The sequence below is a fragment of the Brevibacterium aurantiacum genome, from assembly GCF_007558825.1.
In the GTDB taxonomy this organism is placed as follows: Bacteria; Actinomycetota; Actinomycetes; order Actinomycetales; family Brevibacteriaceae; genus Brevibacterium; species Brevibacterium aurantiacum_A.
The window spans coordinates 111,587-169,257 of sequence record NZ_VLTK01000010.1; the positions used below are offsets into that span (position 1 = coordinate 111,587).

Below are 57,671 nucleotides of genomic sequence, written 5' to 3' on the forward strand. Positions count from 1 at the left end.
TTCTTCGGAGATTTCATAACCGGCAGGAGCCCGGGTCTCCTGCAACGTGTACTCGCCCCAGGCGAGATCAGTGACTTCGAACTGACCGTCGGCGTCATTGACATCGAGTTCTCCGTTGTCGGCCACGACGAAGTCTTGCCCGTTTGGACCGGTGAGGGTGAACTCTGCTCCGGCCAGGACATCCCCACGCTCATCGATCTTCTTCCAACTCAGAGAACCCGGGATCTGCTCATTGACGAGCTGACACGAGATGATTGCATCCGTGTCGACCGTTTCTGTCAGTTCGAACCCGTTGTCGATGTTCTTCGTTCCGACTTCTCGCCCATCTGCGGTGCAGACGGCATTCGCTCCCGATTGTTGTTGCAGCCGATACCCATCCTGCTGCTCTTCGATTGCCTGAACACCGTCGGCGGGTGTCTTCAGTTTGAAGCTCACGGTGCCATCAGAGTTGGTCAGCTTTTCAACTCCATCGACTGAATCCGGCGAGGAGATGGTCCAGCCCTCGCCACGGTATGTCGCCGTCTCAGCGCCATGTTCGCCAACTCCTGAGTCAATGAGTTTCGTGACGTTGAGAGAGCCGCGACAGCTCTTGGCAGCGATCTCACGGAGCTGTTTGGTCAGTTCTGAATAGTCGGAGATGACATAGTAGTCGTCGTTCGCCGCAGGGCCTGAAATCAACTTGATGTTGTCTTCGTTGATTCCGCTCCCGACACCGAGCCCGACGACCTTGGACCCCTGAGATTTCAGAGAGTTCGAAGATTCCACGGCCTTGTCGACATCGATCTGGTCTGTCCGCGTACCCCGATCGCTGTTACCCCTTTCGGAGCCAGGCTCTCCGTAGGCTGTGGGTTTGCCATCCGTCACGAAAAGCACCAGATCGTGACTCTTGCCGTCGAGCTGGCCAAGTCCACGATCCCAGTTCGTTCCGCCCGAGTCCTGCGGCACGCGTTGCAACGCATCTATCTGCTGATTCAGAGAATCGACGGATTCGGAGGTTGAAACAGAGCTGCTGACAATCGGTTCGTTGGTGCCATCTGGTCCGAAAGTCGCAAAGGTATTGACGGACACTCTGCTTGGCGTGCCTGAAAGGCCACTTGAGACAGCTTTCGCGGCCTCTTTCGAGTCGTTGACATCGGAGTCGGACAATGAGTTCGACAGGTCGAGAACGACGCTAATGTCCAGACCACATTTCTCAGGCAATGAGGGATTAGGCAACGGTTCGACTGCAGCCTGGGCGGGCACAGTCGAAAAGCCGAACAGCGCTGATGACGCAAGAACAGATGCCGCCAGTATCGTCGCACCGTGCTTTCGCAAGTAACGTCGTAAGAACAAAGGGGTACTCCTTCATGTGAACCACCCAGTCTCCGAAACCGGAAGCGCTCTGGACAACGCCACCGAAACGATCGGACACCGGCAGTGGAAAAGCACGGACCAGTCAGTTGTGACGGTCCTGCAGGCACCTAAACCTGCAGGACCTCACTGGGAATGAGTTCAAGACTCAGAGGGGGTTGTCGAGGCGAGCCGCATCCCAGCCGCCGTCTCGACAGTGAAGCGGCGGGTGATTCTTTGCCTCTTCATTAACTGAGACCCATGAGCATTAGTTTTCGTTCGCGAGTTAGAAGTTTTTCTTCTTCGAAACAGAAACCCACTGCCGAATCCTTTCGGATCGGTCGGCGTCGAACAGAATCTTGTTTGACACAGGAGTAGTCCTGTAGAGTCTCATCACCCCTGATGTACCCCGTACTGTTATCCCCATTTCTTCGAGGTCTCCAACATGTTGGTTCGACAGACGTATCCTGACCCTGCCAATCTCGAGTGGCACGCATGAGCGAGGCGTGGTCTTCCCCACTCCACGACCTTGGCTCCTCTTTCGAGCACTCGTCCGACACCGCTCAGCGCAGTGACTCCGAACTGTGCGCGCAGATCCGGCAGAGTTCTCCGAATTCGCCGGCCGGTCGGGCGGCCTTCGGAGAGCTCTACGCCCGGCACAGGTTGCCTGCGCTTCATGTGGCTCTGCGGCTTAATCGAGATCGCAGCCGAGCAGAGGACTCCGTCTCCGAGGCGTTCGCCAAGATCTGGCAGGCCTGGGGAAATGGAAACGGGCCTGATGACTCGTTCAAGCCCTATCTCATGGCCGCGGTGCGTTCCGAATCGTACAGACGTAAGGCCACGACTCGTGCGACCACCGCCGTTGAGCCCGACGTGCTGAGCTTTCTCGCAGGCCAGGAATTGCTCGACTACGCCGACGAGGTGGCAGAACGCGATCAGCTGGGCCGAGCGTTCAAAACTCTGCCTGACTCGTGGCAGTCTGCGATCACGATGATCGACATCGACGGGGTCCCGGTCTCTGCTGCGGCGGAATCGATGGAGTTATCGTCAAACTCTTTCAGTTCGCTGCTCCGACGTGCCAGGGAGGGGCTGCGCCTGGCCTATCTGCAGGAGCATGTCGAACCGAGCCGCCCCGAGTGCAGTGACTATGCGGCGAATCTCGCACGTTATGTTCGCGGACAGCTGGGCCAGAGACGAATTGAATCCCTGGAAGAGCACCTGAGCTGGTGCGCACAGTGCGGCTCTCAGGCAGTCAGGCTCCGAGGACTCAATACAACTTTCCAGGCTTGGATGACCCCTGCGGTGATTGCGGCCGCGCTCATCACAATCGAGTACTTCCCCACCAGTGCAGTGCCGACAGCAGACGGAAGCATGTGGAACCTTGTGCTCGGATCGCCCTCAGGCGAAGGAACCGGGGCAGGGACGAATATCGGATCCTGGGCATCACCAGCCCCGGCAGACATCACGGCTGGCGTAGGCGCAAGCGCTACCGGTGCCAGTCTGGGGGGTCTTGCCGGGGGCACTGCCACAATGAAGGTCGCTCTCGCCTGCATCGCAGCCGCCGCGACCATAATCGCAACCTCGGCCGGCATCGTCGCGATGCAGAACGATTCTGCTCCGCAACCAGCGTCCGCTTCCGGTGATTCCGCTGTTCCAGCGACCGCTTCCACCCCGATAACCGAATCTGGTCGGGACGACGGGGTTCCGCAACCGCGGCCATCAGCCGCTCGAAGCAAGAACCATGGTCCGCGGAATGACAGGCCCTCAGCACAAGCATCTCCTCATGACCCGTCTAGCCTCGAGAAACCGGTTGGCGTTCCTTCGGCTGAATCAGAGCAGCCACCGCAATCCGCGGGTGCCGATGACCAGGTAGCGGACTCGAAAGAACCTCGTCCGGAGCCGAGCGCGACGCCCTTGCCACAGCCGGGCTCGGATTCAGACAGCGCTGCAGACAGGCCGCAGGAATCCCCTGCCGATGCCGAAGAGCCGACTCCACCTTCCAAGGAAGTGGTCGATGCCAGGGACAGTAAGGCAACCAGCGAAACAGACTCTGACGGGCGCCCGAACGGTGACGACGGCGAGGCACCCGCAGAGAAGCCCGATTCGGACGGAGAACCCAGCCCAGGTGACGAGCCGGAATCGAATGAGGACGATTCCGGTTCCGGGGAGGAGTCGCCCAGTCCCAGCGAGCAGCCGAACCCGGGTGAAAAAGAGCCTGGCTCTGACGACACGACAACTGGCTCGAACGACGAGGACGAAGGAATCCACTGCCATGACTTCGGTCGGTGGCACTACTGCCACTGACGCATCTCTAGGTACCTCCGCATCGTCACCGAATGTCGTGGCTACCTGTGCCCGTCAATGTCTCCTCTACCTTCGCCTCGATCGCTTCGGAAGACTCGCTTCGGGCCACTAATTGCGCGCCCGTTTGTCAACTGCAACCTGAAAACCTCGCGGTGACCACCTGATCACACCGCGAACTATTTGTTCATTTGCCTCGGGTGATGCAAATGCTCTGCCACAAGCTTTGGTCAAATGCTGAGGTCCCTCACAGAGCCCCGGAACCAACCCTGTTGACTAGCCGGGAGCAATTGCGACCATCGAGAACCTCAATTGCGTTCTCGACGGCCTTGCGCCGAATCTCCACTTCCGAGTCCTTGGAGTACCAGGCAGTGTGAGGACTGAGTACCACGTTAGGAAGCGAGCAGAGAGGGTGCTGCGCCGACAGCGGTTCAGATTCGAATACGTCCAGCCCTGCACCCATGATCTGCCGCGAACGCAGAGCGGCCACCAGAGCAGACTCATCGACCACAGGACCACGTGAAGTGTTGATCAGTACTGCATCTGAACGCATCATTTCAAGCTCCCGAGCACCAATGAGGTGTTCAGTGGCCGGAATGAGCGGGACATGGATAGACACGAAATGGGCTGCGGTGAGCACCTCATCGAGAGAAAGAAGGTGCACTCCGCAGGCAGCCGCTACTGCGGGATCAGCGTACGGATCATAAGCGATGACATTGAGCCCGAATCCAGAGAGCTTGCCAACCAGTTTCTGCGGAATATTGCCGAATCCGATCAGCCCCAGGGTTCGTCCGCAAATCCGAAAAAGATCGCCCGCGGCTGTGTAGTCCCACCCGCCCGAGCGCACAGAGGTGCCGAGCTCTCCTAATCCACGAGCCAGAGACAGAATCATGGCTGCCGCATGCTCCGACACTTCATTGAGTGATCCGTCAGGCACATTCGCGACGGCGATACCAGCCTTCGTTGCTGCGTTCACATCGATTGTGTTCACGCCGATGCCGTAGCGCGAGATCACCTTGACCCTGTCCAGTCCTGCGATCACTTCTTTGCTGATCTGCGCATATTGATTGATGACGCCATCGGCTGGCGCGCACACCTCAATGAGATCAGCGGCAGTGCGGGCCTGGGCGGGGATCATCTCGTACCCTGCACTATTGAGAATCCCCATCTCAAGCTCCAGATCTGCGAATTCATAGTCTGTGACGACGACGGTCCCTTTCATTTCCTGCCTTCTATTCCATAGTCATGATCGAGTCGCTCGAACGCTGGCAAACCGACCACTTGAGCGAACTCCGGATAGCTCGCTGCTGTGGGTCCGTGTCCCGGTGACCCGTTGACCGCCAATGCAGCCAAGGCGTCTGAAACCGCTTGGGTTGCGGTGAAAAGTGCAGTGACCGCGTAGAACACCACGCTGAATCCCAGATCCGCTAGGTCGCGTTTGGTCAAAGCCGTGGTTTCGTTACCGTCGACGATGGAGACCACTTTTGGTCCGGGGACCTTCGCCGCCACTTCTTCCACCTCGCGGATCTTCGTGATGCCGTCGACGAACACAAGGTCCACTCCGGCCTCTTGATATATCGACGCGCGTCTCACCGCCTCGGCGGTCCCCAATGGGCCGATTGCATCGGTTCGACCGATGATCAATAGATCGGCATTTCCCCGGGCCTCGATCGCACAACGCAGATTTCGGGCGTGAGTCTCCGCGTCAACGAGGCGTAAACCACCAAGCTGACCGCAGCGCTTCGGCAGAGCTTGGTCCTCGAGGTGAATCGCTGCGGCACCCGACTGGACGTGCTCTTGGATGGTACGTTCGATATTCGCAGGACCTCCGTAGCCGGTATCAGCATCGGCGATGACTGGAATCGAAACGGCACGAGTCATGTTTCTCGCGTGCTCAGTCATCTCTGTCTGCGAGAGCAGCCCTAGATCGGGCGCACCTAGTCGACTCGCAGTCGCTCCCAGACCGGTCAGGTAGACAGCGTCAAAGCCTGCCTGCTCGACAAGCCGCGCGCTCAACGAGTCGTATGCCCCGGGTGCCGCAATGATGTGACCGTCTTCGATGTGACCCCATAGCCGGCGGGCGGGACTCAACTCAAACCGATGTTGGTTCATGTGCTACTACTTCCTTCTGCTTAGGGGTGCGGATTTTCAACGCCGCGAAAAACGAGATCAGGCATCCAAGGCCCAAGTAGACCGCCACCAAATACCAGGACCCGCCGGTTGCGGCGACGAGGGCCGTCGCGATAAACGGGGTGAATCCGCCAGCGACGGCACTGGCGACTTGATAGCCGACCCCAGCACCGCTATAGCGAAACTCGGCTCCGAACATTTCGGTGAATAGCGGTTGCTGAGCACTGACCACCATGTCGTGGGCGATATTGAAAAGCACAACGGCCGCGATGATGACAGCGATAGTCGACCCTGACTCGATGGCAAGGAAGAAGGGCGCTGAACCGGCAACGCCGACAAGTGAACCGATGAGATAGACATTGCGCCTGCCGAAACGATCGGAGAGATAGGCAAAGGTCGGGATTGTGACGATACCGAGAGAACCGACTATGAGACCTATGTTGAGCATGAAGTCCTCGCTGAATCCGCCGTAAGTCGATCCATAGGAAACAGCGAAAGTGATGACGATGTAGCCCGAGATCAATTCGGCCAAGCGCATTGCGAAGATCCGCAAGAAGGCTCCAGGGTGTGCCCGCAGTGCCTCGAACAAGGGGATTCGCCTCTTGTGAGTTTTCTCCGCCTCGAGTTCAGCGGCTGCCACCCGGGCGGCCACCCCTGCGTCGTCTTCCACCTTCGCACGGACGATGAGTCCGACGACGACGAGGACGATGCTTGCGATGAAGGGGATCCTCCACCCCCAGGCGACAAACTGCTCATCAGTAGTGAAATGACGCACTGCGAGCACCGAGCCGGTAGCCAGGATCAGGCCGACGGAATAGCCGACCTGAACTCCTGAGCTATAGAAGGCCCGCCTGGTTCGAGGAGCGTTCTCCACCGCCAGCAGTGCGGCTCCGCCCCACTCGCCGCCGACAGCAAAACCCTGAATAATCCGAAGGGACACCAGCAGCGCCGGCGCCACCCAGCCAATGGACTCATAGCCGGGCAAAAACCCGATAAGAGTAGTTGCTGAGCCCATGATGATCATGGTGAGAACCAGCATTCGCTTCCGGCCGATACGGTCGCCGAAGTGGCCGAACACGATTCCGCCAAGAGGACGGAAGAGAAAACCGACTCCGAAGGTAGCGAATGCCGCAAGTGTTCCAGCTACGGGACTGATATCCGGAAAGAACTCCGTGTTGAATACCAGTGCGGCGACCAAACCGTAGAGGATGAAGTCGTACCAATCTATGACAGCTCCGGCAAAACTGCCGAATGCTGCCCGGCGCGCCGACTTCTGCGCTGCCGAAGTGAATTCTGATGTGGCCATCATGATTCCTTACGTCTTTGAGGGAACCTTGGACAAGTTTCTCTGAGCGAACTATTATTCGTATAGCGCACAGGATCATATTCACACTTGCCCGGGTTGTCAACGCCGGACTATGAACTGTTCGTTCCGTTGCTGATCCATCGTCTCCCGACGACGTCTCAAGGAGCCTTCAATGCCCGACCCCACCCGACCGGACTATTTTCTGCAGTCCCTTGAACGCGGACTCATCGTCCTACGCGCCTTCGACGCCGATCACCCTGATCGCACCCTCACTGAGGCTGCCGAAGCGACTGGACTGGGTAAGGCTACAGTTCGTCGCATCCTGCTCACATTCGTCGACCTGGGATATATGAGGCAACGGGGACGACGCTTTGCCCTGACTCCACGAGTGCTTGACCTGGGGTTCTCCTACCTCTCCAGCCTCGAACTCGTGGGATTGGCGGAGCCCCACTTGCAGGCGCTCAGCCGCGAGCTCGGGGAATCAGTTCTATTGGCGGTTCTCGACGATTTCGACGTTCGCTACATCGCACGCGCCACCGCTCCACGCCCGATGCATGTCAACGTTCCTGTAGGGGGTCGCTCCCCGGCGCATGTCACCTCGGCAGGGAGAATCTTGCTCTCGGACTTGAACGTCAACGATCTGGAGCACTATCTCGTTAACACGCCCTTCCAGCAGTACACGCCGTGGACCGTCACGAACAAGGCAGAGTTCCGGTCGCAGATCCAGACAGCAAAGAGCAGCGGCTGGTCGAACTCGGCTGATGAGCTCGACATCGGAATGGGAGGCGTCGCCGTCCTCGTCCCTAGGGTTCACTCGCCCTCGATCGCCTTGTCCACGGTCTTCCCCACCTCCCGATTTGATCGGTCACAATTGGAATCAACCGTTGTCACACCTCTACGCGAGTGCGCCGAAAAGATCGCTTCAAGCCTGCGCGGTCCGGCTAAACACTCCGAGTGAGCGACTCTCGGCCATTCGATGCTCGAGGACCAGAGCAGTACAGGCTCTCACACCCACCGGTACTCATACTCGGGCCGGCCCGGCGTCCCATGCCGCGGCTGTTTGACCGCCTGCTTCGTCTTCACCAGATGCTCCAGATACCGGCGCACCGTCACCCGAGAGAGCTCCAAGGTCGTTGCCACCTCAGTCGCTGATACCGCCGAGGAAGCATCCCGCACGACACCAGAGATCGCCGTCAGCGTCTCCTCGATCAACCCCTTGGGCAAGCGGCCCGAGGAGACCGAACGCAGGGCGCTGAGCGCGTTGTCCACCGAGGCCTGCGTGGCCAAGGAACCGGCGCCGGAACCGTCGAGGTTGAGGCGGAAATCCCGCTGGTTCTCCAGCTTCTCGCGGAAGATGGTGAAGGTGAACGGCTTGATCAGATACTGCGTCACCCCGCTCGAGATCGCCGAGCGGATAACCTGCAGGTGGCGTACCGCAGTGATCGCGATGATGTCGGCACCGTAGCCCTTGGCGTTCATGCGCTTGGCCACGTCGAGCCCGTGCGAATCGGTGAGATTCATATCCAGCAGCACGATGTCGACCGGCTCCCCACTCACTCCGAAAGACTCAAACTTTTCAAGCGCATCGTGACCGGACAGGCAGGTACCGGCGACGACGAATCCGGGCACCCGGCGCACGAAGTCCGCGTGAGCCTCGGCAGTCATCGGGTCGTCTTCGACGATGAGCACACGCAGGTCGCGTTCATCGGCCATCATCGCCTCCTCCCTGTTCGTTCCCGGCATCTTTGCCACCCTCGCCGAGGCTATCGGCAGTCAGCGGCAATGTCACCGTGAAGATCGCTCCCCCGTCGGATTCGACCTCGAGATCACCGCCGAGTCTCGTCACAGCCTGGCGCACCAGCACCAATCCGAACCCGCGCCCACCGGATCCAGCCGGAGCGGCCTTCGCAGAGGTGCCGAGATGGAAGATCGCGTCGATCTCCTCCGTGTCGATCCCCGGCCCCGAGTCCGCAACCGTGATGATGAGTTCCCCGTCGGCGGCAACGAAGTCCGCCCACACATGTCGCTCTTCAGAATCCGCTGCAGCATCGAAGGCGTTGTCGAGGAGGTTGCCGGCCACGGTGACCAGGTCGCGGGCGTCCAGGCTGCTCGGCGGAAGCTCACCAACAGCGGTGACGGTCAGTTCGATGCCGCGCTCGTGAGCCTGGGCGGCCTTGCCGATCATGAGTGCCGTAATAAATGGTTCGTCAAGGGAATCGACGAACGAATCGGTCAGCCGTTGCGACTCCTGCTGATCCCGAACCGCGAAGTCCAAGGCCTCCCGCGAACGCCCCAGCTCAATCAACGTCGCCACGGTATGCAGACGGTTCGAATGCTCATGAGTCTGGGCCCGCAGTGCCTCGGACAGCGTCCGCATCGTCTCGAGCTCACCGGTGAGTTCCTGAATGTCGGTGCGATCACGCAGGGTCGCCACGGTTCCTCCAGAACTGGAGCTGGAACCGAGCGCACCACGATCGGGCTGGCTCGCCTGCTTCTGGTTGACCACGAGCACCCGGTCACGGGTCAGGTGGATCTCATCGACGGCATCCCGACCCGACGACAACAACGATGACACGGACTGAGGCAGGGCCACCTCGGCGAGGGGAATGGGGGTGCGGTCATCGGGATCGGGCAGACCCAGCAGCTCAGCGGCCTCATCGTTGTAGAGGACCAGCTGCCCATCATCGTCGACGAGGATGAGGCCCTCGCGCAGCGAATGCAGCGCGGAGTCGTAGAACGCGAACAGGGACTTGAGCTGCTCGGGCCCGTAGCCGAGGGTGACTCGGCGCAGGTAGCGGCTGAGTATCCAAGAGCCCAACCCACCGAGGCCGATCGCGGCAAGTCCGACGATGATGATCTGCGGCAGTGCGGCGGCCCGGGCCACCGACAGAGTCTCCAGCGTCACCCCGACCGCGACCATGGCTGTGACCTCACCGGATGAGTCGGTGACGGGCACGATCGCGCGCACCGACTCCCCTAGGGTTCCCTCGTACTCCTCGACCTGGCTCTCACCAGACAGGGCCTGGTCGATGCTGCCGATATAGTCCTTGCCCAACTGCTGGGGGTCCGGGTGGGTGTAGCGGGTGCGGTCGCGGTCCATGATCGTCACGAAGTCGACCTCAGCGGTGTCGATGACGGTCAGCGCATAGGGCTGCAGCTTCGCCGAGGCATCGGCGTCCTCCACCGAGGAGATGACGAAGGGGTCATGGGCGAGAGTCTCGGCGATGGAGAGCACCCGTTCCGAGGTCGCCTGCCGAGCAGAGCCCAGCGTCGAGACGTAGCTGGTGATGGACAGTGCGACGCAGACGACGGCGATGAGCGCCAGCTGCATGAAGAAGAGCCTGCGCGCCAACGGCATCAGCTTCATGCTCCTCATGAGTCGTCCATCAAGCTCTTCGCTCCTGTTCTCTTCAGCGGGTCAGGCGACCGCGCTGCAGACACAATCTATGCGAGCCTACCCTCGGGTTGCCAGATCTCGGATCGCAGCCGCATATGACCCGTGCTTGGCGAACCCGTTCTCTGTCGCATCGGTCCAGCCTTTCAATGACTGTTGGCACGATTCCATGAGCTGGTGGGCGGCCTGGCTCAGTCCGGACCGTCGGAAGACGAAGCCGAAGGGGCTTTCGATGAGGGGATCCGTGTCGAAGATCGTCGCGCCCTGCCGATATGCAGTAAGTGCCATGCGCAGCGGGAGGAACGTGAACATGTCTCCGCTGAGCACGAATGCCAACTGGGTCGAACGGTTTGGGCAGATGGCCTGCGGGGTGAATTTCGCTCCACATTCTTCGAACACTTTTGCCACTGCGGTGTTCTCCCGGTTTGCCAGGTGGGAGACCGCAATGGGAATCTCTGGGAGCTCTGAAATCCTGACGACGTCCATCTCAGAGACATCAGCCAAGGAATGAGCAGACTTCGGTGGTGCTACGAGCAGGAGTCTCTGCGTCCCAATCGTCAAGGAAGATAACTGTGGGTGTTCGGCTATCGGCAATGAAGTGAACCCGAGTTCCGAATGCCCGGTTTCCACCGCAGCCGCCAGGCCCGCAGCACTATCAGCCTCTGAGATGGAGTATTGGAGTTCAGGATTGCTGCGCATGAAGGCCGATGCCCACGAGACGAGCGCGTCACTGGAGAGCTCTGGCATCGTGGTGATGGTCAGGATCCCCGTTTTTGCATCCTGGATCTCTCTGGCATGATCCGACACCGCTAAGACACCCCGCAGCGCCCTGCGTGCATCGGAGACCAATGCCAGTCCGGCCGGAGACGGAGTCAGCCTCCGGCCAGTCCTCACGAACAGATCGACTTTGAGTTCTCGTTCGAGAACCCTCAGCACTTGAGAAATGGTCGGTTGTGCGACGTGCAGTGCCTCTGCAGCTCGGCTGACTCCGCCGTGATCGACGACAGCGACGAAATACTCAAGGTGCCTGAGTTCCATCCTCCAATTCTATTTCACACGGTAGGAGTCGGGCAGCGTCTCGTACTTCGCCATCTGTTTGATCATCGCTCGACCGAGGTTTCTGCGATGGATCGGCGACGATCCTTCGTAGATCCTCAGGCCTCGAACGTCTCGCCACATTCGTGGAACAGGGTGGGGGCCGACGATTCCTTCACCACCGAGCAGTTGAACGCATTCGTCGGCGACTCGGCTGGCCATTTCTGTACAGTACAGTTTTGCGGCCGAGATCCGATGCCGGGCGATGATGCCTTCGTCGAAGGTACGGGCACTTTCCAAGGTCAGAGCTCGGCCGGCTTCGAGCTGCGCGAAACACTCGCCCAGTGTGTTCTGCACGACGCCGAGGTCTGCCAGCGGAGCCCCGAACTGAGCGCGTTGGCTGACATGGGCAACGGTTTCTTCCAGCATCCGTGTGGCTTGCGCGACAGCGGTCGCTGCCACGTGCATTCGGGCGTGATTGATTCCCCGCAGCGCCATCTTCATTCCGGTTCCTTCGGCGTCTCCGACCAGCGCGTCGGCAGGTACCGCGACCTCATTGAGTTCGATTTCCGCAACTGGGCCGGTTTCATGACCGTTCATCATGTCGGCGGCCCGCGTTGTCACTCCCTCGCTCAACCGGTCAACGATGAAGCAGCTGGGGTCCTCCGCCTCGTCCGTGTTCGCGAAGATGAATAGCTGGTCTGCCCAGGCGGCATTGGTGATGTATCGCTTACCGCCGTTGAGCACCCACCCGTCAGCGGTCTTCCGCGCGTGAGTGCCCAGCGCCTTGGCATCCGAGCCTGCCTCCGGTTCGGTCAATCCGAATGCGGTGACCGTGTCGCCCCCGGCCATCGCCGGCAGCCACTTTTCCCGTTGTTCCTGTGTTCCGAATTCGTTGAGCCCCTGTGAGCAGAGGCCGATGACGGTGGAGAATCGCGAACGGTACACGGCCGATGCTCGGGTGAATTCCAGGGTCAGCTTGACCTGTTCTTCCATGGACCAGGCCAGACCACCGAGTTCTCGGGGGATGGAGATTCCGAAGAGTCCCAAGGATTTCATGTCCTCGACGATCCGTTCGGGTACGGCCCCGGTCCGAACCATTTCGGCCTCGCCCGGGATGAGCACCTCGCTTGTGAATGCGGCGACTTGTTCCAGATACTCCGAGAAATTCAGTTCTTTGATAGCTGGGTCAATCATTTCTAACTCTTTCTAAAACGGTCGGGAGGGGCTGTGGAACAGCGTTTGAGGGCCTGGCAGGCAGGCCTATTGGTGCGAGCGTGGTTGTGGGAGTGCGTCAGTTCGTCACGCGGATGCCTGCACCGACGGGCGGGGCGCCCTGGGTCGAGTTGCCACGCTCGCCATTGAAGACAACGGGAAGGGTCGGTAGCAGCAGCCATTCTCCAGCCGATGATTCGACCTCAGACAGCATCCCGCCTGCTTGCAGATCCGGATCCTCGCGGATCTCGTCCAGGGTCCTGATCAGTCCGCATACGATCCCCGACTCACGGAGCATGTCCACCGCGGCGACCGCGCTCATTCCGCTCAGAGCATCGGCGATTGCTTCGAGTAGGGCCGGTCGGTTCTCTACTCGGCATCTGTTCGTGGCAAACCTGTCATCGCCGAGGAGATCTTCTCGGCCGATGGCCCGACACAGAGCAGACCATTTCGCATCCGTGTATGCGGAGAGGACGAAGCTTGACCCGTTCACGGTGATGACTTCGGCAGCGGGGGCAGCATGCTGTTGGCCATTGCCTTTGCGAGTCGGTGCTTGCCCCGTCATTGCGTACTCGGCCCATTGGGCGCCCTGGGCATGAACGGTGGCTTCCATCAGAGAGGTCTCAACCAAAGAGCCATGCCCGTCACGGTCACGAGCGACGACTGCGGCGAGCACTCCGCTGGTCAATGCGTGGGATGCGAGTACGTCGGCGACGGCGAAGCCGACTCGCTGAGGCTCTCCGTCGGCTTCGCCGGTCAGGCCCAACACCCCGAATTCGGCCTGGGCCATAATGTCCAAACCTGGGCTTCCGGCGTGTGGGCCCAAGCGCCCGAAACCGGAGACCACTCCGCAGATGAGCTGAGGGAAACGCTGCGAGAGTGTCGACCAATCAACTCCCAGTTTCACTGCGGTTCGAGGCAGGAAGTTGTGGATGACCACATCGGCGGTGGCGGCCATGTCGTAAAAGGTCGCTCGACCTTCTTCAGTGCTGAGGTCAAGCGCGCAACTGGTCTTCCCGCGGTTGCACGCTTCGACCATCGTGTCTCCGAAGAGACCGATGTTACGGGCCTGCTCACCATGTGGTGGTTCGATCTTAATGACCTGGGCCCCCATGTCTGCGAAGTTCTGGCCTGCGAGTGGAGCAGAAATATACTGTCCGAGGTCGAGAATCGTCAGACCCTGCAGTGGCTGCGTACTCATTCAGTTCTCCTTGCGGCTTGCGTATATAGCGCTCGCAGCCAACAGCTTGCGACGCGATTTCTCTGGATCTAGGAGACTTCCGCCCAGTAGTGCACAGACGATGATGGCGACCCCGACGACGCGGAACGCCAGACCGTATCCGGCTTCAACACTCGAGGCACTGTCGACCAGAAGTCCGATCACGTAGGGAGCCGAGATCCCCGCGATGCTGTAGAAGCCGATGATGCACCCGAAGAAGGGAACTCGCTGCTTGGCAGGCAGAAAGTCCGCTGCACCGGCGAACGCAATCGAGAAGGCCACGCTATTGATCGAGAAGGCGGCGACGACGAAGATACTTTGGATGAGACCCGAATCGATGGAGCTGAAGATGATGAAGCTGACACCAGCGAAGATCAGGGCGAATGCGGTGAGGTAGCTGCGGGCGAACTTCGAGGAGAAGCCTCGTTTGATCAGCCACCCGGACAGTGCGCCCGAAGAGATGAGGACAACGACGGCGAAGGCGTAAGGCAGAGTCACCAGTGTGCCCGTCAGTTCCTGGGAGTACCCCAAACCTTCGTGCATGAACACAGGCAGCCAGGAGGTCTTGGCGGAGGTGATGATGTAACCGCCGAAGCTCAGTATTCCCAGACCCCAGAACGAACTCAACCGGAAGTAATAGTAGAACGGAACCGTGATGCCCCCATTAGGGTCGGCTCGGCCGCTGGTATCTTCGAGGCGGATGCGTTCACCGGCAGGCAGATTGGAATTGAACATCTGCATTTTTCCCCGGTTGACGAACCACCAGATACCGACCCAGATGAGTCCGACCGCGATCAGGACCATGAACGCAGCGTGCCAGTGATATTTGACGATGATCCAGGTCAGAATCGGCGCGCTGAGCAATGGGCCCAATGATGATCCCGCGTTGACGATGGCACCGGCCAGTGCGCGCTTCTCTGCAGGGAATCTCAGTGCGACGATTCCTTGGCACAACGCGTGAGCGGGCCCCTCGAAGAATCCCAAAACCATCCGGGAGAGGAACAGAACCAAAAAGCTGGTTTCCATGGTCAATGGGATCATCGTGGCAACCCAAGCGAGCATCAGGACGGGCGCTGCCCACAAGAGGTTGATCCACTTGAAGAGTGCGGCAATGCCGACGGCACCGGCTGCGAAGAGCCAGAAGAAGCCGCTGCTGAGAAGCCCGTACTCCGAGTCACCTATCCCCAGGTCTGTTTTGATCTGGGTAGCGCTGAAACCAATCGAGGCTTTGTCTGCGAAGTTCAGGGTGAAGAACACCAGGAGCAGCGCGACAATGACCCAATCCCGCCGGGTCGGGGTGATGCCGACCGACGGTTTTGTGCCGGTCGGAATGTCTGAAACCTGTGTTTTGTGCATGGACTCATCTCCGTTGACGATTGTTGTTTCAGAATCTCAACTTCGATGAATGCGAACAAGACGAAACCATTGCTAGAAGCTATAGGCCGTACCTATATCAGTGATCAGCGGGAAACTACGGCGCAGACTTGAGCCAGCAGCATGGGTGCGTTCCTTGACGAATGCCCGCGGCCGCGCCTGGCCGGGGCCACGACGCCGCCGTAGGTCTGTGGTCGCGACGGCAGCGTTCGTCCGCGTCGTCGCATTGCTCGTAGCCGACGTTGCGGGGCAATCGAGGGCGATGAGCGCCAGCTGCATGCGGAAGAGCCGCCGGGCCAGGGTGCAACTGCGTTGCCTGCGCCCTGGCCCGGCGGCTCTCGGTGACTCATGGCCTCGATGAGAATTACTTCTTGAGCTTCTTCTTTTTCTTGTCTCCGGTCGTGAACATCAGAGCCAGCCCGATCGCGGCCAGCCAGGTGTCCTTGGCCACGGCGGTGCCTGACTCGGAGGGGCGGATGCCGTCGTCTTGGGTCATGGAGTCGATAGAGAAGTAGTTCGCAACGAGCCCGGCGGAGAACGTCGTCAGAGCGGCACCGGCGATACGGGTGGGAACAAAGGGCAGCAGCAGTGCGGCACCGACGGCGATCTCACCGTAGGACAGGAATTTCCCGAACTGGGCGGGGGTCATCTCTTCAACAAATGGGACACCGTTGGCAGCCATCTGCTGCAGGCCGGCGGCGGATTCCTCATCGAGGCCGAGCTTGCCGATGCCGGAGTTGAGGATGAACGCACCGGGAACGGCGCGCAGAAGTGCTGTATCGAGTCTCATGAGCATTCCCTTCGTTTCGTCATGTCGTACAGCCCCACAATAGTCGACGATGTGATCGCGGCCATGAACACTATGAACGCAACCGAGACAGCCGTCACAGTCTCTGGAATGCTCATGGAGAAATTCTTCGCGGCCCGATGTCGCGAGCACCACCACTCAAGGAGGAGACATGGCAACGTTGCCATCAGACAACACCGTCGCCGAGGCGGATCCCACCCCGCCCCAGCGCAAGAAGGACCGTACGCACTGGCTCTACATCATGGTCATCATCGCCGTGTTCGCCGGTGCCGCCATCGGACTCATCGCCCCCGAAGCCGGTAAGGCGCTCGAACCGCTGGGCAAGGCCTTCATCGCACTCATCAAGATGATCATCGCCCCGATCATCTTCTGCACCATCGTCCTAGGCGTCGGCTCTGTGGCCAAGGCGGCCACCGTGGGCAAAGTCGGCGGCATCGCTTTGATCTATTTCCTCATCATGGCCACCTTCGCCCTGGTCATCGGCCTCGTCGTCGGCAACCTCATCCACCCGGGTGAGGGTCTCAAGCTCGAACCCTACGAGGCGGCCGCCGGCGGAGAATCCAACGGGACCGTTGACTTCCTCATGAGCCTCATCCCCGGTGACATCGCGGTCCTGCCGACCCTGGTCCTCGCCCTCCTCGTCGGATTCGCCCTGCAGTCGATGGGCAAGGCCGGCGAACCGGTCCTCAAGGGCATCGGCCACATCCAGGCCGTCGTCTTCAAGCTCATGATGATGATCATGTGGGCCGCTCCCGTCGGTGCCTTCGGTGCCATCGCCGCAGTCGTCGGCAAGACCGGGTGGGCCGCGATCGGTGCGATGGCAACCCTCATGGGTGCCTTCTACCTCACCTGTGCCCTGTTCATCGTCATCGTCCTGGGCTCCATCCTCAAGGTCGTCACCGGCCTCAACATCTTCCTGCTGCTGAAGTACCTGGCTAGAGAGTTCCTGCTCATCTTCTCGACTTCCTCGTCCGAGTCGGCTCTGCCGCGTCTGATTGCGAAGATGGAACACGCTGGAGTCTCGAAGCCCGTCGTGGGAATCACCGTGCCCACCGGGTATTCGTTCAACCTCGACGGCACCGCCATCTACCTGACCATGGCATCTCTGTTCGTCTCCAGCGCCATGGGCATGCCGATGAGCCTGGGCGAGCAGATCTCGCTGCTGGTGTTCATGATCATCGCCTCGAAGGGTGCCGCCGGCGTCTCCGGTGCGGGACTGGCAACTCTGGCCGCGGGCCTGCAGTCACACCGCCCCGAACTCCTCGACGGCATGGGCGTCATCGTCGGTATTGATAAGTTCATGTCCGAGTGCCGTGCCCTGACGAACTTCACCGGCAACGCCGTGGCCACCCTGCTCATCGGCAAGTGGACCCACGAGATCGACATCGACCAGGCACGTGCGGCCCTGAATGGCTCCAGCCCGTTCGATGAGCAGTCGCTTGAGCCTGACGTTCACGGTTCAGCTGCAGCCACAACTGGTGACGAAGCGGGCGAGAAGGAGCGCGCCACCGTCAACGCCTGAGCCCTGTTTCTCTAATGCCGTCCCGACGCGGGTGCCAATACTCCACCAGCTTTTGGAGTAACAGCACCCGCGTCGTTTCATTTCCGTCCGCGCCGAGACAGCCGACCGAAGATGTCAAACGGGTGAAGTTTGCGTTGTGTCAATCGCATCTTCGACACTCGCCCGGGCGTCCAGGAGCTCTTTTCGTGCCACAGGGATGTCTAATCTTCCGTCGGGCGCGATCACGCTCAAGGCACCTAGGCACTCGCCCCTCGACATGATTGGTACGGCAACAACGTCGACGATGTCACCAAGCCATTCCGAATGGGATTGCGCGTACCCCTGTGCTCGAACCGCATCTAATCTGTCAGCCATCTCAGCAAAGCGGCTCGTATCCAAGTGGGCGTCAAAAGCTAAGAGCACCATCCCCGAAGCTGAGGTTCTGAGTTCCAGATGGGGCTCTGCCGTCATCGAGAATGGCCGTTTGGGCTCATTTCGTTCGATGATGATCGCTTCGTTGCCATTGAGCACCGCGTAGGAAATCGGCTCGTTGAGCGTCTCAACCAGATGTTCCATCGCTTGGCTTACTTGAGGAGGTACTCCCGAATATTCGATGGCAAAACGACCGAATACAGCGGCGCGTGGAGACAGCTGATAGTCTCGCTTCTCGTTCTGAACCAGCCAACCGACTTCGGCCAGCGTGGAGACGTACTGGTGGGTCGCGGCCCTTGACCACTCGAGCTTCCTTGCCAGCTGCGACACACTTGCCAAGCCGTCGGGGAACGTCAGAAACGTTTCCAATACCAATATCGTTTTGCTCACGGACTGCAGGCTCATGCCACCCCATTATTCCTATTATCTGAGCGGTATGCCCGGTAGCGAATGATCGCCAGGCATACCGCACTATGGCTCAAAGCAGATTCGGTTTGCCCGGGTGCATCACCTGTGGATCAAGATCATACTTCTCCGCAATCTCGTCGAGTTCACCTGACTCGCGCATGTCCTTGATCACGCTGTCAAGAGCTTCACCTAGCGCCTCATTGTCCTTTTTAACTGGGAAGTTGGTCTGTCCCGCGGCGCCAGTAGCTGGAACACGCTCATCGGGCTTCAACGGCGTGACGGTGAAGCCTTCGATCTCATGCTTCTTGAGATACTGCATGCCCGCTATGTAGCCCTGGACCGACCCTTCGATTCGTCCCGATGCGATGTCATCGAACACGGCGTCGTCATTCTGATAGATCTTGAGCTTACTCCCGAAGACCCCCTTCATGTCGTCTACTCCGATCAGGCCCTGTCCCACTCCGATCTCCAAACCTCTGAGACCGTCAACAGTGTCGATACCTTCCTTAGTGACGGAAGAGAATGGTGAGGTGACTACAGGGGCGGACAAACGTACTTTCTCCGCGCGTTCTGCCGTCCGATACCAGGATCCGAGCGTTGTATCCGCCCGTCCCGTAGCAACCGAGGTGATCATCGCCGGGGAGTCACCCTTGTTGATTGTCAAGGTCAGGCATTCAAGCTCGGCAAATTTGGTGAGCACGTCCCCCTCCAACCCGCTGAGCTCTCCCGCAGAATCCGACATTGAGAACGGAACGTATTCGTATTGGGCCACAGTCAGGACGCCCTCCGTAATAGTCTTGAGTCCCTCGTCGCGCGGGGTGCAGTCTTCACCCACAGATTCGGGGGCACCGGGAGGTGTTCCGCCACATCCGCTTAGGACAAGCATCGCGGCCGCTGCCATAGTAGCCATCAGGTTCTTTTTCATTGCGACTCCTTTGTCGTTCGGGTTTGTTGATATTGAGGATGCAGAGTTGTCAGGTGGCGGCAACAGGTAGCGAGGGCGATCCTGTGAGCAGGGACCTCACTGCCTTTCGTTTCGAACGCTTCTTCTGTCTCATCGACTTCTCTAGGTAGCCGCTGAGCACAGCGCCAGGAATCGTGATGCACAGATACAGCACCGCCGCGGCTGTGTACACAGACATGTACTCGAATGTCGCAGCTCCGATCACCCCAGCATGCTGCATGATTTCAGGCACCGTGATGACGGTTGCCAAAGATGTCGCTTGGAAGATGATGATCGTCAAGTTGACAAGCGGCGGAATCGAGATTCGAGCTGCTTGCGGAATTACGATGAAACGATAGGTGTCTGCAGCCGACATCGACAGAGAATTCGCCGCCTCAGCTTGTCCAGCTGGCACAGAGTTGAGTCCTGCACGAATCATTTCCGACGAGTACCCAGCAGCTGAGAACATCAGGGCTGCCAAGGCCGCTGGATGCGGGTCGAGCATCAGTCCAAGTTGGGGAAGCCCCTGATATACGAGGAAAAGTAGTACAAGGATTGGAACTCCTCGACCAAGTTCGACTATGACAAGAGCGGCGTAGTGGACGACTCTCGAAGGTGATTCAACACCCAGGGCGAGGAAGAACCCGAGTATATAGCCGCCCAGGCAGGAGAACAGAGTGAGAGATATGGCGACGCCAAGCCCCGGCAAAAGATCCGGAATGTACTGCGGCCAATCGTAGAGCCAAGAGAAATCACTCATGCGAGTGCATACCTCCTCGTAATGCGGGCATGGATATTGCGTGAGAATGCGGCGATCGGCAGACTCAGAGCGAGATAGATCAACCCGGCGGTGCCAAACATATATAGTCCATGCGCGTGATACTGAGTCATGATCCCCGCTCTGAATACGAGGTCAGCGACCCCGATCGTCGACACAAGCGCGGAATCCTTGAGCAGCCCGATAACCTGAGTCGCAACGGAAGGGCTGACTGCTCTGAACAGCTGCGGACCAATGATGAATCGGAGGGTTGAAAACTGGTCGAGGTTGAGTGCCCCTGCTGCTTCCCATTGCCCAGCCGGTACGGCTTGGATCCCTCCGCGATAGATTTCGGCCATATATGCCGTGGCGATGATCGAAAGTACCAACAGAGAAGCGGTCACCGGCGAAAGAGTTATGCCAAGTTGCCCTACGCCAAAAAAGGCTATGAAGAGCCACACGATCGTGGGTATACCTCGGACGACATGCACAATGGCGTGGTAGATTCCCCGGGCTGCACTGAATCGGCTCTGGGCCAGAGCAAGCATCGGCAGTCCCAGGACGATTCCGATCGCCGCCGAACCGAAGGTCATGACCACCGTCCAGCCAGTGCCCATCGCGATATATGCGATGATCTCCCCCATGTCAGCGCCCCAATACCGCTGATAGGAATTTGCTCGTGCGCTCCTGGTCAGGATCAGACATGATCTTTTCAGGGCTACTCTGCTCTATGACCGCACCATCGACCATGACCGCGATCTGGTTGGAGACCTGACGCGCGAATTCCATTTCATGAGTGACGACCAGCATCGTCATCTCGTCAGCGGCGAGCTTGCGCATCACCTGAAGAATCTCTGCACCAATCTCCGGGTCGAGACCGGATGTCGGTTCGTCGAAGAGCATCAGTTCTGGATCCATAGCTAACGCTCGCGCAATCGCGATCCTCTGCTGCTGTCCTCCGGAGCACTGAGCTGGATACGAGTCAGCTTTGGATGTGAGTCCGACTCTGCCGAGCTCTTCCATTGCCCTTTCCTCGGCTTCTGCTCGAGACCGTCGGTGAACCCGCATCTGAGGAAGTGCGACGTTCTTCAGCGCAGTGAAGTGAGGAAAGAGGTTGAAGGACTGAAATACCATCCCGGTAAATCGCCGCAATCCGGCGACCTGCGCTTTACTCGGCCGACCATTGTCGAAATCAATGCTCGTATCACCTATCCTCAGACTCCCGGCATCAGGAACCTCAAGGAGATTGAGACAGCGAATCAAACTCGATTTTCCCGCACCCGATGGCCCGATGATAGAGATCACCTCGCCTTTGGACACTTCCAAAGTAACGTTGTCAACGGCTCGGTGGTCCCCAAACTGCTTGCTTAGCGACCGAGCTGAGACAAATGGTCCACTCATGGCAGACAGCCCTTCTTGAATGTTCGTCGTGTGAGCTGACGGTTGTGTAACAGTCATGCTTCAGTCCCTTCACAGCTTCTTGAACGTGCGGCGGTAGAATTCCAACCAATTGCCGCCCATGATCTTCGCGACCTCTGCATCGACGAACCCGCGATCACGTAGGCATGTCTCCGCGTTCGGGAACTGAGAGGGATCATCGAACCAGCCCAGCCGAGGCTGCGGCCCCGCGTTGCCTTTCGAACCTGCCCCGTATTGAACCTCCCGCGCCCACCGGCCCTGGCGCATCCATTCAAGGTAGGCTTTGCCTCCAGTTTGATCGAAGTCGGTACCGATGCCGACATGGTCGATACCGATCCTGTCGACCGTCCAGGCCACAAGCTCCGACCACCTCTCTGCGGTCGTATATTCGCCGACTATGTTCCGATACACGGAGAGCCCGATGACTCCACCATTGTCTTTGAGCGCATCAAGCACTTCGCTCGGTTTGTTTCGCGGATGCGGAGCCAGCTCAGCAGGATTCGAATGAGTGATGGCCACAGGTTCCGCAGAATGACGGATTGCATCTATGGTCGTGGTGTTCCCAACGTGAGAAAGATCGACGACCATCCCACATCGGTTCATTTCACGGACTACGTACTTCCCGTATCGAGAAAGCCCCGAGTCGTGGGGTTCATAGCAGGATCCACCAATGTCGGATTGGATATTATAAGTGAGCTGCCCTACGCGGGTGCCCATTCTGGCGAAGAGTTCCACATACCCGAGCCGTCCTTGGAGGAAGGCCACATTCTGGAATCCGAGAAGAATCGCGCATCGCCCTGACTGTGCGATCCGTTCGATGTCATCGGCTGTGTAGGCGATTTCGACGAGATCTGAATTGTCCTCTGCCATATGCTGCCAGCGAACGATCTGATCCATCGATTCGGTTGCGTCCTCCCAAAAGCCCACCGTGACAGTGACACAGCCGACTCCTCCGGCTGCAATCTCTTCCAGGGCCGGGCGGTGTTCCAGTCTCTCCTTCTCCAGCGGAGTGCAGAGCAGGCTGTCTACATACAACATTGTGTGTCCTTCGTTTCGATTCTCGGTGGGCTGTAGTGCGGCGCTGCAAATACGGTCAATTGAAAGCGGTGAATTCGGCGATATTCCGGTTGTCGAGCTCGTCGGGATCTGTGAGTAAGTGAAGTTCTTCACTGGTGAATTGCTTAGTAATACGCTCTCCCGGTCGGATGACATCCAGGACGGTGCCTCCGGTATGCTGCCGCGAGATCGGGGTATCGACGTCGAGCCCTGCATTGCCTCGGTAGTAGATCTTCCAGAATGTCTCTGCGCCAATCGTCTGCCCATTGACAAAGAAGTCGTTCATTGCGGAACGGTACTCGCGCTCGAGCTGCTGCGGCTCGCGGCTGAGTCGAACTGTGCCGACAATGCCGGCAGCTGTCTGTTCGATCTGGAGATCGACCCCATATCGCTTCAACTCAAGTCGAAGCCCCGGGAGCACCTCGTCGGCTTCGGCATTGTCGATGACGAAGGATCGGCCCAATGTGTTTGCGTTAGCCCCCAGCAGATTGACGAGTACATGTCCGGTGACCAGCAGACTCTGTCGGTGATTGTCGATAGCGAGGATGTCATCTCTCATTCCGAAGCTTGGAGCCTGCCACATGATTGCGCTGCCGTTCTCCGAGGCGATATCGCGGATGAGGAGTTCCCCGAAAGTCGACGCCGCACGCAAGTCGGCGACAAGAGCCGTGATGAAGAACTCTCGGGCCCCGTGCCACGATCCGTTAGGCAGGTTGAGCGCCTGATAAGCACGCCCTGCCATGAGTCTCATTTCACGATATTTGCAGTTGATCGTGGTGGTCGCATGATCGGATGGTGGCGAGATAGGTGACTCGGTCGGGGTGAGGACGGCCGTCCCTAGTTGGGGCGATTGCCCGGCACCCGCAGCGGAGTGGTCACCGGATGCCGCATATGGCGCGGCCGGAGTTTGTGCGACTGGCGCCTGCGCCAGCCTGATCTCAGGCTTCGAATAGGACCACCACCAGGTCGAAGCGTCGGCGTCGCCGATCTCATCTCGGTACGGCGCGCCCTCGAAGATGATCCCTCGCACGTCCCGCCCCATGTGGTCCTCGGTGCGGTCTAGACCGTGGATGAACGAATTGACGAATCGGATCACCCATACAGGCACGAAGTCCGTGTCGTGAGGATCTACATGGGCCGTAGCGTATGGCATGTCGGCAAGAGCCACGACCAGGCGGGCTATGTATTCGAGGTCGGGACGCTTCGCGATGAGAGCGCCCACGGTCGCCGTCGACGTACAATCGACCTCGTCGATAGCTGCAATGAGTTCGCGCACCTCGTCGGGATAGCTCTGGATGAGTTCATGTGCATCCGGGACTTCTTCGCGTGGACCGGAACGCGGCTCCTCAGCAGCTCGGGACTGATACCAGACTCGGTCGCGATTTTCCTCGTCGTTGAGCGGAAGATCGCGCGCCCAACTAAAGGCTCCTGCAGCCATCTCCCGAACCTCCTGCAGAGTAGTCTGCGGAGGCATGTCGAGCTGTTCGTCGAAAGCTAGACGCGATTGCACAACATCGTCGCAGTAGTCCGGATCGAGCTCGATGACCAGTGCCCCGAACGAGTGCAAAGCTTCCTTGCTTACCTGATTCTCGATCTCGCGATGAATCTCCCCGAGAACTGTACGCCCACATGTGGTGGTGATGTCCCCGCGCATTCCCGCCCGGACTTTCGCGCGGATACGACGCAGATCAGCCACGATCTCCATGTTGCTCGTGAAGAACCTGTAGGAGGTGTTGAGAAAGGACCGGTACCGGATCGTTCTGCTGAGGTGGGATTCGAGTACAGCGAGCCTCTCTGCCGTACTCGAACTCGGGTCGTTCAGGATGTGATCGAGTACATCGAGGTAGGCAGAGATATAGGAATTGACGAGCACCGGACGGTTATAGAAGAGCATTGCCAGCCCCAGAGCAGAACCGTTGCCCACGCCCAAGAGTCGCTTGACATCCCTGTTGAACTTCACAGCTGTATCCGGTGAGTCGAGTCTGGCGAGTTCCTCGACGACATCGACGGAAAGCTCGCGCATGAGGTAGGCCGACAACATCTGCGCGTGATACGAAACTGCTAATGGATGACCGTCGGGAATCGCTCTGAACGGCATAGTCCCAAAGGTCCCGTTTCCGTCCAACCCGGTATTGCGCATGAGATATCCGACTCTGTGGAGCTCTTTGGCGTCGGGTTGCCTGCCCTCGGCCAGGGCTGCTCGCGCGTCTCGAAAAATCCGTAGGCTCTGATTCGATCGGAACCATACGAGCGTATTCGGAGTCGCGCGACCCTCGTAGAGCCGAGGGATCTCTTCGCGGGTAGCACGCACCTGCTCCGCCGTAGCCACACCGTCAAGTAGGGCGCCAACCATGTCCCAACTCGTGCCGATAATGCGCCCCGTTCTGTTCTTGTTGTGCGGCTCCTGCAGAAACGCCACAAACGTCAAGGATCCTTCGGGGGTAGTGATCGCATACCGTAGTTGCCCGTTTCCCCTGGCATCGAGTTCGAAAACCTCTTTTTCGATCTTCCACTTCTCGCGGATCATCTTGGCCATGAAGCTGCGCGATGCGGAGAGACGCGTCGGCTGCATGGCACCGAGATTGCGGGGGTCCATCATTGTGTGCGGATCGACGAATTGCGTCGAGGGAACTTGTGCCACGGTGCACTATCCTTTGTTCTGTAAAATATTGCTTGACGCCTATATATCTTGTATTGACGTAATTTGACAGTAGCAAAGGACTCCACAGCTTGACTAGAGGCGATCACAATCTTTTTTCAGTTGGCGAGTTGAAAGAAGGCAAGTAGTCGCTGTCCGCCAGACTGCAGCCGCATCGCTTCGAACCTCTCGTTGGCACGGGCGCCAAAGTTCGCATCGACAAATTGAAGTTCGAGTTCTCGGCTCAACAGCTTCAACCCGTTCGACGGGCTCTCACTTAATTCCGGTGTACACGAATCCGAGGCCATTCCGACTCCGGTGCCGATAGTCCCCCAGCTTTTGGAGTATCAGCACCCGCATCGTCTCGTCCTCACCCTCGCCGAGGCGACCGCCCCGTTTTCGTGACATCATTCCCGGGGACGAGCGAACAGGAGGCATTGCCGTGGGACCTAGTGCAGGCAACACCGTCAACCACACTGCCATCCGCGGCACCCTCGGCCTGGCTCTGGCGATGGGAATGGGTAGGTTCTTCTACACACCCGTCCTGCCCCTCATGGTCGCTGCCCTGCACTGGAGCTCGGCTCCAGGTGCCTGGATCGCGACCGCGAACTATGTGGGATACTTCTTCGGCTGCCTGGTCATCGCCCGTGGATGGGTGGACCCAGACCGCGTCACCTACAGGGTCGCTCTCGTCGCCTCCACTCTTTGCCTGTTCGCCGTGCCGGTGAGCGAAAGTCTTGCGTGGCAAGGTGTGGTACGCACTCTCGCGGGAGTTGCCTCAGGTCTCATCTTCGTCTCCATCACCGGGCGCATCCCATTCGTGGCCCGCCGACCCCTGGATTCTGGTGTCATCTATGCCGGTGTGGGTACCGGCATTCTCATCTCCGGCGCCATCGTCCTCGCCGCCAGCAGTTTCCTCGACTGGCACGAACTCTGGCTAGTCTGCGCAGTCATCAGCGCCGCGTTCACCCTCATCGCCTGGAACTGGCCGCTGCCAGCCCGCAATGAGGACGCCAGCCAACCAGCCGAGGCCACTCCCCCACACGCGCAAACAGCAGACCCCACAGCAATCCCAAGCCGGCGCCGAGCCTTGGCCTCCCTGACCGCAGGCCACTTCTTCCAAGGTGCTGGTTACATCATCATCGGCACCTACCTCGTCGTCCTGGCCGAACCCGTCTTCGGCGAAAGCGCGGCCGCATCGACCTGGATCGTCGCTGGAGCGGCAACCGCGGCCTCACCTCTGATCTGGTCGAACGTCGCAGCTCGCATCGGCACCCGCCGAGGGCTTGCCCTGTGCTATTCGCTGCAGGTCGGCGGGGCCGTCCTCGCCGTCTTCGCCTCCAACCCGATCCTGCTCTTCGTCTCCGCAATCCTCTTCGGCGGAACCTTCATCGGGGTGGTCATGATGGTCATCGGAGTGGGCACGCAGATGGGCATCTCGGCCGCGGCCGCGAAGCTGATGACCTGGTACAGCCTCGGCCAGATCGCCGGCCCCGCATTTGTGGCCATCGCGCTGAGCAAGACCATCATCGGCAGCTTCATCGCGGCCGCGATCGCTCTGGCACTGGGCATGGGACTGACCTTGTTCGGTGCGCTCAGCAGCACCACCGATAAATGACGCCGAGGTGGCAGAACAGTCCCGTACCCACCCAACGACACCTGTTGCATCGTCCCCGCTATGATTGAAACTGCAGACTAAGTACTGATCACACCGAGGGAGACGCACCGCGATGGCGAAGCTGAAGAAGATGGTCTCGGCAGTAGGTTCCATCAAGGACCTGAATAGCGCCCGAGCCGAGTTCGACGAAGCCTCCCGAGTCCTACCCGACGAGGCGATCTTCCCACCCGATGACATTCGTCCGGCGACAACTGATGCCCGTACTCTTCTGCTTCGGATCACGCATGCTGCCGAGTCACAGAAGACCAATAGCCAGGGTGACACTTTCGCAGCCATCCACATCCCTGCCACGAATGACTTCGCGGTCGTGATGACGCTCAACCCATCGGCACAGATCGAATCGGGTCAGACCTTCGCCACAATTGCCGATGAAGGTGGTTGGCCGGTCATCGTCGCCATGGTCGAAGACATCTTGGGTGTACGCATCGATCACGCGACCGAACTCGAAGCCTCTGCACTGGGCGCAGTCATCAACGAGCTAGGCGGCCTGCCCGTCTACAGCCGAACCGCGTTCTCAGCAGGCGATGTGGAGTTCATCGAGGGCACCAACAACCTCAACGCCAGCTCAGTCGGTGCATTCGCCACCGCCGACCCGGTCGACGATGCCGGCCAAACACGCACCCGCAATCAGCGCGCCGCACTGCGCGCCCTCATCCAGGCGCTCAAGACAGGTGGCCTGGCCAAGGACCCCAATAAGGGGGCCACTGTGCTCGGTCATTTCGCCAGCGGCATCCATCACGATAAGACCCTGACGACGCTGGAGCTCGGCAAGATCGCCAACAGCCTTCGCCAGCTCGAATCAGATGACATCGCCGTCATCACCATCCCCACGACGTCCCGTCGAGAAGACGACGGCACCGTCATCATTGATCTCGACGCAGAGGCCATGCCGGCGCTCAAAGACGCGCTGGCTGGCAACGACCTGCCGGACTTCTTCCGGTACCTGGTGTCACTGGGGTACTGAACCTACTTCTTACGCATGATGAACACCGTCACTGAGCTGCCCGCAATGTCGATGTTGAGCTCGTTATCGTCAGCACCAGGACTCGCTGATGCACTCGCACTGCCGGAGTTCTTCGGCCCGCTGTAGGGGATCGTGTCCGGCAGCGGATTTGATGGAATCACCTTCGTCGCGCGCTTCGCATCGTTCGAGGGTCCGTATACCTGAGACGCCTTGTCCACTGAGAATCCCTTCGGCATCTTCAGCGACACTGGGTTGCCTCCGACCTCGGCAGCATCGTTGGCGTTGATAATCGTCGTCACGAGTGTCTTGCCATTATCCTTCGACACGGTATAGGCGCTCATGTTCCCACCACCCTTCACCGAGGTCTTGGTGAATGTTCCCCCGATGCTCGGAACGACGAGCCTGAGACCCAGCATGTTGGGCCGGGGAACGAAGGTATCGGATCGCTGCCCATGATCGGCCGGGTCGCAGACGAGCGACATCGGCGCTCCCCCATTGCAAGCACCGAGCATTGAGTGCATCGCCATCCGTTCCACCCCGAGTTGTGCAGCGTAGAGCGTGTAGTCAGCAGCCCACAGTGCCGAAGCGTTGGTCAGCGAGGTGTCGTTCGTACCTGGGCAACTCGTCGGACCGGTCTCTTCCAGCCAGAGAGGCAATTCAGCCGCGTCGGCTTTCTCCCTGCCGATCCCCAAATTCTTCCTCGCCGACTTCTTCGCCAAGGGATCGATGAGATTCTCTGCTTGAGGCCCGCGTCCAGGCACCTTCCCAGAATCGCATTCAGGCAGTTGATACCAGTGCTGAGAGATCGCGGTCTTGTGCTTGACGTCAGAATCGGCAAATGCCTCCATCCACGCACCGTCGTAGACATCCGGACCGATAATGGGAGCGTCCGGTCGTTTGGCATGGATCGCCTTCGCATATGCCTCGAGTTGCTTGACGTACTTCTCTTTGTTCCAACCTTTGCCCCGGACGTTGCCGTTCGAAACGTCCTTAACCGTGTATCCATTCGGTTCGTTGCCGATGGCAAGACCAACCAAAGAATCGCCGAGGATGTCGACCGCGTGCGCGGCCATGTCGGCTCCCCGTTTGGGATCGTATGTTCCCAGAGGAATGCCGAGTGTCACGGTGGACCCGGTGGCATCAACGAGCTTCTTCAGACGTTTGAGGTCGTCGGGGGTGATCGTTGATTGTTCGGCATGCTGAGGCCTCTCCCCGTCCGACGTCCAGAACGTTCGCCGGTCAAGGGCATTGCCCCCAAACCGCAGAGCCGGGGAACCTAAGCTTTTCAACTGCTCATCCAGGTTCGAAACGTCAGGGTCCAATCGCCTGTCGGCAATGTCGGTGGCTTCAAACGACATTCCAATACTTGAAGCCTCCATTAACACGCTTCCGTTCCTAAGCGAAACGCCAATAGCGGCATTCGCCCCGCTAACGTCGCCGGCTAAAACCTGCACAAAGTTCGCCGCTTCTGGAGCACTCCCTGGCCCCACCTCCGTCACAACACTCTCTTTGGCACCCTGCGAATCGCCAGAACTGCACCCAGCCAGGATAAATAAAGTAGCAACCCCAGCACAGATGAAAGTGCTCATTCTGCCTGCAGTCACGCTATCCCTCCTATTCGCGCTCGCCCCCACTCCATGTGCACGAGACACCGAATTTGCAATCGCCCAGCCAGTCGTCCGCCTCAGCATCGAATGCACAACTATACAACTGACCAGTTAGGCTATAGCTCAGATTCACGCCGCCCAACACTGCAACTAAAGGAAAACGAGGAGCACCCCGATGAGCGGACGACTTAACTCGCAGGTCGACATAGTCAACTCAATCGTTTCTCGTGACGGTGACTTTAAAAGAACACCTCCACGTCCAACCGAACTTCAAGAGGCGGACTATATGGGCAAGTTCGATGCAGACACCATCCTATATGACGCCTATCGCACGGATACTCACATCAGACTCACCTGCCCACCACTCCTCAACCTCGAAGATGAGGTAATCTCCGAATTGGCTCGAGCAGTGGGCCCAACGCATGATGTATTAGTATCGAACTTGGACCGGGTGTCACATATCGACATTTCTGACCCCACAAAGACAATTGATCAAGTTCAAGTTTCATTCGGCACTAAAGAGTATCTTCTATCAGTCACGCCATCAAGACTAGAAGACTATTCAAACAAAACAGTATTATTGTCTAAATCGAAGAACAACGATCTACAATGGCTGTCCGACTGGGCCAAATATTACGCAACACAGCATCACGTTGATGCAATACTTCTTTACGATAACGGCTCTACTGAATACACGGCAGAACAAGCTAGACAAGCTATCACTGTTGAAGGAATAGAAGTTGCAACCGTCGTTTCATGGCCCTTCAGGTTCGGCCCTCAGGGAGGAAAGTGGTCCGGATCAACTAAACGTCCCTGGGATTCAGACTTCTGCGAGTACGGAATAATTGAACACGCTAGGCACAAGTACCTAGGAAAGAGCTCGGTGTTAATATCACACGATATTGATGAATTGCTAGTCGTAGAAGACAACAATCCCATACTGGAGCACTTGAAGACCTGCAAGGCAGACTATTTGCAATACAGCGGAATATGGATCGAGGATATACGAGACAACAAGTCAGAGCCTCCACGTTTCCAAGACTACCAATACGCGAACTCAAAAGGTACACCAACAACTACGAAGTGGTTGGCGCACCCTCAAAAGATTCAAACTGCAAAACAATGGAAAACCCATAGTGTCAATGGCGCGCAAGCGGAGACAAATCCCTTTTTAAAGCACCGACATTTCAAAGGAATAACCACCAACTGGAAATGGGACCGCTCCGAATCACGCGATCACCCGAAAGCAGGTGAAATAGTGGACTATGCTCTGCGCTCAAACCTTGAAAACGCGTTTCAGTTAGCTTCAATATCAGCTCCCCCCGGTGCGGCTTATACCAAGGAGGATGCGCTCCTCCGCCATGCATACCTTGAGGATGTACGCCGCGAGATGAACCCATACCGCTGGACCAAAAGAGGAATGAACAGACTTTGGTACTGGAAGAGTAATGTGCTTGTCGTAGATTTCGACCAAGGTGGTGCAGGGTATCGCCATGCGTTCGAGCTGCGAATCCTAGGAGACCGCACCATCCTGATAGCCACGGGACGTGACGAAAAATCAATCGCTCGCCTGAAGGGTCATCTTCCTTCAACGAGCTCAGTTTTTAATGACAGCGATAGACATTGGGAACTCGACTGGTGGAGACTGTTCGTCGCTCCAAAAGACGTAGCCATGGACTGCGTGCAATTCGTCAGCGGACTGCTGCCCCACCTTGAACGCAGATGAGCATCCTTCCAGGATCGCAGTTCCATACTCGATGGACACCCCTCAATCAGAAGGTCACATACAATAATGTCGTCAATAGAATCTGAACGCCTGAAGGCTATAAACGCATCGCTTAAGCCCAAACGCCGTTATCCCACCGAGTTCCGAAGAAGCTGGTTCTGGCGCAATGATGTCCTCGTGTTGGACTTTGCGACGCGCACAGGTGTGAGGCTCGCTGCTGAAATACATGATCGCAAAGAAGACTCGACTCTGGAACTCGTCGCACGCGATTCCGAATCTCAATACGGACTGCGGAGGGCCATCTCTCGGCTTCAGCTCCCACGCCCCGTTAACATCAATGAAAAGCCTATCCGGTTGGCTACATGGGATAGACATGTGTCAAATGAAGTCATAATAGGTGACACTCTGATCAATATTCAAAGAATACTGACGAGTCTTGATTCTGATCGAAATCAGATCCAACCCAACAGCGTTCCAGGCTACTGGTGGGACATGCGTACCAATTTTGGCGATCTTATCGGCCCAAAGGTCATGTCCCATCTCACGCGACGCGCAGTTCATAACACCTACGGCCTACCAAACTCCGGCTCGGCTATCGTTTCGGTTGGATCAATTATAGATGTAGTTCACCGTTCAAACATGCATATATGGGGAACGGGTCTTATGAACGTCCCCACACGGAGCCGGATTCGGGAGCTCTCCGGGCTTGACTGGACAATCAGCGCAGTGCGGGGACACAGAACGCGGACTACGCTGCAAGACCAGCTCGGCTGGTGCATTCCGAACGTAGTTGGCGACCCCGGGTTGTTGTTTCCTCGTGTCTTCTCGGATAGTACGACACCGACTCAAGATGCAATAGCAGTCATTCCCCACTATGCACACAAGACGGTGCTAAACCGCGATCTTGTGGAGTCGCAAGAGTGCTTGTTCGTTGATGTGGAAAGGTCACCGGAAGAGGTAGCTTCCGACATTCAACGATCGAGACTCGTCATATCAACGTCCCTCCATGGCTTGATTCTCGCACAAGCTTACGGGGTCCCCTGGCTGTGGCTTAAGGTCGTCGATAGGCATCTTGCGGGACAAGATTTCAAGTTTGAAGATTTTTTTAGCACTGTCGACCGCGAGTCAGTCTCAGTTCTTGCCTGTTCAACCGTAGACATACAGTCAATCAACTTCCGCACAATTGCCAAGAACAGCCGATTGCCCACCCCTCGCTATTCTCTGAACGCCCTCGAGCAGGCATTCCCATATGATGTGGCCAGGCCAGTATAGAGTTCAGGCTATAGGAAATCGCGTGTTGTTTTGTTGGCTCATCGTAAACGAGTTTATAGGACCAGCTAGTATCCGTCAGTTTCGATTCGGCGCCTGGTTACGAAATGCGTGAGTTTTCGGAATCCGGGTGTCGCCCTGTCACCTTTTAAGCAGCCCCACAATCCGTCAGGATAGAAGGGGTCGCTGGCCTGAGAGTCCTGGCAAGATTTATGCCACAGTCATCATGATCCGGGGAGTGTTGTGACCGGGATTCGAAGGAACCAGGGAAATCGCTAATAGGGGCCAGAACCACTGGCAGAACACATGCCTCAAGCCCGACCGTAACGTGGATGCCGACCCCGGGATCCAGACCAGCACCACCGGCCAGCCGAACCACTTGTAGCCGCGATCACACCAGTCAATGAAGATGAGTGACATGATCACCAACCACGACGATGTCAAGCCCCGGGTTTCGTAGAGGGTGTTTTTCTTGGTCTTCTATGCAGCCACACTCGCGGCCGCTCCCTGGTTGGTCCACTCAGCTTGAACCTCGAACGGCGGCCGATATCGGCTCGCCGACTGCAGTCGTTGCCGGTTGTACCAGCCGATCCATCTCGACGTCTCGGCCATCACCTCGATCAGCCCCGACCATTCGCGACAGTCGATCAGTTCCGCTTTGTAGACTGAATTGAGCGCTTCAGCCATGGCGTTATCTTAGGAATCGCCGCGGGACCCGACAGACGCCACGACCTCGGATTCTGCCAGTGTCTCGCCGTAACGAATCGATCGGAAATGGACTCCGCGATCCGAGTGGTGGACAAGTCCAGATACGTCTTCACCAGCTCGGAACTTCGCCGCCAAAGCCATCGTTAGCGCGTCTTTGGCCAACGATTCGCGCATATGGTTCGTCACCTGCCAACCCACAATCTCCCGGTGGAACAAGTCCAGAATGAGCGTCGTGTACAACATCCCAGACCGTGTCGGTACATACGCCTATTCGCGACCCACAGACAGTTCGGCGCAGCCGCTGTGAACTCGCGCTCGACGCGATCGCCAGGGCACTCCTACGCCCTGGCCGAGGCCGTTTTCGGACGCTTCCGCTTCCGACGCGCACCGTCGATACCCAGTCGGCGCATCAACCGCTCGACCGTGCACCGGTCCGCTGGCCCGAATCGGTCGGCATAGTCACGGTTGATCGCCTTCCACACCTTCTGCACTCCGTAACAGGAATAGTTGGCTTCATAGACGTCTTCGATCACGACCATGAGTTCCCGGTCCCGACGGGCCCGGATTGAGGGTCGGCGCAACTTGTACGCGTAATACTTGCTCACAACAATCCGTGCGGCAGTCCCTGACAGGCCACGCACGATTGGCTCGACTCCGAACTCGTGTCTATTCGCGTCGATGAAGTCGACGACTACCTTGATAGGCGGTCGAGCTCCGCCGCGAAGAAGGCCGAAGCCTTCTTCAAATATCATTCGCCCGCCTAGACTCAGCCAGCTCAGCCCGCAGTCGGCGATTCTCTGCCTCAAGGTCAACTAATTCGGCCGGCGTGGCTTTGCTCGCGTCCTTGTGTTTACACACCCAGACTGCAAGGTCTCCTTGCTCAGCCCAAGCTCCTTCGCGACACGGGTGATCGCCCCGTTCGCCGTCTCGCCTGAATTGCACCTGACGAAAGGGATCTGGCGATGGCCTCCAAGCGCAACAAATGCTCGCTTGCTGTCATGATCCTGGGCTAGGAACCACAATTTCGCTGTAGTCAGCGAACAGTCGCTCCACTGCCCGCCCGTCATCTAACGGCGCAAATCTGTCGACGAACCGCGCATACCGTTCTGAGTGCTCATAGTCAGATCTTGACTCACCCTTTATCCACCGAACTGCAGATACGCCGTCTCGGAAGATGGGGCCCGGTGCCAGTGTTTCGAAATCGAAGTAAAAGCCCCGGGTCTCATCCCTATATTGATTGAAATCTGGAGCCACGAACGCCAGAGGCTTCCCGGTGACTACATAGTCGAACATGATCGATGAATAGTCGGTCAACAACATGTCGGACGCAGAGATTAGGTCGTTGACGTCGGGGTGAAGCGACACGTCGATCACTCCAGCGGGCAGCCGACTCTGATTCGCGAATACAGAGTTGGCGTGACCGCGGTAGAAGATCACAAAGTCGCTACCAAGCGCAGCTGCAGCCTCCTGGAGACCAAGGAAGTCAACTCGGCTGTATCGGCCAGAAGCGTCCCTCAGATTGTCACGCCATGTCGGCGCATAAAGAACCACAGTCTGGTCTTGGCGGATTCCATAAGTTCCGCGAGCATGTTCACGAGCTGTCTCAATTCGAGTTGCGTCGTTCAACGGGTCATTTCGTGGGTAGCCCTTAGCGAATACGGGGCCGCGATAGTCGAACGCATCCGCAAGTTGTTCGGCCGCCCAGCTACTCTGGGCCAACAGCAAATCCCACTCACGTTCGGATTCCTTCTGCATTAAAGCACGATACCGAAGCGACAGGTTCGCTCCAGGCACATGATTACCAATGCGCTTCAAGGGCGTTCCGTGCCACGTCTGAATGTATTTTTGCCCGTCAGCCTTCTTAAAGTAGTGCGGGAAGTTATTGTTATTGACCAGCACCTCGCTAGTCGACAGACTCCGCATCCATTCTTCCGACCCGCCAACGACGCCATAGGCGCCTTCGGGCACAGGAACCGAGTGATCCCGAACGGACCATATCCGCTGAACTTCGGGATACAAGTTGGCTACTGCTCGGTCGATTTCTTTAGGAGATCCTGAGACAGTATTGCCTCCGAAACTCTCGAAGAACATAGTGCCAATCTCTATCTCGCGATCAGACGCGGAAAACATAGCGAAAGCCGACTTTCGCACCGAGAATGCGCTGTTGAATGATTTGGTATTTCCCACACCAGTCACAACCAGTTTCAACGATCGGCTCTTTCCAATGCACACGAACCGGAAGTTATGGACCGAAGTCGACATATCAAGCGGCAAATTGGATTGGAGTTCGCTCGAAACTGGCACCCACAGTGTAGCGGGTGTTGGTTGGCCACCAGGGAGGAGTGCCTGCAGAATGAAGTCATCGCTGGCAACAGGACGTTCACGAAAATCACTGCTTAAAGCGCCCAGATTGAAGGATGCTTCAAATGACCGTCGATCGCTATTCCACGTCAGCTTGCTTGCCGGAATTGAGGTCTTGGAGCTGACGAGAGCCAACGAGGGTGCATGGGTGCGTACACGAGTCGCATCTGAATAAAACTGACCCGCAATCACCAGCTCCTCGGTCTCAGGAGCCACGCAGATCGACATAACCTCGGCTGCAATCCTTCTGACTTCTAGCTGGAGGTACCCATAACTGCTACTGGTCGGCACGACGCGATCCATTGACTGCCTTTGAGTCAACAGGCTTGCATCTACTGCCAAAGGTGCGGAGAATTTATCGTTACAGAGAACGTCCACTGTAAATGACTCGGCTAGCTTCTGTTTCGCAGGTCCGTCCAGGTGAGCAATTGAGATGCGCGCAGACGCAATTTTCCCATCCTTCTTCATCTCGGCAGCAATGATTACTGAATGTTGGGATTTTATACGGAGTTGTGCCTCATTTAAGTCAAATAGTTCACGGCGAGGCAATCCGTTCTCTTCTTGCAACTCTACTTCAATATAAAGGCTGTCAGAGTTCATCGAGAGATCTCGAACACGGAAACGTGGCTTGAGAAATTTCAAGCTCGACGAAATTCCAGGATCACCGACGACCGTAAACCGATTGCCTCCAGGCGTGATCGCACCGGGTTTAGGCCATGCGGCCACACCGTCTGACAGACGTTTCGGGTTCCGAACCTCCCAGGTGTAACTGCCGTGTTCAAGGATGACGATAATGTCGAGCTGCTCGCTTTCAGTTGCGGTCAACTCGCTTAGAGCATTGTCTAAGGCTTCCTCGGCAAATGTAATTTCGAAATGTGATTTTGAATGTTCATTGTACGGATCAGCAGTCAGATGACCTACCGCCCCCGGAATAGTCCGGGAACTAGTCGCACTAGTGCTACCAGTCTCAAGGTATTCGATGCGGGCCGTGCATGTTAAGTCCTCCGCCAGGTTCGGAATATACGCAAACACGTCAAGCTTGAGCGCCCCATCCAATCCACTTTGGACAGCGGAAACAATGGCCTGGGCAGTCAGCTGCTGAGGATACACGGTCTTAAGACGGTCCGGAATCTCTGCGAATAAAGCCCGAAGTCCAGGAACTTCTGCCCTATAGTGATTCCCGTCTGAGATCGCTCGATAGTAGGTGCGGTAAGAGTCGAAAGCTACCAACAGCTCAGTTATCTGTTGCCTAGTTCCGTGGGACGCCAAATATGCAAGCCAGCGTCTCTCCGGCGCGATATCGTCAATCGCCTGTTCTGATGCTAAATCGTAGAAGTGTCGTAAGCCTGACTGCAATACTTCGAAGAATTCCGGATCTGCGCGCGGGACTTCTCTGTAGTAGTAGAAGAAGTCTTCACCAAGGCATTTGGTGTACCAGTAGTCGATGAAGGACCTAGGAGCTCCTTCTACGACCAGCCGCACTTTCTCAGCGACTGCAAGTCGTTGCTCTAGATCGCGGATTTCGGCCTTGTTCTGCGTGATGGACTGACCGTCCTCTCGGAGACGCCAGTGGTAGACGACATCAGTAAGGATGTCCAACTTGGCGCCGCCCACGAAAAGTTTAGCGGTACATTCCTGATCTTCGTAAAGAGTCCCTACGGGAAACTCTCCGACGATCTCGTTCCACACAGACCGCTTGAAAACCTTGTTGCATGCAAATACATCCCACATCACTGGCGCGTGCTCGGGTGCGGTAATACCAATACGTTCTTCATCATGTACTAGTTGCACCCAGAACGGCGTCCATCGCCTGGTTGAGTTAAACCGTTCCATTGAACCGATGGCAACGTCCGATCCTGAAATCTCCAGGGACTGCATCATATAAGAAAAGGCCTCTGGCGGAACAACATCGTCAGAATCGATGAACGTGAGATAAGGTGCAGAAGACTCTCTTATCCCCGTATTGCGAGCGGCGCCTAGACCTTGATTCTCTTGGTGCACCACGGTGATCCTCGGGTCTGATTCCGCCAACGAATCTGCAATTTCACCGGTGCGACCCGGAGAGCCATCATCAATGATGTACATCTCCCAATTTGTGTAAGTTTGCACAACGATCGATTTAACACATTCTTCAAGAAAATTGTCCACGTTATAGGCGGGAACAATCACTGTCAGCTGTGGGTCGTTTGGCCTCCGAATGATCTGCTGCGGTGCCAGTGGCTCGGTGCTTGCTTCTGCCGCTTTCGTCGAAAATTGGCTCTTCTGAATCATAGTTGCCGTCGAGCGCTTCGCTCGATCCACTGCGGAGCGGGACTTGTTATAGGCCAACCTCGCCAATGATTCGATTCGATTCACGATGTTATTCCTCTATTTGCTGATAAGGCTGCTGAAAGTTCAAGAGCAAATTGATGCACGTATCTAGGGTGCATTGGTATTCATTTGGGGGAAGAGTGAACGAGTCGTTGTCGGAATCCTCTCTGCACATTTTGTCGAATATTTGACTGCAATACTCGCTGATTTCTTCAATACCTTGGCACGTTACGTGGGGCGGGTATTCTCCTACATCGTCGTAGAAACCCCGTTCCTCGCGATAGTCATAGATATCCGGGGCGAATAGGATCAGCGCGCGCCCCGTGAGACGGAAATCAAATAGCAGGGAGGAGTAGTCCGTGATCAACACATCGGTTATGGCGAGAAGATCTTCGACATGCCGCACCGTTGAAACGTCTATTACCCCACCTTTTTGCATGTGCCGAGTTTTCGCGACGTGATGGGCCCGAACTAGTACCGTGGATTTAGTTTGGGCGGACAGCGCCGGCAGGTCCAGATAGTCCTCCCACCTGAATATTGCCCCAGTACGATGACGTTCGCGCCACGTAGGGGCGTACAGGATTACTCGAGAGTCGGGGTTAATGCCCAAACGCTTCCGGATTGTCTCCTGCCGAAGGAGATTCTTCGCAAGACGCTGATTCCTCGGGTATTCCCCGACCAGTACTTCTCCCTCATACCCGAGTCCGCTGCGGAGGTTCTCCGCAGCCTTCTCTGACTGAGCCAATAGCACGTCCCACTGTTGTACTTCGTTGTTCATGAGGCGCCTGTATGTAAGGGGTACCTTGGAACTGGGAATATCCCAAAGTAACTTTTTCATCGGAGTGCCGTGCCAAGTTTGCAGATAGTACTGCCCGAGACGCTTCCTCACGTAATAAGGAAAATTGTTGTTGTTTACCCACGACTTGGTTGTGGCCAATGCACTGTGCCACGCAGCAGTACCTTCCACTACCGGAATTCCACCGGCTGGTACTTCGACGGTACGGTCGCGCACGGACCAGTACAGTGGGATCTTGACTCCAAGCTCACGTACAGCATCAAAAAGTGCTCTCGGATTGTCGTTGCAACTCTTACCGTTGAAGGACTCAAATAGGATACCTTCGCTGACGGGCCCCCAGTCCTGCTCCCTGAGTGAGAAACGACCATGCGTGGTCCGCTCCTTTGATGACCAGGGTGGTGTCGCTGTAATGGCGACGGAGCCGGACGCACGCCCCTCTATCCGTATAGTGTTCCATTCCGTGTACACATCGACTGGACGTATCGCGAGCTTCCCCGCAACTCTTGCCCACGACTCGGAAGACTCAGAAGTGATGCCAAAGCGAACGTGATATCCGCCCGACAGCGCGGCTACAGTGCCTCCTTCTGGACCGGCCGTCGTGAGGTCATACACCGTTGTGAACCCACCGTCCGCATGCATCGTGGTCTCAGAAGGAGCAATCGTCTGATCGGATGATTTGAGGACTACGCAGAGTTTCTGCGGAGGATCGATTCTCCCTGTAAGCATGAGTCGATCCCGGTCGCTGCTGGCGCCCGTTACGCTGACTCGGATCGCCCGTTGGGCGATCTTCACTTTTCCGTCGATATCAGGCTCGGGGCGAGCTCGTCCGGTGTCGGGAAGAAGATAGTCGACGGAATCGTAGTAGACATCTTCCGCTTGTCCATCGACCTTATGCGCCCTGAGTGTCCATAGCCGTTCTCCACCAGCCAAGTATCTGTCCGGCAGCGTTGGTAGGTCTCCGTCGAAGATCGAGCGATTCTGGATTGCTAACTGGTGGGTCTCACCGCGATGAACAAGCTCCATTGCACGAACATCTGCATCAGATGACAAGGTCACGGTAATGCTTCCACCGTTGACCGAAACGTTCTTGGCGACGACAGTGGCAACCGGGATTGCAACAGGGCTGATCGACAGTTCGTCGTGCTCGTCAGCGATTACAGTTACACGCTGACTATCAACCATTGGACTGGGGGCGATCATTCCAACCACCGTCGAAGAGGTTGCGGGAGCGCTGAGGCGGACATCCCGAGCATCGAAAACCCCGAAGAGGCCTATTCCCCGCGGTGAGACATCGTCGATCTCTCGAATATCGATGCGCACTGTGAATCCGCCAGCAGCATAGCTACGCCAGGGGTCTCCGGCTTCCAAGTCGACCCGGTTGTCTTCTCGACTATCAACCGGTAGGTCGAACACCGTGGCTCCATCCATAACTCCCTGCATACGAACGGCAAGTTCAGCTGGATCGATTCCAGGCACATAGGCACAGCCTTGAAGTTCGAGTATTCCCTCGCTCACCCATCTGGCATTTCTCACCCGGACAACAGGTTTGAAATCTACCTGCCGTGCTCTCAACAGTCTTGATGGCAATCGAGTTTCAAGTCTGTGAACAAATGTAGGAACAACGTTCCAGCGTCCATCGACGTGTTCGAATGGCACCGCAGTAGTCTCTTCGAGCCGCGTACCCAGAATCTCTTCGATGTCGTGGAGCCTGCCGGCGGCAACGACCCACATAAATAGGCGCTCCTGGGTGGGAATGAGCTTCCAAGCATGACGTGGCATCGACTTCTTCAGTTCGTGCGTCGCCGAGCACAACGTCTTTCGGAACCGATCGGTCGCCGTGTCCAAATACTCGGCGTGCATGGCAAGGTCCGTACCCATCCAGATCGCATAGGCGTGGGTTCGAACCATGTCCGGCTCATGTTCGAGCACATTGGCCAAAGCCTCGATGACCTCCAACTTGGCGCGCAGGTCTGTCAATCTGGCTTTGCGATGAGAGCGCGTGTCTCGGCCATCGGCCAAGCGCCATGCGTACACATCAGCGGGCAGCACGTCAATTGCCGCAGCGCCGACCAACGCACGGTAGACAGGCTCTTGGTCTTCGTAATTTGCGAAGCTCTTCATAGGGCCGACGTGGCGGTCCCAGAAATCACGTTGATAGACCTTATTCCACAGAACTGGCTCTTCAAGCAGTTCAGGCATGTCGTCGAGTCGAACTGCAAGCCGTTGTCGGGCATGTACCCTCGCCGTCAGCTTTGGTCGTAGTCTCCCCATCATTCCCATCCGGATATACGACCCCGTTGCAATGTCAGAGCCTGTACGTTCGAGGGAGCCGACCATGGTGGCATACGCATTCGGCAGAACTTCATCGTCCGCGTCGACGAAAGCGAGATATTCTCCACGAGCCGCCTCAACACCGCGATTGCGTGCGATTGCCGGACCAGAATTGCGACCGGTGATCACAGTGACTCGGCCATCGCGTCCCGCGACTTCCTTCGCTTTCTCTGCAGTATCGTCACTAGACCCGTCATCAACGACGAGAACTTCGAGGTCGATGCCCTTTTGAGTGAGGATGCTGCTCAGGCACCTGTCGACGAAGTCACTTGCGTTGAACGTCGGCACCACGACACTGAGGGTCGGCCGGTCTCCCGCACGGCTGACCCGCTCAGCCGCGGCCGAATCATCAGTGAAGTCATCGGTGAACTTGAACTTCCGTTTATAGTCTCGGAATCCTTTGATTCCGCCGTGGCGCAAGTGCCACAGTGCCTTTCGCCACTGTTGTGCCTTCACGGCTGATCACCGCCGTTGTCCTTCATCTGCTCGAGAATACCGTCGACGATCGACAGGTAATCAGCTTTACGGTAATGAAAAGGCTGGGGCCCCCACTTATGGCCCCGGTCGATTCGAACTTCGCCGCTCGGTCTCACCACCGACGACGCAGCCAGGGACCGTGCCAAATCTCGGTACCGGATATAATCTGCGTTCGCAGCAGCAGCTCTGTCCGCGTGCTCCTCTGCTTCTGTCGGCTTGACCCGCCACAGACTTGACCACGCTTCACCGACCCCTCTACCTTTTGATAGATCTCGACCTGCCTCCCGTGTACCCCGCTGCAACTTCCGCAATGTGCGCCCGAGCTTGGCGATGCTGTCCTGTTGGGGATGCTGTGCGCCATCGACAGCTCCCGCCCACTCGATGTCGAGCAGAATTGTTCGACCCCATAGGTCTGCGGCTTTGAAGCCGTCGATCAGCTTCTCAAAGCCTGATTTCCAGAGTTCGAAATGCTCATCGGTGCCGAATTCGACTAAGCGAGCACCTGCACGACGCGCGTCGCGGGCTGCGCCGCAGGCCTCGACCTCAAGCGAGTTCGTCATCGTCGTGTCGTCGGGGAAAAGCCAATAGCCTCGACGCTCGTCGACGAGATCTATGAGCACGAGTTCGAGATCTCTCGCGTGTTTGACGATTCGCGCGACCCCAGCGCCTTTGAGATCGCTTGTCACCATCTGCTTCTGGAACGCTGAGCTCAATTCGCTGAGGTCAGTGTCTTTAGTCCCATGCGGTGCTTCGAGACTGGTGACGGAATGACGCGCGACATAGACCACGACCTCCGAATCGGGAATGAACTCGGCCGTATCGCGACTTACACAAGAGCCGAAGATCGCAATCTTCATCGGCCCGAGTCCTGATGCACGGTAGGAGGTGCCTCGTCCTGACGAATCCGTTCTCGTTCCTGATACCGCTCATCGGCGATCTTGCGAGCTCGGGAAGCAAGCCTGCGCCCTGTGAAGTCATCTGAGGCGGCCACCGATGAGGCACGATCGCTCGGGTCAGCCGCCCGGAGGACCACGCGTTTCTTGCTCGGACGCAGGCGCAACGGCGGCGGTTCATCGTGGATTCGAGGGGCGCTGACGGCCTGGGAAGCGGGTTTCGGCAGTGCTGGGAACTTGGCCTTGGGAAGCTCGGTCGCGATCTCCTCAGGCCACACCTGGGATTCGGCTGCGGCCAATAGTGGCGCGGGAGTCTCTTCGACCTCGTCGACCGCCTCTCTGCGCTTCATGTGTCTGGTCGAGGCAACCGTCTTCTTCACTGTTCGCGCGGCGTGACGCGGAATCGGATCTCTGACGAGCTCGGGTTCCAGGATGTTGATTTCTTCTTTGACGGCGTTGCTGACGACGTCGTGAAGTAGCTTGTCGGCAATGTCGTCCTTGCCCTTGGCCACGTTCCAGGCCCACCACCGGTATTTCTCGGCGACTGCCTCGGCGGGGCCATTCATGAGGATCTCGCCCTTGTGCATCCACACAGCGCGGGTGCACAGCTCCTGGATCACCTTCGCTGCATGGTTAACGAGCAGAACTGTGCCCGCTTCAGCAAGGAGTTCGTCCATTGCACGTTCGCTGCGCTCTGCGAACGTCGCATCACCCGTCGAGAGCGCTTCGTCGATGAGCATGATCTTCGGACGTGCGGCCAATGCAATGGCGAACCGAAGTCGGGATCCCATGCCCGATGAATATGTGCCCATAGGCCGGTGGATGGCAGCTCCCAAGGCCGAAAGGTCGACGACATAGTCGAAGGCTTCGGCAGCTTCCTCCGGAGACAGCCCCATGGCCAGACAGCCCAGTCGGACGTTCTCGCTGCCGGACAGCGCCGGCTGCAAAGCCGCAGTCACGCCAAGGAGCAGAGGCTGATAGCGAACGAGGATGCGGCCACGATCGGGCTGTTCGACCCCCGCGACATTACGCAGGAATGTCGACTTGCCGGAGCCATTGGCACCGACGATGCCGACCATCTCGCCTTCACGGGCGACGAAGTTGACTCCACGCAGTGCACGGACGGTCGTTTGGCCTCGTCGACCAAGCATGGCATTGCCAATACGTCGCAGGCCTTTGGCCCGCTGACCGGGATCGTTGGTGTTGACGGTGTAGCGAACTTGGACGTTCTCCGCCACGATGTTGGGTTCTTCGAGCTCAGAGTCGGCCATAGCTCTCCTCCCCTCGCCAGAAGAACAGGAACCCGACTATGAGCAGGCCGCAGGCCCAGGCGATCGCCATAAACCAGAGCCATGCGGGTGAATCGACCCCGTAGAGCAGAGAATTTCTCACCAGCGTCAGATAGGCATGAATCGGGTTGAACTGCATAGCTGCCAGAATCGCAGGGTGGTTTGACAGCTTGTCTTCGATTGAGAAAAAGACTCCAGAACCATAGAGCCAGAACCGACTGATGATAGACATGAAATTGGTGAGGTCTGGAACCTTGTGCCCTAATCTGGCAAGTAGGCAAGCAAGTCCGACGTTGAATATTGTCTGAAGGACGATTACCGGAATGACAAGGACAACTCTCCAGGTGATCACCTCGGTTGGTGGAATGACCGCAATGAGGACCAGCATGACAGCAGCAGTGGGAATGAAATCAAGGAAGTTGCGGACGACGACGGACACAGGAAGCGCTGCACGAGGAAATTGGAATCCTCTGATCATCGACGCACCGGAACGGATCGCGCCTGTTCCCCCAGTCATACTTTTGCCGGTGAACTGGAAAAAGAAGACTCCTATCACCAGAAATCCAAGGAAATTGGGTACGCCGCGGGACGACTGAAGGATGAACCCGAAGATGAACCAGAATGCGAGCACCGAGAGCAGCGGGTTGAGGAACAGCCAGCCGTAGCCAAGGAGGTTCTTCCTCGTCGAACCGCTCATCTTGGCTCGGGATTCGGCAAGAATAAAGTGTCGACGGCCCCACAGGGCTGCCAGGTAGCTGCGCAGACTGGTCCGCCGACCAACGGGGACGAGCCCTTCGCTCGAGACGGAAGGGATTGTGCTCAAACCGAGCGGATTCGTCGCCTCGCTCGAGTTCATCATCTCACTCATTTCGCGCCCGCTTCCGCTCCCGTGAGCTGGGAATAGACTTGGCCGTATCGTCGACCGATGTCTTTCCACCTCCGTGTCCCGAGCACGTGTTCACGTCCATTCTGTCCGAATCTCTTCCTCGCATTATCATCACAGGCCAACTGAGAGAGCACGTCTGCCAGTTGCCGAGGGTTTTCCGGGCTGACGCAGAGTCCTGCTGTGTCCGGAACCAGTTCCCTCAGCGCCGGCAGGTCGGAGATGACCACCGGACGGGCCAGGCCCATTGCTTCGATCGGTTTGATCGGGGTCACGAGTCCGCACACCGGCTCGTTCTTACGTGGGACAACGATAGCGTCGAGCGCCAGCTGACGCTCGATGGCCTCGGTCTGAGATACCCGTCCGGTGAATACCGCATGCTCGCCCAGAGCCTTTGCACGTTCTCGCAGCTCCGGCAGCGCGACACCGTCTCCTGCAATGAGGAGCCGCAGATCGACGCCTTGGGCGCGCGCAAGGATGACAGCGTCGACCAGGACATCGAGGCCTTCATAGCCGACGATCGAGGCAGCGGTGCCCACCCAGACTCCTTCGTCAGACATTCCGAGGCTGGCCCTGACCTCAGCGGGCGCGCGGGTGACGTCAGCGTTGACGACAGCGTCGGAGACCGAGTTCGGGATGAGGGTGATCTTGTCTGACGGTACTCCGCCCGCAACGAGGTGGTCACGCATAGTCTCGCCTAGGGTAATGACCGCATCGGCGGCCGTAGCGACCTCGATCTCCTTAGCCCGCATGAGTTCGAAGCGCTGGCTGGCTCGACGGGCCTCTCGCTCTGCGAGGGTGGATCCGCCTGCCGCCCAGGTTTCTTCAAGCACACCACGGACCTCGTAGACCCAGGGCAGGCCAGCAGCGTGCGCTGCTGCACCGGTGGCCAGACCGTTGACATAGTGCGTGGTCGTGTGGAGAATCTGGGCCCCACGTTCCTGTGCCTGAGTGGCAAGCCAGTCTGCCTGATCACGCAGACGGGCAGAGGGTGTGGGCAGCGGACGCAGCGGCACCTGCCGCATGTAGTCGATACCGTCGACGGACTCGACCGGGCCCGAGCTCACCCGCCCGATCGTCACCGGATAGGAGGGCCGGGTCGCTGCGGCCACCCGGTGTCCGGCTTCCTGCAGCGTGGTAAGGATGGCGTGCGAACGATATGCGTATCCGGAACGGGTGTGGGGTAATGAATTCGTCAGCACGTGCAGTGCCGCGGGCCGGTCAGTCCTCCTCACCGTGGAACTGGTTGAGTCCGGCTTCGCGGCTCGGACACGTCCGGCCGTGATGTGGCTAGTCACTGTGGGCCACCAGCCCGGTTGCAGACAGAGACGTTCATCGATGAGCCGCGTGCGGCGAGCACCGTGGGGCAGAACGTCGATCGCCTCGTCGAGCTGACCCTTGGTCCAGCGGATGCGTGAACTCAGAGCGGCAGCGCCAGGCACCGAGTTCGCAATGCCTTCGGCCTCATCAATGAGTCCGAGGTTGAGCGCGATCTCTCCCAACAGCCTGGACGGCGTCAGAGATTTCGATACGAGGCACTTCGCCTTCGTCTCCCGCCCGAGCAACCAGGCTGAGGCAGCCTGTCCTGCATCACCGGGTACGAAGCCGAGGGTATGACCGATGAGGCGCGATGCCGGACCGGGCAATCGCCGGGCCAGCTGCATACCGAAGAACACACGATCATCGTTGATGTGGGACGTCGTCGTCGAGGCCACATTGGCAAGCTGGCGGACAAGGAAGATCAGATTCATGCGACCGCCTGTGTGAGGATGCGCTCGTAGCTGTGGCCCATAGCCGCAGCCGAAGCATGCCGGATCACCCATTCGCGCGGCTCCCGCCCTGCAGGGGGATCGGTGCCGAATTCAGCACCGGCTTCTATGCGCTGTCGCATTCGAGTCATGGCCGCGGACACTGAAGTGACATCCCCGGGAATCGCCACTTCACCGGCGGCGGTGCTGGTGATGATGTCTGCGGCCTCGCCGGCGACGACGCCGAGGATCGGGATCTCTCGAGCCATCAGCGAATAGAGCTTCGAGGGCACCGTACATTCGTAGGACTCGAGTGGGCCGAGACTGACGAGACCGGCATCGGCCCAATCCCAGTGGGCGGCGAGTTCCGCTCCCGCGTGTTGAGAATGGAACTCGACTGGGACCCGGCATTCAGCTGCCACGGACTTGAGTTCGGCTGTATCAACACCGTCGCCGACGATGCGCAGGCGCACTCCTTCGGTACGGGCCAGAGCACGGATCGAGGTGCCCAGGTCCTGGGAGCGTCCGACGGTGCCCACGTAGAGCAGATTTAGTCCGGTGCGTGAGGCAGAAGGGGTGGGGTTCACGAAGTCGGCTGCGTTCACGGCCTCCTCAGCCGGTGGAATGAGGGGAATCGCTCCAGTGGCGGTCAGCCCGGAGGCACCTTCGAGTTCTGCGGGTGAGACCCCGCTGCGCACCACCTCGGCGGTCACGCCCCGCTGTTCCAGGCGGTGTTTGAAACCGTCCGTCGTGACGACGACGACTGCGGCGCGACGTTGGGCACGGGTCAGAAGATCCGGCAGGAGCCGATGCTCGAGAGAGCCGGTGAGTGTGCCCGGCAGGTATTTCCCGAGTGCACCGGTGACCAGGTTCATCTCAGAGATGAGATCCGGCCAGGCGTCGCGAACCTCAGCGACGTGCGGCACGTGCAGAATCCGGGACAGGGAATCTCCGGCAAGCAAGAACGGTAGTGCCGGGGTCGTGGAGACGATGACATCGGGCTTCATCCTGCCGCGCAGCCTGTCGATGACGGCGGATATGGCACCGGTGGCCGACACTGTCTGGTCGAGCATCTGTCGCGCCATAGACGAACCGCTGTGCAGATAGGGAACCCGCAGGATCCGTTCGCCATCGATTCCGGTGTCCCAGGTGCCACCGAGGCGCACTGCGACTCGACGGCGACCTCGACCAACCCGAGACCCGAAGAATCCGTCCCGATCAGGATAGGGGTAGTGCGGGTGCGGGGCGACGGTGATGACCTGATGACCGGCGGCGCGGAGGTGGTCGACAAGGATCCGCCACCGACGCTGCGGGGCACCGACCTCAGGATAGTAATAGTGACTGAGAAGCAGGATCTTCATGCATTGACCGCCTTTGCGGTCTCACGTCTATTCAGCCACATCGGCAATAGTGCGTAGAGGGCCAAAAGTCCTGCCCAGTAAACGTGAGACGGATAGGTTGCCGCAGTATTTCCTGCGATCAGGGTGGGTACGGCCAGAATACAGGCGAGGACGCTCAGTGAACCGTGGAAGAGCGAAACGCTTCCGTGCGACCAACCGGCCTGTTGGATCCGTTGATAGATGTGCTGGCGGTGCGGGAGGAGGATGTTCTCTCCTTTGAACAGGCGCAGCACGAGGGTGAGCCCGACGTCGAAGAGGATGAAGATCATGGGTGCGATGATGACGACGATCGGCACACCGATGACGAACATCCACACCGCGGTGGCGAAGACCGCTGCACCGATGCCGTAGCTTCCCGTGTCACCCAAAAAGGCCTTTGCACGACCGAGGTTGAAAGGCAGAAATCCGGCCGCGGCTCCGGCCAGCGCCAGGGAGAGAAGCGCGAGGTCATTCTCATCGATGTAGTACCCGACGAAGGCGAACCAGGCGCCGGTGACGATCGACCAGCTCGTGACATAGCCGTTGAGGCCGTCGACGAAGTTCACGGCGTTGACCAACATGACACCGATGACGGCGAAGACGAGGACGTGAGCGATGCCCTGCGTGGAGAACAGAGCGATGCAGGCGCTGAAGACCACCGCGAGGATGACCTGCCCGAGCAGACGGCCGACCGGCTGCAGCGAATCAAGGTCGTCGCTCATTCCGATAGCGGAATAGCACCAGGTGAGCACCAGGAATCCGACGGGCAGCATGAGACTGCCGAGGCCGAATACGCCATGCTCGGTGACGTTCCAGACCATCGCCAGGACGGTCGCCACGGTGATCCCGCAGCCGATGGCAACTCCCCCGCCGCGCACGGTCGCTTTGGTATGGGACGAGCGGTGGGAGGGCACATCGACGACGCCCGCCCGTCGCAGCAGCGGAAAGGCGATGAGAGCGCTGACCGTCGTGACGACGGCGGCCACGACGAAGATCACCAGCGACTGCAGATCCATCAGCTGGTGGTCCCGACGTCTTCAGCTCTATCACCTGAGCCAGTGATCTCCAGGCCATTCTCTTCCAGGGACGGGCCAAGGACGCGGGTGAGGTCTTCTTCGAGCTGTGTTCGCCTGGTGTATACACCGGCATCTCGAGAGGCTTCGACGAGTCTTCTCAGTGCGTCGAGGTCGATCGGAGTGATCGGCACCTGGGTGATGAGCGGATGAGTCGGCCGGACATCTTCTTCACTGGAGGACAGGAGTGCCTCGGTCAGCTTCTCTCCCGGACGCAGGCCGGTGTAGACGATGCGGGCATCGGAGCGCCCGCTGAGCGCGATCACACGATGGGCAAGATCGTTGATCTTGATCGGCTCACCCATATCGAGAACGAGCGTCTCACCGGGGCGGCCGATGGCGGCAGCCTGCAGGACGAGTTCGCAGGCTTCATCGGCCGTCATGAAGTAGCGGGTGACTTCTGGGTCTGTGACCGTGACCGGATCGCCGGCCGCGACCTGGGCGACGAACGTCTCCAACACCGATCCGCGGGAACCGAGCACATTGCCGAAGCGCACGGACATATATTTCCGACCCGAAGCTGCAGCCACCGAGGCGACTGCGCGTTCGATCGAAAACTTCGTGCGGCCGAGCACTGAGGTGGCTCCAGCTGCCTTGTCCGTAGAGATGTGAACGAAGGATTCGACGCCGTTGGCCACCGCGGCGTCGAGCAGGTCGAGACTGGCACCGACGTTGGTGCGCACCGCCTGTTCAGGGAAGCGTTCGAGGAACGTCAGATGTTTCAGCGCCGCCGCGTGGAAGATGATGTCAGGTTTGACGTCAGCGACGAGCGCTTCGATGAAAGCGGTGTCCCGCAGGTCACCGAGCACGAGGTCTTCGCTGGTCAACAGCGCCGAGCCTTCGAGCCCGAGCTGGGTGGCGTGCAGACCCGACTCGTCTCGGTCGGTCATGACGAGTCGTGCCGGATCGAATCGGGCGACCTGTTTGCACAGCTGGGAACCGATCGATCCGCCAGCACCGGTGACGAGCACGACGCGGTCAGTGATCACAGACGAGATGTCCTCGACATTTGTCGTGATCGGCTGGCGACCGATGAGGTCTTCGAGACTGACGTCACGGAAATTGCGATGCCGCAGGTCGGCCACATCGGTTGAGTCCGGTTCCGGTCGGCTGTAATCGGATACAGCGAATCGCGGCATGATCTTGATCTCGACTGGCCTGGATTCGAGATTCGAAGCGATGGCTTGGAGTTCCTCAGGAGGCAGGTCGGTGATGGCGATAAGCACAACGCTGGCTCCGGTTCGGTCAACTTGGTCCGCAATGCTGGAGATGGGTCCGAGCACGCGGATTCCGTTGTAGCGCAGATGTCGTTTGCTCGGATCATCGTCAAGCATCCCGACAGCCGAGTATTCGCCGTGGGAGTCCTGGGCGATCATGTCGAGGGCCAGGGTTCCCTGGCTGCCAGCCCCGACGACGAGGGCCGGCCGAGAGGATCCGGAGGACGTCAACGTCCGATGGCGCAGATTGCGGCGAATCCAGTTCTCCAAGCTCTTAACCACGAGCATCATGGCTCCGGCCGCGATCGGCACGCTGGTGGGAATCAGCAGCCTGTCGGCGAAGACGAATTCGGCTACCCACATAATCCCGACGCCCAGGGCCACGGCTCCAGCAATCGCCGCGAACTGGTCGGTCGAGCCGTGGCGGTAGCGTCCACGATAGACAGCCAGCGGGCCGCAGATGAGGAAGACGACCAAGGCGATGGCCGCGCAGACGAACATGCCAGGGAAATTCACTCGGTCGAAGTAGAAGTCATATCGGACAAGAGTCATCGCGACGACAAGGAAGGCGAAGACAATTCCGTCGGTGACGGAGAGGATGAAGGCAAAAAGTCCCCTGGCCAAAGGGGTGCGTGAGTGCATGGGTCCGGAGTTGCTTCCCACAGTTCTCATTTCATTCGACTCACGCGCTCTGATTCGGAAGTCATCCTATCGATCAGACCCTGCCTCATTGGCCGCAGCCAGCGCTTTCCACCTCCCCGATTGTACTATTGAGGCTGACAGGATTCATACATGTTCAGCGGTGCCAACATTAAGGTTCAGTCTCGGGTTTTCCGTACAGTGCAAGCCGGCTTGACAGAGTGGAGCGCGAGTCTCCGATGAGAGGAATACCCTTTGGCCAAGACGCCGCTTCAGACATTGAGAACTGCGCTGTGGCATTGGCGGAAGGGCGGGCTGTCCCAGCTGTCGACATGGAACCGTCGACGCTCGATATCTCAGGGTGCGGCAGAGGCCTCACCGCAGATTGCCACCGGATCGCTGTCCGAGGAAGTCCTGGCCGAGCTGTTTCCTCCCATGCCGGTTCCCGATCGCATCCCCGTGTTTGCGGACACTCGCGTCGGAGTCATCCTCGACGAGTTCTCGGCTCAGAGCTTCGGCTTCGAGTGGTCGACCATGGAACTCACTCGCACCGATTGGTCGCACCAACTCGATGGCCTCGACTTCGTCTTCGTCGAATCGGCGTGGAACGGCAATGGCGGCGATTGGAAGTTCAAACTCAATGGTCCTTCCGGCCCAGGATCCGATGTCGTCGAACTGCTTACAGAATGCCGACGTCGAGGAGTGCCGACTGTGTTCTGGAACAAGGAGGATCCGCCGCATTTCGAAGATTTCCTTCCGCTTGCAAAGCTCGTCGACGTCGTGTTCACCAGCGATGTCCGACTCGTCCCTGACTACCGTGCATTGTTGGGCCACGACCGGGTCGCAGTGCTCCCCTTCGCAGCCCAGCCCGCTATCCACAACCCGTCCAGACCCGCCAGGAATTTCGCGGCCCGTGATATTGCCTTTGCCGGGATGTACTTCGCGCACAAATACCCCGAACGCCGGGAACAGATGGATCTCCTTCTGGGTGCCGCCGAAAAGGTCTCGGGGCGGATGCAGCATGGGCTGGAGATCTTCTCCCGATTCCTCGGCGACGATGAGCGCTACCAGTTCCCGGGAGCTCTGGCCGATCGGGTAGTGGGCGGTCTCCCCTATTGGAACCTGCTCACCGCCTACAAACATTTCAAGGTGTTCCTCAATGTGAATTCGGTCGTCGACTCTCCCAGTATGTGCGCCCGTCGCATCTTCGAGATCTCGGCCGCCGGGACCCCCGTCGTGACGACTCCCAGCACGGCAACTCGAGAGTTCTTCCCGATCGAGGAAGTACCGCAGCCAGAGACCGCTGAAGAGGCGGAATGGACTCTGCGCGCCTACGTCCGCAGCCCAGAGCTGCGTGACCGGTCGGTGCATCTGGCCCAGCGGCGGATCTGGGCTGAGCACACCTACTCTCACCGGGCGATGACCGTCATGGATTCACTAGGAGTTGAATACGAGCACCCCTTCCCCTCCACCGTGTCAGCGGTGGTGTCGACGAACCGTCCGGACCGCCTCGGCGAGGTACTGACCACCCACGCTGCTCAGAACCACAGCGACAAGGAGCTCGTCCTTGTCGCCCACGGATTCGACGCGCCTGCCGATCTTCGGTCACGAGCACAGAACCTCGGGATCGAGAATCTGCAGATCGTTGAAGTCCGAGACGACCAACCACTGGGAGTCTGTCTCAATCGGGGCATCGCTGCCGCCTCCGGCGACGTCATCGCGAAGATGGATGATGATGACGTCTACGGCGCCAACTACCTGGGTGACCAATTGGCCGCACTGCGGTATTCCGCAGCTGACCTCGTCGGAAAGCAGGCGCATTATCTGCACATGCTCGGCAGCGATATCGTTATCTGCAGGTTCCCGGAACGGGAACACAGGTTCACCGACCTTGTCATGGGTCCGACGCTGATGGCACGGAAGTCGACGCTTATGGCACATCAGTTTGCCGAGCGCACCCTGGGCGAGGACACAGACCTGCAAAAGCGGCTCATCACGGCTGGCGCCAGAATCTACTCGGCCGATCGATTCAACTTCGTCCAGATCCGGGGATCGCACTCGCACACATGGACTGTCGAGGACAACCTGCTGCTGGCCAATGGGGATGTCCACGCGTTCGGGTACGCGAAGGCGCACTACTGCTTCTGAGCACCTCGGGTTCGTTTCCAGAGGTGGCGGGGAACTCTTCATGAGTGGAGAGTGAACTGTTGATGAAACCGATACGATCGCATGGTCTCCGCCGGTAGCGTGGCTGTGAGCTGTGAAGAATCCGCAGTGGAACGCAATCTGGAGCCCACTTGAAAATCGCTAGCAACAACACCGAGGGTATCGATGTCGTCCGTCGCAATGTCGCCGCAATCATCGATGAAGCGTCGAAGTCAAACGTTGATCTCACGCAGGAACTCCTCACAGCCTACGATCGTGAGTCGAAGCTGCTCGGTGGCATCCGCAAGCGTGAGAAGGAAATCGCTCGGTTGAGGTCCGAAGTGGCGAGGCGGGACGCGAAGCTCGCCTCGGTGACGGAACGCCTTGAGCGCCTCCTCGAGTCGAAGGCCATGCGAGTCCAGCGGGCCTATTGGAGACTGCGACGTCCACACGGCAGCGGCGCTCGCTTCGAACGGGCTGTCAAGTGAAGGACTCAGAGGTCAAGCGCAGGCAGGATCAGATCGGTCAGCGAGTCCAAGAACTCAAGTCGTTGCGGACATCGCAGAAGGCCCTCCGCGACCACACGAACTCCGGCTACTTCCTCGACGGACTGCTAGGTCACCACCCGTACCTCGTTCAGGCAAGGACCAGGGCCGAGTATCTCGAGCGCTACGAATCGTTTGCAGGCCCGGTCGAGGACAAGATCTCCAGCCTCATCGCGGAGTCACAGAAACTGCCGGTCGTTACCGGGCAGCGCTGGGACACTCGACGTGATCTGCGAATCGGCATCATCGCCGACCGCTTCCTCTTCGACTCGCTCAAAGATGCCGCGCATTTCGTGCCGATCGACCCCGACGGCAGTGAGGAGCAGATGGAAGAGCTCGACCTCCTGCTCATCACCTCGGCCTGGCGTGGGCTTGACGACGAATGGTTCAACGTTGCTTTGTCCGGTTCGCCTGCTAGGTATTCGCTGGAGACGTCAATCGTGCCCCTGGCCCGGGAACGCGGAATCCCCATTGCGTTCTACTCGAAAGAGGATCCGCCGAACTACGCGCGATTCGCATCGCTGGCGACGCTTGCCGATCATGTGTTCACGAGCGCGATCGAATGTGTCCCCAGATACCGCAGCTACCTCGGCCCAGAAGTGCCTGTCTCCGTACTACCGTTCGCAGTCAATTATGTTCATCACAATCCGCTTGGGTGCATGCGCCATCAGGAACGAGAATTCGTGTTCGCGGGTTCCTGGTTGGAACACAAGTATCCGGAGCGGAAATCAGCCGCCCTGCGGATCTTCGATGGGCTGCTCGAGGCCGGTGCCGATCTCACGATCGTCGACCGGAACCTGGAACTTGATGACGAGCGCTTCGCGAATCCCGAACGCTACCTCTTTCCAGAACGCTACCTTCCGCATCTGCACCGCCCGTTAGATCATGAAGTGCTGCTGGGTCTGCAGCGGCTGCTGCCGGTCAGCATCAACCTCAACTCGGTCACGGCCAGCCAGAGTATGTACGCCAACCGCGTCATCGAGCTCCAGGCGATGGGCACCTACATCGTGTCCAACTACAACGCTGGGATGAATTCGCTCCACCCACAGGTGTGCATTCCTGACAGTGTCCTCGACATGAAGCAGACCTACCAGGCACTGACCCGGTCGAGCATCCGGCAGGCACAGGTGGCGGGCATCCGACATGCCTTCACCGACAACACCGCGTTCGACCGGATCGATACGATCGCCGAGGCAATGGGCCTGAGCAGTGGTGCACCCGAGCACACCGTCTACGTCACGGGACTCTCGGCTCACGAGTTCGAGGAGTTTCGCGCCACTCAGACCTATGCGGGTCAAGTGGAGAGCCTCGACACCGTGGGTGACAGCCATGCGGCAGGGCCCGACGGTGACGTCGTTCTTGATCTTGCGGGAAGCGCATGGGCCGGCCCGCACCTGGTCCAGGACGCCGTCAACGCCTTTCGGTATTCGGATGTCGACGAGGTTCTCATTCACCCGATTGATTCGGCTGACGACCTCTTTGAGTACGCCGATCGTGCGGAACGGTCCGGGTCCGAAGCCGACAACCGGCAGATTCGGGCCACGTGGGCACGGCAGGGGACCCGCCTCGGCGAGATTGAAGATGTGCCGCGTGCGGCATTGGCCATTGCCTCCGATCTCATTGCTGATCGTGTCGAATCCATCACGGTCTCGGCTGAGCCTGAGATCAGCATCGTCGTGCCCGTGTACAACAACGGCCCGCATTTGAAGTTCAAGTGCTTCGAATCCCTTCGCCGATCTTCGATCTTCGATCGTGCCGAGGTGCTCCTCATCGATGACGGATCGACCGATCTTGAGACCGTGGCGATCCTTAACGAACTCGATCGCGCCTATCCCAACGTTCGAGTGCACCGGTTCCCGCCCGGTGGCTCAGGGAGTGCCTCCCGACCGCGGAACAAGGGCCTCGAGCTCACACGCACCCCGTATGTGACGTACCTTGACCCCGATAACGAACAGACGAACGACGGCTTCGCCGAGCTCCTCGCGATGGTCAAAGACAACGATTACCAGTTCGCCATCGGCAACATGGTGCGGTTCAAAGACAAACGCATCACAGTGAAGAACGCGCCCATCCTGCAACCCGTAGTCGGCGAGGACGGGGAACTGGGGGACAACGCACTCTCGCGGGTGAAGTTCCAGCCGATGAGCATCCAGGCCCTCGTCGCTGATACCCGATGGCTCAAAAGCCTGGGCATCTACCAGCCAGTGGGTGCTGTGGGACAGGATTCGTACTTCTTCCAGCAGATGCTCTTCCATGCCAATCGAATCGGCCTGACGAACACGGCCATCCACACCTACTACGCCGCGGTGACGAATTCCACGGTCAACGCCATCGGCCCCCGCTTCTATGAGAAATATCTGCCGCTGGAGGAGCACCGTGCCACCTGGCTGCGGGATGTGGGGCTGCTTGAGGACTACAACGCGAAACGACTCGAGCCCTTCGTCAAGGGGTGGTTCGTCAAGAAGCTCGACTTCGTCGCACCCGAGGACCAAGCCGCATGTCGGGCGCTCATCCGTCATCTGACGCGGTTCTACGGAAAGTCCACATGGACGGATCCGGACCTCGCCACGTTCCACTCAACGGCACATGGCTGAGGCTGAAGAAGTCACAGCGCCTCCCGTCGAAAAGCTCGGAACGCTCATGCCAGGCGACCCTGTGACACGTCGTCCCGGGTGTTTCCAACGCTTTGATTTCCTTGCTGGCACAGTCACAGTGCCAGCAATGCTGTGGAGTCACCCCGAATCCACCGGAGCCCTGCTGATTGCGTTCAATGGCGCTGTTCGCCGAAAGAAGGCGAAGAATCCGGCGGAGATCTTCCAACGCAGCACCTGGGTTCATGACATCGACTCTGATGTCCTCTTCCTTGCCGATCCGACCCTGCGTTCCGATAACCAGATCTCCATCGGTTGGGGGCAGGGCCAACCTGGCGCCTATGCGATTCCGGCGATGGCGCAGACCGCCTTCTCCGTGGCTGAGCACCTGGGGGTGGCCTCATCCAAGCGCGTCTACTACGGCAGCAGCGCCGGAGGCTTCCAGGCGCTCCAGGTCGCCGCCCGTGATTTCGGGTCCTGCGCACTGGTGAACAATGCTCAGATAGATTGGACGCTCTACGCACGGCAGAACGTTCAGGCAATCTGCCAGACTTCCTATCATGGCCGATCAGCTGCGGAGGTCACGAAAGCCTACCCCGACAGAACATCGGCGGCTCGTGCCTTTGGAGAATTCGAGAATGTTCCACGGACCAAATACCTCCTCAACACCGCCAGCCAGAACGATGCGGCCAAACAGCTGCCGGCTCTCGTGACTGAACTGGGAGCAGGCACCGCGCCTACCGGGCAACGAGTGGACGTTTCTATGTATGCCGACCCTGCTGGAGGACATAATCCTCTGCCGAAGTCGAGAACCATCACAGAGATCAACCAGATGTTGAGTGAGGTGTCATCAGCTCATGAGTGACACGGACCAGACGCAGGTGTCGTTGGTCACGGCACTCGAACGCTCCAACGAGCTCATGGCCGAACCCAATGCCGACCTGAGCCTCGCCGTGCAGAAGATCTCTGGAGAGCTCCGCGATGTCTCGTGGTCTAGTCTTGCGTGCCGGGTCCTGTTCCGCTGTGCTGTTCTCGAAGGCTCATCGAACCGTGCGCGGTTTGTGTCACTTGTGCTCAGCGCCCGGGGTCATGTTGAGACTGCTCGCCTCCTCGCCGACCACGGAGCGTCGTCTGGAGCGAAACCCTGGCAGAGACGCCGCTTGGCCGAAATCTGTGATATCCCAGCGAGTGTTGATCCTGCCGCCTCGAGTCGCGGCCGATTCTGTCTCGAGGTCGTTGATGACGGTCAGGTACGAATGAGCGAGGGCCCTGTGTCCGAGGCTGGGGTGCTCGCCCCTGTTGACAATCACTGCGAACGCGAAGGAGCACCTTCCGTTCCCGACACCGGCTGGCTGCCGGACCTGATCACAGCGCTCGATCGCGAACCGATCGGCATCCACCACGACGTGCTCACAATCAAGATCGGCAATGGAGAACACGCTCTTCGTTCACTGCGTTCCGTGCTCCCTGCCATCCAGCTGCTGCCCGTCGTCCCGGTTTTGTTGGCGTCGTCCGCAACTGCTGTCCCCGACATCATTGAGAGCCTCATCTCTATACGTGCGGACAGTCTCAGCCCGGTCATTGCCGCACCCACTCACTCAGGAGAGTACGGACTGATCACTGCAGGAGGCGGCGAACTCCTCGACGCGGGTCCAACCGAGGACCTGGTGCTGGGAACGGTTGACGACGTGGTCAGTGTTGCTTCCGCAGTGGGCTTGCTCGATCTCTATGACTCACCGGTGCTGAACACTCAGCGAGCTGGGCTCGTCGAATCATT

At 58.5% G+C, this 57,671-nt stretch carries 42 protein-coding genes, 1 pseudogene and 1 other annotated feature (2 of these 44 running past the window's edge); of the genes and pseudogenes, 12 read left to right on the forward strand and 31 right to left on the reverse strand.

Annotated elements, in window-relative coordinates:
- Positions 1-1,242 carry the 5' portion of a SpaA isopeptide-forming pilin-related protein gene (locus tag FO013_RS16510; protein ID WP_260848225.1) on the reverse strand. The gene continues 768 nt to the left of window position 1, outside the view, so only the first 1,242 of its 2,010 coding nucleotides appear in the window; the start codon lies at positions 1,240-1,242; the stop codon falls past the left edge of the window.
- Between the two features lie 582 nt (positions 1,243-1,824).
- Here FO013_RS16510 and FO013_RS16515 point away from each other — a divergent pair.
- Positions 1,825-3,633 (forward strand): sigma-70 family RNA polymerase sigma factor, encoded by a 1,809-nt coding sequence (locus FO013_RS16515; protein ID WP_143923652.1) that lies wholly within the window; start codon positions 1,825-1,827, stop codon positions 3,631-3,633.
- A gap of 244 nt (positions 3,634-3,877) precedes the next feature.
- Here FO013_RS16515 and FO013_RS16520 read toward each other — a convergent pair whose 3' ends face one another.
- Genes FO013_RS16520 through shiA form a run of 3 tightly spaced genes read right to left on the reverse strand, consistent with a single transcriptional unit; the run spans position 3,878 to position 7,069 of the window.
- On the reverse strand, positions 3,878-4,852 hold the full coding sequence (locus FO013_RS16520; RefSeq protein WP_143923653.1) for a C-terminal binding protein: 975 nt from the start codon (positions 4,850-4,852) through the stop codon (positions 3,878-3,880).
- Positions 4,849-5,742, reverse strand: coding sequence for an isocitrate lyase/PEP mutase family protein (locus tag FO013_RS16525; protein ID WP_222103658.1), 894 nt, complete (start codon positions 5,740-5,742; stop codon positions 4,849-4,851). The genes FO013_RS16520 and FO013_RS16525 overlap by 4 nt, the downstream gene beginning before the upstream one ends.
- The gene (gene shiA, locus FO013_RS16530) at positions 5,723-7,069 is read right to left on the reverse strand and encodes a shikimate transporter (RefSeq protein WP_260848214.1); all 1,347 of its coding nucleotides are present in this window, start codon (positions 7,067-7,069) and stop codon (positions 5,723-5,725) included. Before shiA ends, FO013_RS16525 begins: the two co-directional genes overlap by 20 nt.
- 169 nt (positions 7,070-7,238) lie before the next feature.
- On the opposite strand from shiA, the gene FO013_RS16535 reads away from it, so the two are divergent.
- A complete protein-coding gene (locus tag FO013_RS16535; protein ID WP_143923654.1) occupies positions 7,239-8,024 on the forward strand; it encodes an IclR family transcriptional regulator domain-containing protein in 786 nt (261 codons plus the stop codon).
- A 47-nt stretch (positions 8,025-8,071) separates the two neighbouring features.
- Here FO013_RS16535 and FO013_RS16540 read toward each other — a convergent pair whose 3' ends face one another.
- The 7 genes from FO013_RS16540 to FO013_RS16570 form a co-directional block, all read right to left on the reverse strand.
- A complete protein-coding gene (locus FO013_RS16540) occupies positions 8,072-8,782 on the reverse strand; it encodes a response regulator (protein WP_143923732.1) in 711 nt (236 codons plus the stop codon).
- Entirely contained in the window at positions 8,769-10,442 is a 1,674-nt protein-coding gene (locus FO013_RS16545; protein ID WP_143923655.1) for an ATP-binding protein, read from the reverse strand. The genes FO013_RS16540 and FO013_RS16545 overlap by 14 nt, the downstream gene beginning before the upstream one ends.
- 78 nt (positions 10,443-10,520) lie before the next feature.
- Positions 10,521-11,498: a LysR family transcriptional regulator gene (locus FO013_RS16550; RefSeq protein ID WP_143923656.1), complete on the reverse strand. Its 978-nt coding sequence runs from the start codon at positions 11,496-11,498 to the stop codon at positions 10,521-10,523.
- Positions 11,499-11,507: 9 nt separating this feature from the next.
- On the reverse strand, positions 11,508-12,692 hold the full coding sequence (locus tag FO013_RS16555) for an acyl-CoA dehydrogenase family protein (RefSeq protein ID WP_143923657.1): 1,185 nt from the start codon (positions 12,690-12,692) through the stop codon (positions 11,508-11,510).
- Between the two features lie 97 nt (positions 12,693-12,789).
- On the reverse strand, positions 12,790-13,911 hold the full coding sequence (locus FO013_RS16560) for a CaiB/BaiF CoA transferase family protein (protein WP_143923658.1): 1,122 nt from the start codon (positions 13,909-13,911) through the stop codon (positions 12,790-12,792).
- Positions 13,912-15,285: an MFS transporter gene (locus FO013_RS16565; protein WP_143923659.1), complete on the reverse strand. Its 1,374-nt coding sequence runs from the start codon at positions 15,283-15,285 to the stop codon at positions 13,912-13,914.
- 382 nt (positions 15,286-15,667) lie between these two features.
- Positions 15,668-16,099 (reverse strand): hypothetical protein, encoded by a 432-nt coding sequence (locus FO013_RS16570; RefSeq protein WP_096162394.1) that lies wholly within the window; start codon positions 16,097-16,099, stop codon positions 15,668-15,670.
- A gap of 163 nt (positions 16,100-16,262) precedes the next feature.
- On the opposite strand from FO013_RS16570, the gene FO013_RS16575 reads away from it, so the two are divergent.
- A complete protein-coding gene (locus FO013_RS16575; protein ID WP_143923660.1) occupies positions 16,263-17,633 on the forward strand; it encodes a cation:dicarboxylate symporter family transporter in 1,371 nt (456 codons plus the stop codon).
- Positions 17,634-17,747: 114 nt separating this feature from the next.
- Here the strand turns inward: FO013_RS16575 and FO013_RS16580 are convergent, their stop codons facing one another.
- The 7 genes from FO013_RS16580 to FO013_RS22445 form a co-directional block, all read right to left on the reverse strand.
- The gene (locus FO013_RS16580; protein WP_096162396.1) at positions 17,748-18,449 is read right to left on the reverse strand and encodes an IclR family transcriptional regulator; all 702 of its coding nucleotides are present in this window, start codon (positions 18,447-18,449) and stop codon (positions 17,748-17,750) included.
- A gap of 73 nt (positions 18,450-18,522) precedes the next feature.
- Complete coding sequence (locus FO013_RS16585; RefSeq protein WP_143923661.1) at positions 18,523-19,377, reverse strand: substrate-binding periplasmic protein; 855 nt, start codon at positions 19,375-19,377, stop codon at positions 18,523-18,525.
- Positions 19,378-19,426: 49 nt separating this feature from the next.
- The gene (locus FO013_RS16590; RefSeq protein ID WP_143923662.1) at positions 19,427-20,155 is read right to left on the reverse strand and encodes an amino acid ABC transporter permease; all 729 of its coding nucleotides are present in this window, start codon (positions 20,153-20,155) and stop codon (positions 19,427-19,429) included.
- Positions 20,152-20,796 carry an amino acid ABC transporter permease gene (locus FO013_RS16595; RefSeq protein WP_143923663.1) on the reverse strand — a complete coding sequence of 215 codons (645 nt, stop codon included), beginning with the start codon at positions 20,794-20,796 and terminating at the stop codon, positions 20,152-20,154. The genes FO013_RS16590 and FO013_RS16595 overlap by 4 nt, the downstream gene beginning before the upstream one ends.
- Before the next feature lies 1 nt (position 20,797).
- Positions 20,798-21,610: an amino acid ABC transporter ATP-binding protein gene (locus FO013_RS16600; RefSeq protein WP_260848215.1), complete on the reverse strand. Its 813-nt coding sequence runs from the start codon at positions 21,608-21,610 to the stop codon at positions 20,798-20,800.
- Positions 21,611-21,622: 12 nt separating this feature from the next.
- Entirely contained in the window at positions 21,623-22,609 is a 987-nt protein-coding gene (locus FO013_RS16605) for a dipeptidase (protein WP_186293166.1), read from the reverse strand.
- 55 nt (positions 22,610-22,664) lie between these two features.
- Positions 22,665-25,268 (reverse strand): hypothetical protein, encoded by a 2,604-nt coding sequence (locus FO013_RS22445; RefSeq protein ID WP_186293167.1) that lies wholly within the window; start codon positions 25,266-25,268, stop codon positions 22,665-22,667.
- A gap of 439 nt (positions 25,269-25,707) precedes the next feature.
- Here FO013_RS22445 and FO013_RS16610 point away from each other — a divergent pair, with 439 nt between their 5' ends.
- Both FO013_RS16610 and FO013_RS16615 read left to right on the forward strand, forming a co-directional pair.
- Positions 25,708-26,883, forward strand: a complete 1,176-nt coding sequence (locus tag FO013_RS16610) for a YbfB/YjiJ family MFS transporter (RefSeq protein ID WP_260848217.1) — start codon at positions 25,708-25,710, stop codon at positions 26,881-26,883.
- A gap of 112 nt (positions 26,884-26,995) precedes the next feature.
- Positions 26,996-27,907 carry an LCP family protein gene (locus tag FO013_RS16615; protein ID WP_143923665.1) on the forward strand — a complete coding sequence of 304 codons (912 nt, stop codon included), beginning with the start codon at positions 26,996-26,998 and terminating at the stop codon, positions 27,905-27,907.
- 2 nt (positions 27,908-27,909) lie between these two features.
- On the opposite strand, the gene FO013_RS16620 is transcribed toward FO013_RS16615, so the two are convergent.
- On the reverse strand, positions 27,910-29,496 hold the full coding sequence (locus FO013_RS16620; protein WP_260848218.1) for a hypothetical protein: 1,587 nt from the start codon (positions 29,494-29,496) through the stop codon (positions 27,910-27,912).
- 193 nt (positions 29,497-29,689) lie between these two features.
- On the opposite strand from FO013_RS16620, the gene FO013_RS16625 reads away from it, so the two are divergent.
- Positions 29,690-31,240: a hypothetical protein gene (locus FO013_RS16625; protein WP_143923666.1), complete on the forward strand. Its 1,551-nt coding sequence runs from the start codon at positions 29,690-29,692 to the stop codon at positions 31,238-31,240.
- 492 nt (positions 31,241-31,732) lie between these two features.
- Positions 31,733-32,512 (forward strand): polysaccharide pyruvyl transferase family protein, encoded by a 780-nt coding sequence (locus FO013_RS23315; protein WP_395949902.1) that lies wholly within the window; start codon positions 31,733-31,735, stop codon positions 32,510-32,512.
- A 477-nt stretch (positions 32,513-32,989) separates the two neighbouring features.
- Here the strand turns inward: FO013_RS23315 and FO013_RS16635 are convergent, their stop codons facing one another.
- The 12 genes and pseudogenes from FO013_RS16635 to FO013_RS16690 form a co-directional block, all read right to left on the reverse strand.
- Positions 32,990-33,196, reverse strand: a complete 207-nt coding sequence (locus tag FO013_RS16635) for an integrase core domain-containing protein (RefSeq protein WP_143923668.1) — start codon at positions 33,194-33,196, stop codon at positions 32,990-32,992.
- 9 nt (positions 33,197-33,205) lie between these two features.
- Positions 33,206-33,466 (reverse strand): annotated as a pseudogene (locus FO013_RS23320) (DDE-type integrase/transposase/recombinase); the annotation flags it as partial.
- An 89-nt stretch (positions 33,467-33,555) separates the two neighbouring features.
- Positions 33,556-33,969, reverse strand: a complete 414-nt coding sequence (locus FO013_RS16645; RefSeq protein WP_143923670.1) for an IS3 family transposase — start codon at positions 33,967-33,969, stop codon at positions 33,556-33,558.
- Positions 33,834-33,948: a sequence feature (AL1L pseudoknot), on the reverse strand. It overlaps the preceding gene by 115 nt.
- Before the next feature lie 244 nt (positions 33,970-34,213).
- The gene (locus FO013_RS16650; protein ID WP_143923671.1) at positions 34,214-37,933 is read right to left on the reverse strand and encodes a bifunctional glycosyltransferase/CDP-glycerol:glycerophosphate glycerophosphotransferase; all 3,720 of its coding nucleotides are present in this window, start codon (positions 37,931-37,933) and stop codon (positions 34,214-34,216) included.
- 4 nt (positions 37,934-37,937) lie between these two features.
- A complete protein-coding gene (locus tag FO013_RS16655; protein ID WP_143923672.1) occupies positions 37,938-41,471 on the reverse strand; it encodes a bifunctional glycosyltransferase/CDP-glycerol:glycerophosphate glycerophosphotransferase in 3,534 nt (1,177 codons plus the stop codon).
- Positions 41,468-42,349, reverse strand: coding sequence for a DUF6270 domain-containing protein (locus FO013_RS16660; protein WP_143923673.1), 882 nt, complete (start codon positions 42,347-42,349; stop codon positions 41,468-41,470). Before FO013_RS16660 ends, FO013_RS16655 begins: the two co-directional genes overlap by 4 nt.
- Complete coding sequence (locus FO013_RS16665) at positions 42,346-43,656, reverse strand: ABC transporter ATP-binding protein (RefSeq protein WP_143923674.1); 1,311 nt, start codon at positions 43,654-43,656, stop codon at positions 42,346-42,348. The genes FO013_RS16660 and FO013_RS16665 overlap by 4 nt, the downstream gene beginning before the upstream one ends.
- Positions 43,643-44,371, reverse strand: a complete 729-nt coding sequence (locus FO013_RS16670) for an ABC transporter permease (RefSeq protein WP_186293168.1) — start codon at positions 44,369-44,371, stop codon at positions 43,643-43,645. The genes FO013_RS16665 and FO013_RS16670 overlap by 14 nt, the downstream gene beginning before the upstream one ends.
- Positions 44,372-44,538: 167 nt before the next feature.
- Positions 44,539-46,308 (reverse strand): glycosyltransferase family 4 protein, encoded by a 1,770-nt coding sequence (locus tag FO013_RS16675; RefSeq protein ID WP_186293169.1) that lies wholly within the window; start codon positions 46,306-46,308, stop codon positions 44,539-44,541.
- A complete protein-coding gene (locus FO013_RS16680; RefSeq protein WP_143923677.1) occupies positions 46,305-47,666 on the reverse strand; it encodes a glycosyltransferase family 4 protein in 1,362 nt (453 codons plus the stop codon). Before FO013_RS16680 ends, FO013_RS16675 begins: the two co-directional genes overlap by 4 nt.
- Positions 47,663-48,700 carry an MraY family glycosyltransferase gene (locus tag FO013_RS16685; protein WP_143923678.1) on the reverse strand — a complete coding sequence of 346 codons (1,038 nt, stop codon included), beginning with the start codon at positions 48,698-48,700 and terminating at the stop codon, positions 47,663-47,665. The genes FO013_RS16680 and FO013_RS16685 overlap by 4 nt, the downstream gene beginning before the upstream one ends.
- Positions 48,700-50,637 (reverse strand): nucleoside-diphosphate sugar epimerase/dehydratase, encoded by a 1,938-nt coding sequence (locus FO013_RS16690; protein WP_186293170.1) that lies wholly within the window; start codon positions 50,635-50,637, stop codon positions 48,700-48,702. Before FO013_RS16690 ends, FO013_RS16685 begins: the two co-directional genes overlap by 1 nt.
- Before the next feature lie 231 nt (positions 50,638-50,868).
- Between FO013_RS16690 and FO013_RS16695 the strand changes: the two genes are divergently transcribed.
- The 5 genes from FO013_RS16695 to FO013_RS16715 all read left to right on the forward strand — a co-directional run.
- On the forward strand, positions 50,869-52,761 hold the full coding sequence (locus FO013_RS16695) for a glycosyltransferase family protein (protein WP_260848219.1): 1,893 nt from the start codon (positions 50,869-50,871) through the stop codon (positions 52,759-52,761).
- A 149-nt stretch (positions 52,762-52,910) separates the two neighbouring features.
- On the forward strand, positions 52,911-53,246 hold the full coding sequence (locus tag FO013_RS16700) for a hypothetical protein (RefSeq protein WP_143923680.1): 336 nt from the start codon (positions 52,911-52,913) through the stop codon (positions 53,244-53,246).
- Complete coding sequence (locus tag FO013_RS16705) at positions 53,243-55,897, forward strand: glycosyltransferase family 2 protein (protein WP_143923681.1); 2,655 nt, start codon at positions 53,243-53,245, stop codon at positions 55,895-55,897. Before FO013_RS16700 ends, FO013_RS16705 begins: the two co-directional genes overlap by 4 nt.
- Positions 55,898-56,024: 127 nt before the next feature.
- Positions 56,025-56,759, forward strand: coding sequence for a hypothetical protein (locus tag FO013_RS16710; protein WP_143923682.1), 735 nt, complete (start codon positions 56,025-56,027; stop codon positions 56,757-56,759).
- Positions 56,752-57,671: the beginning of a hypothetical protein gene (locus FO013_RS16715; RefSeq protein WP_143923683.1), read on the forward strand. It continues 1,015 nt past the right edge of the window; 920 of the gene's 1,935 nt are visible here — the first part of the coding sequence; it begins with the start codon at positions 56,752-56,754; its stop codon lies off the right edge, out of view. The genes FO013_RS16710 and FO013_RS16715 overlap by 8 nt, the downstream gene beginning before the upstream one ends.

What these genes read in the sequence shown, in the direction of transcription:
- FO013_RS16515 (WP_143923652.1), top strand. Translation starts at nt 1,825, where the DNA reads ATGAGCGAGGCGTGGTCTTCCCCACTCCACGACCTTGGCTCCTCTTTC.
- FO013_RS16520 (WP_143923653.1), bottom strand. Translation starts at nt 4,852, where the DNA reads ATGAAAGGGACCGTCGTCGTCACAGACTATGAATTCGCAGATCTGGAG.
- FO013_RS16525 (WP_222103658.1), bottom strand. Translation starts at nt 5,742, where the DNA reads ATGAACCAACATCGGTTTGAGTTGAGTCCCGCCCGCCGGCTATGGGGT.
- shiA (WP_260848214.1), bottom strand. Translation starts at nt 7,069, where the DNA reads ATGATGGCCACATCAGAATTCACTTCGGCAGCGCAGAAGTCGGCGCGC.
- FO013_RS16535 (WP_143923654.1), top strand. Translation starts at nt 7,239, where the DNA reads ATGCCCGACCCCACCCGACCGGACTATTTTCTGCAGTCCCTTGAACGC.
- FO013_RS16540 (WP_143923732.1), bottom strand. Translation starts at nt 8,782, where the DNA reads ATGATGGCCGATGAACGCGACCTGCGTGTGCTCATCGTCGAAGACGAC.
- FO013_RS16545 (WP_143923655.1), bottom strand. Translation starts at nt 10,442, where the DNA reads ATGAGGAGCATGAAGCTGATGCCGTTGGCGCGCAGGCTCTTCTTCATG.
- FO013_RS16550 (WP_143923656.1), bottom strand. Translation starts at nt 11,498, where the DNA reads ATGGAACTCAGGCACCTTGAGTATTTCGTCGCTGTCGTCGATCACGGC.
- FO013_RS16555 (WP_143923657.1), bottom strand. Translation starts at nt 12,692, where the DNA reads ATGATTGACCCAGCTATCAAAGAACTGAATTTCTCGGAGTATCTGGAA.
- FO013_RS16560 (WP_143923658.1), bottom strand. Translation starts at nt 13,911, where the DNA reads ATGAGTACGCAGCCACTGCAGGGTCTGACGATTCTCGACCTCGGACAG.
- FO013_RS16565 (WP_143923659.1), bottom strand. Translation starts at nt 15,285, where the DNA reads ATGCACAAAACACAGGTTTCAGACATTCCGACCGGCACAAAACCGTCG.
- FO013_RS16570 (WP_096162394.1), bottom strand. Translation starts at nt 16,099, where the DNA reads ATGCTCATGAGACTCGATACAGCACTTCTGCGCGCCGTTCCCGGTGCG.
- FO013_RS16575 (WP_143923660.1), top strand. Translation starts at nt 16,263, where the DNA reads ATGGCAACGTTGCCATCAGACAACACCGTCGCCGAGGCGGATCCCACC.
- FO013_RS16580 (WP_096162396.1), bottom strand. Translation starts at nt 18,449, where the DNA reads ATGAGCCTGCAGTCCGTGAGCAAAACGATATTGGTATTGGAAACGTTT.
- FO013_RS16585 (WP_143923661.1), bottom strand. Translation starts at nt 19,377, where the DNA reads ATGAAAAAGAACCTGATGGCTACTATGGCAGCGGCCGCGATGCTTGTC.
- FO013_RS16590 (WP_143923662.1), bottom strand. Translation starts at nt 20,155, where the DNA reads ATGAGTGATTTCTCTTGGCTCTACGATTGGCCGCAGTACATTCCGGAT.
- FO013_RS16595 (WP_143923663.1), bottom strand. Translation starts at nt 20,796, where the DNA reads ATGGGGGAGATCATCGCATATATCGCGATGGGCACTGGCTGGACGGTG.
- FO013_RS16600 (WP_260848215.1), bottom strand. Translation starts at nt 21,610, where the DNA reads ATGACTGTTACACAACCGTCAGCTCACACGACGAACATTCAAGAAGGG.
- FO013_RS16605 (WP_186293166.1), bottom strand. Translation starts at nt 22,609, where the DNA reads ATGTTGTATGTAGACAGCCTGCTCTGCACTCCGCTGGAGAAGGAGAGA.
- FO013_RS16615 (WP_143923665.1), top strand. Translation starts at nt 26,996, where the DNA reads ATGGCGAAGCTGAAGAAGATGGTCTCGGCAGTAGGTTCCATCAAGGAC.
- FO013_RS16620 (WP_260848218.1), bottom strand. Translation starts at nt 29,496, where the DNA reads ATGAGCACTTTCATCTGTGCTGGGGTTGCTACTTTATTTATCCTGGCT.
- FO013_RS16625 (WP_143923666.1), top strand. Translation starts at nt 29,690, where the DNA reads ATGAGCGGACGACTTAACTCGCAGGTCGACATAGTCAACTCAATCGTT.
- FO013_RS23315 (WP_395949902.1), top strand. Translation starts at nt 31,733, where the DNA reads ATGCGTACCAATTTTGGCGATCTTATCGGCCCAAAGGTCATGTCCCAT.
- FO013_RS16635 (WP_143923668.1), bottom strand. Translation starts at nt 33,196, where the DNA reads ATGGCTGAAGCGCTCAATTCAGTCTACAAAGCGGAACTGATCGACTGT.
- FO013_RS16645 (WP_143923670.1), bottom strand. Translation starts at nt 33,969, where the DNA reads ATGATATTTGAAGAAGGCTTCGGCCTTCTTCGCGGCGGAGCTCGACCG.
- FO013_RS16660 (WP_143923673.1), bottom strand. Translation starts at nt 42,349, where the DNA reads ATGAAGATTGCGATCTTCGGCTCTTGTGTAAGTCGCGATACGGCCGAG.
- FO013_RS16665 (WP_143923674.1), bottom strand. Translation starts at nt 43,656, where the DNA reads ATGGCCGACTCTGAGCTCGAAGAACCCAACATCGTGGCGGAGAACGTC.
- FO013_RS16670 (WP_186293168.1), bottom strand. Translation starts at nt 44,371, where the DNA reads ATGAGCGGTTCGACGAGGAAGAACCTCCTTGGCTACGGCTGGCTGTTC.
- FO013_RS16675 (WP_186293169.1), bottom strand. Translation starts at nt 46,308, where the DNA reads ATGAATCTGATCTTCCTTGTCCGCCAGCTTGCCAATGTGGCCTCGACG.
- FO013_RS16680 (WP_143923677.1), bottom strand. Translation starts at nt 47,666, where the DNA reads ATGAAGATCCTGCTTCTCAGTCACTATTACTATCCTGAGGTCGGTGCC.
- FO013_RS16685 (WP_143923678.1), bottom strand. Translation starts at nt 48,700, where the DNA reads ATGGATCTGCAGTCGCTGGTGATCTTCGTCGTGGCCGCCGTCGTCACG.
- FO013_RS16710 (WP_143923682.1), top strand. Translation starts at nt 56,025, where the DNA reads ATGCTGTGGAGTCACCCCGAATCCACCGGAGCCCTGCTGATTGCGTTC.